We start from the raw sequence: 56,785 nt of genomic DNA, 5'->3' as shown, positions 1-56,785 counted from the left end.
GGCGGAGCGCTACCACGCGGGCATGGAGGACTTGGAGCGCGCCCGCGCGCAGGAGGCGTTCGTGCAGGACGAGGCGAACGTCATCGTCGCGACGAACGCGTTCGGCATGGGCATCGACAAGCCGGACGTGAGCTACGTGGTGCACTACAACATGCCCAAGGACATGGAAAGCTACTATCAGGAGGCGGGCCGCGCGGGGCGAGACGGATCGCCCGCGCGCTGCGTGCTGCTCTACAGCAAGCGGGACGTGAAGCTCTGCCAGTTCATGATCGAACACGCAGCCGAGAACACCGCGCTGGACGAGGAGACGGCCCGCGCCGTGCACGAGCGGGCGATGGAGCGGCTCAAGCGCATGACGTTTTACGCGACCACAGGCGGCTGCCTGCGCGGCTACATCCTCAGGTACTTCGGGGAGAGCGCGCAGGCGCGGTGTGACAACTGCGGCAACTGCGCCGTCACGCGCGAGATGCGGGAGGAAGAGCGCAGAGCGCGCGAGGATGCGCAAAAAAAGCGCCCGCCTGCCGCGGACGCACAGGACGACCCGCTCTTTGAGCGCCTGGTACGGCTGCGTTACAGGATCGCCAAGCGCCTGGGCGTGCCCGCGTTCGTCGTCTTTTCCAACGCGACGCTGCTGGACATGAGCCGCAAGCGCCCGCTGACGATGGATGAATTTTTAAAGGTCTCCGGCGTGGGACGCCAGAAGATGGTGCAGTACGGGGACCTGTTCGTAAAGGAAATCAAGGACTATCTGATGGGCAGGTGAGCGGGGCGCTCCCCCGGTCCCCTGCCGCCAGGCTGCGAAAAGAGGAAAAATCATGGGAAATGATGTCGCCGCGCGCATCCGGGAAAACGTCGGGCGCGTGCTCGTGGGCTGCGATGAGACGGTCGATCTGCTGCTGTGCGCGCTGCTGGCGGGCGGCCACGTGCTGCTGGAGGACGTGCCCGGCACGGGCAAGACCACGCTGTGCAAGGCGCTTGCGCGCTCCATCGACGCGCGCTTTTCGCGGATCCAGTTCACCCCGGATCTGCTGCCCTCGGACGTGACGGGCCTGTCCTATTACAACCCTAAGGAGGGCGCCTTCGTCTTCCGCGAGGGCCCGGCGTTTTGCCAGGTGCTGCTGGCCGATGAGATCAACCGCGCGACCCCGCGCACGCAGAGCGCGCTGCTCGAGTGCATGGAGGAGCGGCAGATCACGGTCGACGGCGTGACGCGCGCGCTTGAGCGCCCCTTTTTCGTCGTCGCCACCCAGAACCCGGTGGAGACGGCAGGCACGTTTCCGCTGCCGGAGGCGCAGATGGACCGCTTCCTGATGCGGCTGTCGATGGGCCTGCCCACGCTGCCGGGCGAGGTTTCGATGCTTACGCGCTTCCTGCGCGCGAGCCCCCTCGCGCAGCTTAACCCGGTCTGTTCCGCGCGGGAGGTCGCGCGCGCGCAGGAGGCCTGCCGCGAGGTGGCGGTGCACCCGGCGCTGCTCGACTACGTCGCGCGCCTGTGCCGCGCCACGCGCGGCGCGCGGGGCGTCGCCTGCGGCGCGAGCCCGCGCGGAACCCTCGCGCTGCTGCGCGCTTCGCAGGCGCACGCGATGCTGATGGAACGCGGCTTTGTCACGCCGGAGGACGTCAAGGCGGTCGCGGAGGCAGTGCTCGCCCACAGGCTGCTGCCGGAGCGCGCCGCCGGGGAAGACATGCGGGACGTGGTGAGGGGCGCGATGGAAAAGGAGGAAGTGCCCACGGAGCGTTGGGGCGCGGAGCGGGCATGACCGTCCTCTTGCTGCTGCTGGGGCTCGCCCTGTTCCTGTTTGGGCTGGGCAGCCTCTTTCAAAGGCGCTGGCATCGGGGGCTCGCGTTCACGGTAACCTTTGCGCAGGCGGCGGCCCGCGAGGGCGGCCGGGCGCAGGTGATCGAAACGGTGGAAAACCGCAAGGCGCTGCCGCTGCCCGTGCTGCGGGCGACGTTTGAAATCGACCGCAGCCTCGTCTTCGAGGGGCAGGAGAACGTGAGCGTCTCCGACCGGTGCTACAAGCAGGACGTCTTTTCGCTGCTCTTTTATCAGCGCGTCGAGCGGACGCTGAACCTGACCTGCACGCACCGTGGGTTCTTCCGGGTGGAGCGGGCGGACGTGATCGCGAGTGCGCCGCTGCTCGACCGCGAGCACGCGCGGGCGTTTGCGCAGCAGACGTCGCTTTGCGTCTACCCGCGGGAGGCCGATCCGAGCCGGCTGGAAATTCCGTTCAGGCACCTGACGGGCGCGCTGCGGGTGCGCCGGTTCGTGCTGGAGGATCCCTTTACGTTCCGCGGCATCCGGGAATACGCGCCGGGCGACGCGATGAACGCGGTCAACTGGAAGGCCAGCGCGCGCACGGGCAGCCTGATGGTCAATCAGCGCGACACGACCGCCTCGCAGGCGGCGATGGTGCTGCTCAACGTGGAGGACGACACGAGCTGGTACGACGAGGAGATCCACGAGGAGGCCATCCGCGTGGCGGCAGGGCTGTGCATGCGGCTTTGCGACGCGGGGGTGCGCGTGGGGCTGCGCACGAACGGGCGCGATCTGGAGACGGGCGAGGCGCTTTGCGTGCCCGCCGGCATCGGGGAGCGCCAGCGCGCGCTGCTGATGACCGCGCTCGCGCGCATCGACCTCAAGCGGCGGGCGGAGCCGTTCGAGACGTTCCTTCGGGACGAGGCGTTGCTCGGGCGCGAGGATGCGCCCCTTTACGTGCTGGTGTCCAAGAGCCAGCGGCCGCCCGTGCGCGCGGCGTTCCTGGACATGGGCGGCGCGCTGATGGTGGTGCCGCTTCGCGCGGACGGCGTGCTGTCGCCCGCGCCCAAGGGGGGCTTTGACGTGCTGCGCTGGGAGGTGGAGGCTTCGTGAAACGCCTGACACGGGCCGCGCTGGAATGCGCGGGCGGCATGCTGCTCCTTTGCTGCGCGTTTGCGGCGCCCGCGCTGCTATTGGGCCTTTCGGCGGACGGCGCGCTCCTCTGCGGCGCCTACCTGTGCGCCGTGACGATCGCGACGCGCGCGCTCGCCCGGCGAACGTCCGCGCTGTGGCAATACATCCCCTTGTGCGCGCTATGCTGCGCTGCGGCGCTGCTTTTGCCGGCGCCCCCCTACGCGCGCTACGCTGCGTGCGCGCTTTGCGCGCTGCTCTCGCTCTGGCGTCTGTACGGACGCGCGGCGCGGAAGGATATTTTGCCCGACACGCCGAGCTATTACGCGGCGGCGCTCTTCGTCCTCGCCTACGCCGCGGGGACGCTGCGGCAGGACGCGCGCGTGCAGGCGATGGCGCTCTCACTTTGCGCGCTGTACGCGCTCGTGACGCTCGTCTGGCGCGCGCAGCAAAGCCTCGGGGCCTTCCTGTCGCGCTACGGCGCGGCGGCGAGATTGCCCGAGCGGCAGCTTCGCCGGACGACGCGCGGCGTGCTCGCCGTTTGCTGCGTGCTGGCGCTCTTATCCATGGGGCTGCTCGCCGCCTCGGGGGCGGAGCGGATCGTCTACGCGCTGGGCAGCCTGCTGCTCGCGGGCGTGCGCTTCCTCTTTTCGCTGCTGCCTGCGGGGCAGGAGGCGCCCGCGGAGGATGCGGGCCCGATGGAGAGGCCCGAGCTGGGCGGCCTGCCGCAGGCGGAGGCGACGGAGCCCTCGGCGCTCTGGCAGCTCCTTCAGGCGGTGCTCAGCTTCGCTGTGATGGCCGCGCTGATCGTGGGGGCGCTGCTGCTCCTGGGCTACCTGGCGTACAGCCTCTACAAGCGCTTTGCGCGCGGCGCTGCGCAGACGGGCGACCGCGTGGAGTTCATCGCGCCGCCCACGCGCGAAGAGCGCCTGCGCCGGGAAAAGGGACGCACGGACGCGCCACCGCTGCCCTTCACGCCGGAGGGCGCGGTCCGGCGCATGTTCCTGTCGGCGGTGCGCGCGCAAACGCGGAAGCGGCCGCCGCAGGCGCTGACGCCCCGGGAGATCGAGGACTTTGCCGGGATGGAGCCGGGGGAAGCGCGCGAGGCGCTGCACCGCCTGTACGCGCGGGCGCGCTATGGCGGCGGCGTCACGCGCGAGGAGGCCCGGGCGCTTAGGCGAATACTGAAGGGAAAGGCTGGCCGATAACGGCCTGCCTTTTTTTGTGGGCTGCCTTGCGACTTGTTTGTATCCATAAAAATGGATGGCCTGCAGAGATGGGAGGGGCAGCGTCTCCATTAGATGGATTTATCAGCACATTCTGAACATAATTTAAAAGATGTAGATCGGATTTTACATAAAAGAAGGCGAAAGGATCGCTTTTTTTATTTTGTACTTGTCGCATCTGCAGGCGGCAGGAAAAAAATTTAGCATATTAAAGAAAATGACTGCGTGAATATAGGCGAATGAACCGAAAAAAGGCGCAAAAGAAAATTTGGACCGTTTTCACAAGGACGATCAGAATATAAAAGATGTTGAGTTGATTTTACATGCAATCTGAATGGAGAGATCTGTATAATGAAACACAAAAGAGGCGACTGAAAATTCTGCGCAGAGAATTAAGCCGTTCTTCACGAAATGGAGGAATAGACTGATGAAAAAACTGCTGATCCTCGCTCTTTCACTCATCATGCTCACCTCATGCCTGCCCGCATTTGCTAGCGCCGAGGATGTCAAGACATTGACCGGATGGGGCGCATGGACGTTCAACGATCAGACCGGCCTGACTTCTTACTCGCAGCAGTACGCGTGGCAGGAGGTAGAAAAGCGCCTTGGCATCAAGGTGGACTGGACTACGGTTTCTGCCAAGGACAAGACGACGCTGTTCAGCCTGTTGATGGCTTCCGGCGAACTTCCAGATATCGTGCTGGACATGGAGCCGATCTATTATGAGGAGTTTGGGCGCATGGGTGCGCTGATTCCGCTGAATGATTACATAACGCCGGAAAAGATGCCGAATCTGGCTGCGCTGCTAAAGGCGGACCCTGCGGTGTTGGCTTCGATTACCTCGGCGGACGGGAACATTTACTTCTTCCCGCGCATCATGGAGGCAGCCACGCGCTATTGGAACGGGCTGTTTATCAGGGAGGACTATTTGCAGCAGGTCAGCAAGGAAGTACCGACCACGCCGGATGAGTTTAAGGACGCTCTTAAGGCCATCCAGGCAGGTGTGGAGGGATGCTCCGCCCCCTTGAGCGTGGATAAGGCAGGGCTGAAGTCGTTGATTTGGGCGTACGGAATCGGTGCGCGTGGAACAGGCTTGAGCTCGACGGACGATGCGTATGTGAAGGAGGGAGAGGTCGCTTACGGCCCGACGGACGAGAAGTATCGTGAAGCGCTCAAATTCCTGAACAGTCTGTACGAAGAAGGCCTTTTGAACCCGGACTGGAATGCACTAGAGAGCAACCAGATTCGCACGCATATCGTATCGGGCACTGCCGCCGCCTGCCAGGGATCTTTTTCCGGAATGCTGAGCACCTATAACGGCTTGCTGGAGGCGGATGGAAAGGGAGAGGCGCTGACCTACGTGCTGCCGCTTAAAGGTCCGTATGGGGATCAGTGCTGGCAGGGACATCATACCGCGATCGACGTAGGCTATGGTCTGGCAATTACCAGCGCGTGCAAGGATGTGGACGCCGCAATCCAGGTAGTCGACTACTTGTACAGCGACGAAGGCCGCGAATTGATCTATTGGGGCGTGGAGGGGGTTACGTTTGAGAGAAACGCTGAGAACGTCCGGCAGTTTACGGAAACGGTGACCGGAAGCGAGCTGGGCGTGCTCACCTACTTGAACAACTACTCAGCCAATACCAGCTGTTACCCTTCCGCCCAGAACGTGGAGTTTTATCACGCCACTTTGAGCGAGCGGGCTCGCGAAGGAAACCTCGCTGAGACTGCGATTGGCCAGGCAAACGACATCCGTATGCCGGCGCTGCGCTACACCGAAGAGGAAATCAGCGAGGTCAACACAATCATCGTCGATCTGAACGACTACGTGGACGAAAACTTCGCGCTTTTCGTGAACGGCACGAAGGATATCGAGGACGACGCAGTCTGGCAGGGATATCTGAAGGGATTCGACGGCCTGCGCCTGGAGGAATTGATGGGATATTACCGCAGCGCATATGCCCGTTGGCAGGAGATTGCGGGAAAGTAAGAAAGCGCTGAGTTTGCTTGAAACAGAGGACGCCATGGGCGCTGTTCGCGGCGGTCTAATGCCCATGGCGTCCTGCTGTTATCGATTGGGTTTCAGGAGGAAAGGACATGATAAACAACGCCGTGAACAGAAAAAGTGTCCGATGGTATCAAAACCCGCGTTCGCGCCGAAAAGGGCTAATCGCACTGGGCTTTATCCTTCCGGGCATGATTTATTACATTTTATTTCGATACGTTCCCATGTGGGGAAATTTGATTGCCTTTCAGGACTTCAACGCCTTTAAGGGATTTCTGGACAGCAAGTGGGTGGGGCTGAAACACTTTCAGATTTTCTTTCAATCGAACAACGCGTTGCGGCTGATAAAAAATACCCTGTGTCTGAGCTGTTACAGCATCCTCTTTGGATTTCCGATCCCCGTTTTATTTGCGCTGCTGCTCTATGAGGTACGCTTTGCGCATTTTCGTTCCCTGATTCAGTCCATCAGCTATTTTCCGCATTTTATTTCCGTCGTCATCATCTGTGGCCTGCTCAAGCAATACCTTTCTGTTTCAAACGGTATCGTAAATAGCATGATTGAGGCCTTGAATGGAAGCAAAATCAATTTTTTACAGGAGCCTACGTGGTTTCGGACGATCTATATCAGCAGCGGAATATGGCAGAACATGGGGTGGAGCTCGATCATCTATTATGCGACGCTGACCTCGATCGACACGTCGCTCTTCGAGGCAGCCGAAATCGACGGGGCGGGACGCCTGCGGCGTATTCTGCACATCAGCCTGCCGTCCCTGATTCCCACGATGGTGACGCTGCTGCTGATGCAGCTAGGCACCGTGATGAACGTGGGCTTTGAAAAAGTCCTGCTGCTGTACAATTCGAGCACCTATTCCACGGCGGATATCCTCAGCACCTATGTCTATCGCATCGGCATTACGCAGATGAAATACTCCTTTGCAAGCGCCGTTGGACTTTTCAATAACGTCGTCGGGCTGGTCATCGTCCTTTTCTTCAACACGCTGGCGCGAAAACTTGGGGATACCTCACTATGGTAAAGGAGGATAAGGTGGTGAAGAAGGTAAAAAAGCTGAGCATCTTTGACTGCACGGTAGTCATATTCCTGCTGCTCTTTGCGCTGATCTTTCTGTATCCGCTGTGGACGATCTTCGTCGCGGCGTTCAGCGACCCGCTTGAGTACGTCAAGGATCCGCTGGCCCTCTTTCCCAAGACGCTGACGTTCTATAACTTTCGCATGCTGGTAACGTCCAGCTCTGTTTGGATGGGATATCAAAATACCATACTGTACGTAGGTGTAGGAACCGCCATCAACGTTGTCATGACCTTTTTGACAGCTTATGCGCTGTCACAGCAGGCCTTGCCCTGGCGCAGGACGTTTAACTTTTTGATCGTGCTGACGCTGTTCTTTTCGGGCGGCCTCATTCCGACCTATCTAACCGTAAAAGCGTACGGCATGCTGAATTCGATCTGGGCGATCGTGCTGCCCGGCGCGATCGCGACGTACAACCTGCTGATTACTCGGACCTACCTGATGCAGCAGATTCCGGAAGGGCTGGTCGAAGCGGCGGAGGTGGATGGCGCAGGCGCCCTGCGGACCTTCGGACAGATCGTCATCCCCCTGTGCAAGCCGATTCTGGCGGTCATTACGCTGTTTTACGCGGCCGAACACTGGAACTCGTATTATACGGCGCTGATCTACTTGAGCGATCGGGCGAAGTATCCACTCCAGCTGATCCTTCGCGAAATGTTGATCAACGACGAAACGCTCGGCATGATGGCGACCGAGGCGAGCAGCGTAGAAGCACTGTATACTGTCACGCTTAACTATGCAGTCATGGTGATCGCAATCCTGCCATTGCTGATCGTCTTTCCCTTCGTGCAAAAATTCTTTGTGAAGGGCGTCATGATCGGTGCGATCAAGGGGTAAACGCCGGTTCTTAGGAGGATTTGGATGGAATTTGAAGATTGCCCGTCCTTGCTCGGGTATCTCATGCAAAAGCCTGCCGCACCCTTTGCGGATATCAATTACTACAAGCGCACAGCGCATTGGGGTCGACGAAGCCATGCGCACGATTACTATCAATTCTTTATCGTGACCGCTGGCACGTTGACGCTTAATTGTGACGGGAGCCGGGTGCTTACCCAAGGATACGCGAGCCTGATTCCTCCAAATTATCTTCATGAACTGTTCACCGCGACAGGGTACGAACAAATCGGTGCCAACCTGTATGCGGAGGGCGGCGATTTGCTGGGGATTTTACCGCTGCTAAAGACGTATGTGAACACGCCGATCATCATGGAGGATTTCCGTTTCCTGCAGCGGACTCCGGAAATGCTTCAGCTAATGGCAAATAACAGCAGTATTGCCCAGTCCAAAGCTTGCCTGATCATGAGCGATGCCATCCTGCGGTCGGTTGAGAGCATCGCCTATGGCAGTGAAGATCGCTTTGACGCACGGCTTTCACACTATCTGGAAAGCAATCTGGACGCAGGGCTTTCTACCGCACGGGTAGCGGAGCATTTTCACATGAGTGTACCCCAACTGGAAAGGCTTGCGCGCCGTTATTTCGGCAGCGGGGTCATCGCGCTGTATAATCAAAGACGCCTGGCAAAAGCGCGCGTACTGCTGATGAATACGGATAAGAGCATCAGCGAAATTGCCCAACAAACGGGCTTTTTTGACTCAGCTCATTTTTCTAGTTTCTTTCATAAGAACATGGGCGTTTCTCCGAGCCAATACCGCAAGACGGAAAAATAATAGGATGTACAATCTGGAGGAAAGACGAATGAATATTGATCACTTCATCGAAAAAATCCGTGCGACCGTAGCTTCCCATCGCTTGGAGGAGGGCGTGTACTGCCGCTGGCTTTGGCAGAATGAAGCGGGAACGCGCAAACTGGGAATGAACGAGTACGGATGCGCCGACGCGGCGAATATTCTGTACACGATCGGCGATTTTGAACGCGATCCGGCTAAGCGCGCTGCGTGGGTAAAGGCGCTGCGCAGCATGCAAGACCCTAAAACGGGCCTGTATGAGGAAGGCTCGCATCATCCGATTCATACGACAGCGCATTGTATCTCAGCACTGGAACTGTTCGATTCGACACCGTTATATCCGTTGACCGCGCTGATGCCATACCTTGATAAAGAAAAGCTGTATGACTTTCTGGAATCGCTGGATTGGGAGCATTCTCCCTGGGCGCAGTCCCACAAGGGAGCTGGTCTGTTTGCAGCGCTTACGGTTACGCGTACCTGTAGCCTTGCCTGGCAGCGCGACTATTTTGCTTGGCTGCGCGAACACTGTGATCCGCAAAAGGGCCTTAGCTATCGCGGACGGTTGACGGGCGATTTGCTCTCACATCACCTATGCGGGTGGTTTCATTATCTGTTCAACCATGAATACGCGCGTCAGCCTATCCCTTATGCAGAGCAACTGATCGATACGTGTATCGACATGTATCGGAGTAAAACGATGGATGCGTGCTTTGGGCGCGAGGTAGGGTTTATGGAGATCGATTGGGTCTTTTGCATAAACCGGGCTTCCCGCCAAACGCCGCACCGTTTTGAAGAGGTTAAGTCCTTGTTGGAGGATTTCGCACAGTCCTTTATCGCGTACCTGGAAGGGCTGGACGAAAAGACTGATGAGGCGTTCAACGATCTGCACATGCTATTCGGCGCGATCTGCGCGCTTTCGGAATTGCAATTGGCGCTCCCCGGAAAGATCGAGTCGAGCATTCCGCTCAAAAATGTGCTGGATCGCCGGCCGTTTATCTAAACAGGAGGACTCGGGATGACGAATTTTATGAATGTACAGGAGCTTTCGAACTGGCTAGAACGCGTGGAAGGCCTGCTTCAGCTCAAGATGCGCTATGCGGTAGAGAAGGCACGCCGGACGGACTTTGTTCCTTATTCGACCCGGAACGGCGAATGGGCACCTACGCAGATCGATTGGTGGACGAACGGATTCTGGCCGGCTGAAATGTGGCAGATGTACCGTATGACAGGGGACGCGATTTATCGGGACGAGGCTGTTCGGGTCGAAGAAATGCTTGATGCTGCGCTGCGGGACTTTCAGCGGCTGCATCATGACGTCGGGTTCATGTGGTTAATTCACAGCGGCGTGCGATACGCCCTGGAGGGCAATTCGGACAGTCGAGAACGAACGTTGTTTGCTGCGTATTTACTTGCTTCGCGCTATAATCCCTTTGGTTTCATTCGGGCCTGGAACGGGGTAGATAACCAGGGCTGGGCCATCATCGACTGCATGATGAACCTACCGCTGCTTTACTGGGCCAGCCGCGAAACGGGTGATCCGCGCTTTCAACTGATAGCCCAGCGGCACGCGGATACCACGATGGAGGCTTTCGTGCGCGCAGACGGCTCCTGCAATCATATCGTTTGTTTTGATCCGCTGAGCGGCGACGTACTGGATCGCCCGGGGGGACAGGGATACGCATCCGGCTCAAGCTGGTCGCGCGGTCAGGCATGGGCGCTCTATGGCTTTTCACTCAGTTACCTGCTGACAGGTAAAGAAGCGTATTTGAATACCGCTAAACGCGTTGCGCATTACTTTATCAGCAGCGTGCAACGGGAATGGATCCCGCCCTGCGATTTTCGCGCGCCGCAGACGCCTGCTGTCTGGGATGATGCGGCGGGCAGCATCGCTGCCAGCGGTCTGCTCGAACTGGCGCGGCTCGTCCCGACATCGGAGCAGCAAATCTATAGGCAGGCGGCGATATGCCTGCTCACGCATACCGAAGAGCGGCATGCCGACTGGACGCTGGGTGACCCGGCAATTTTGACGCATTGCACGTCGGCATATCACGATCCGGCAGGGCGCCATATTCGTATGACCTATGCGGATTATTTTCTGATTGAGGCCGTGCGCAAACTGCGGGGTGAGACGATGCTGTTTTGGAATCCTATAAAAACGGCAAGCAGACGATAGGCCATGCCGGTACCCTTCACGATTTAAAAATCCGGGCCTCCACAAGCGGAGGCCCGGGTTTTGCGCGCGACGAGAACGCCACGCTTTACAAAATCTTACAGCAATAGCGGTTGAGCAGCCATTCGATGTAGTCACCCCGTGGAAACAGGCGCTGGCTGTCCATGCGACGCAGCAAGGTCGCACAGCGATTGCTCCGGCTGCCCACCTCCGCCAGACTGGCCTTGTGAAGGTGCATGAGCGTGTGCGTCGCAAGCGAGGCCGGTATCCGGTCGAGATCCCCGGGCGTCAGCCAGACGTCGTAGAACCGCTCGTTTCCCTGGTGCAGGAGCCCTGGTGCACAAAACACGAAAACGCCCCGCCGAGGGCCTCGCAGCACTGCGCGAAGAGAGGCATCCGGCGTAGGTTTCGTCGCGGACGAGCCGCCAGACGCTGACGAGATCGACGTGCGGGGTCTGCCTGTCGGAGAGCCGGGCGCAGAGGGCCCACTGCGCCCGGTAGTCGCCTCCATAATCGGGCATGCGGTACCAGGAAGACCTCCAGACCGTCCGCATAGGGCCTGAACCGGTCCGCGACATATTGGAGGGCCGAAGCCGGCAGGCGGCCGTTCGGCGCCGCACCCAACCGACAGCGCCTATCGCCTTTGAGGTGGCGCGCAGGTCGGGACAGGCGGCGATTTGCTGAAACCTCATCGTCTTCTCTCCCGTCACTCCGCATCCAATGCCATCAGGTCGGCGGGCTCGTAAGCATGGGTTCCCGCGAAGGCCTTTTTGTATTGCCAGCAGCGGATCGCCTGCTGAAGCGTCTTTCCGGGGTTGTCCGCAAAAAACGCGCGGATGTAGGCGTTGTATTCGAACTGCCGGTCGATGGGGAGGGCTCGCGCCTTCTTGTCCGCGAGAATCCGTCCGTAAGCCTCAAGGGCCTCGGCGTAGGTTTTGCCCGCGTTCGCCTTCAGCCACCTTTGAAAGGGGACGTTGAACGAAAAGGAAGCGCCCAGCCTTTCGCGGAAGAACGCCCGGTGCCTTTCGGAGCAGACGAAGTTTTCTTCGATGACCGCGTCCTCGGTAAGGTCCTGCGCGCAGGCAGCGGGCCTCGACGAGGTTTGGGCGGGGAGCACCGTTCCCGTGTCGAGGTATCGGGCGATGCGTTCGGTGAGCTCGATCTTCCCCCCGCTGGCGGGCAGTCCGGCGGCTTTACAGAAGGCGACGAGCTCTTCCTTTAAGTAATAGTGGCTGCGAAAGGCCTTCGCGCTCAGGCGTTCGCTTAATTCCGGCCGATTCTCCATCCGATCCCCTCCGTATTGCGGGTCACTTGTGCCGCTTTTCCTTGATCCCGAGGTAGACGATCAGCGCGAGCGCCGCGGCGTAGCCGATGACGCCCAGCAGCGGCACGCCGAGCAGGCGCGGCTGCATGTCCGTCGTGCACAGGATGCTGGAGCCCAGCAGCAGGGCCGCGATCACCAGCCCCGTCACCAGCTTGTCCGCAAGCGATAGCAGCAGGGCGCGCAGGTCGTCCGAGGCGTGCATGTCGAAGTTCAGCCGCGTCTGGCCGCGCTGGGTCTGGCGCAGCACGTCGGCGGCGAGCGCCGGGATGTCGAGCGCCTTGCGCGCGGAGGCATAGATCGCGCGGCTTGCGCGCTGCAGCTCCTTTTTGAAGTCGAAGTTTCGCAGCATGCGCCCCGCGATGCGTCCGGAGGCGACGGAGACGATGTTGATCTCCGGGCTGAGCGCGGAGATGACGCCCTCCAGCGTCGCCATGCCGCGCGCCAGCATGGAAAGGCCATGGGGCATGGAGATGTGGTGGACCTTCATGACCTCCATCAGATCCTCGAACATCTGAGCCAGATCGATGCCGCCCAGGTCTGCCGAGCCGTACTTGGCCAGCAGCTCGTCGATGTCCGCGTACAGGCGCCCCTGGTCGACCCGCCCGTGGATGTCGCCGATGGACATGACCGCGTCCTTGATCCTGCCCACGTCGTTTACGGCCACGCCCTCCACGATGCTGCCGATGAGCGCCTGATCGCGCGGGGTCAGGCGGCCCATCATGCCCATGTCGATAAAGACGATCTTGCCCTCGCGGACGCGCAGATTGCCCGGGTGCGGGTCCGCGTGAAAGAAGCCGTCGTCCACCACCTGCTTTACGTAGTTGTCCGCGAGCTTCGCGCCGATCTCCGCCGGGTCGTAGCCCGCCCCGGTCAGGCTTTCCCGCGCGTCTACGCCCAGGCCATCGATGTACTCCATCACCAGCACGTGCGTGGTCGTGTAGGTCTTGTAGAGCGCGGGACAGCAGACGAACGCCACGTCCGCATTCAGGCGGGCAAATTCCTCCAGGTTCGCGGCTTCGGTCAGGAAGTTCATCTCCTGCTGCGCCACAGACCACATCTCGTCCAGCACCTTGTTAAAATCCACAAGCCCTGCGACGGGCGTATACCTGAGCACGCCCACCGCGCGATGCAGGAGCGCGATATCGCGGGACATCGTCTCGTAAATCCCCTCGCGCTGCACCTTCACGACGACGCGCTCGCCGGTTTTCAGGGTGGCCCGATGCACCTGCGCGATGGAGGCAGAGCCGAGCGCGCGCTCGTCGAACGCGGAAAACACGTCGCGAAGCGGCGCGGCGTATTCCCGCTCGACGATGCGCTTTACCTCTTCAAAGGGCATGGGCGGCACGTCGGAGCGCAGGCGTACCAGCTCGTCGCAGTAGGCCTTGGGCAGCATGTCTGAACGCATGGACATGATCTGGCCGAGCTTGATGTACGTGGGGCCGAGGTCTTCCAGGATGCGGCGCAGCTTTTCGGGCGTGATGCCACGCACGATTTCGCTGCGCATCAGCACCTCGGTGATCTCCTTAAGGCGCTCCCTGTAGGAGCCGTCACCTTCCCGGCTCGCCATCTTTCGCGTCCCCCCGCTCGGGGGCCTCCTTACTGCTTTGCAGCGCTTCGATCTGCGCCTTGAGCGCGGCGAGCTGTTCGGGTGTCAGGGCGGCAAGCGTCTTTTGCAGCGCGTCGCCGCCCTGCGCGGCAGCGTTCACCGTGGGGGTTTCACGGATCGCCTGCTTGATGCCGTGCCGCAGCTCTTCGTTGAGCACCTGGCCCTGCGCGATAGCCTGCTCGCCCCTCTTGACCAGCTCGTCCAGCAGCTCCTGTGACTTTTCCGCCGTGGCAGCGGCTGCGCCGACGCCGGCGAGGAGCAGCCTGCGCACGCTTTCCTCCAATGAATCCATAAAAAGACCTCCTTTGCAGCGGCCTTGCAGCGGGCTTCAGGCGCGCTGCTGCTGATATTGTTCCAGCGCCCGCGCGAGCTGATCGGGGCAGGACGTGTTGCCGCGGCATTCGATTCCCTTCAGCATCGCGATCACGTCGTCCACCTTTTTGCCGACGACGAGGCGGGCGACGCCCTGCGTATTGCCCGTGCAGCCGCCCTCAAAGCGGCAGGCGGTAACGACGCCGTCGTGCACGTCGAAATCGATGCTTCGGGAACAGGTGCCGTGGGTTTTGTACGTGTACATGGGATGATGTCTCCTTCTTCGGTGAATTCGCGGCCGGTACGCGCCGCTTCAAACAGGGCCTAAATCCCTCGCTTTTTTATTCCGTGCGCGGCGCGCGATTTCCTGCCTTTCCGGCGCAAATTCGCGGGGCGGCCGCGCCGGGGCAATCGCCTGGGACGCGGCGGCGGCCTTTGGCATAGGATGCGGTAGATGCAACTTGTGCGGAAGGGGAGGGCGGCCCATGGGAGGACGGCTGATCGCGTCCGACAGCGGGGCGGGGGCGCTGTATAGCCTGAGCGCTTTAGGGATCCGTCGCGCGCCGCTGTCGGGCGCGGCGGCGCTTTGCGCCGGAGGCGAGTCGGTTTTCTGCGCCTCGCGGCGCGAGGATGTGATCTGGCGGCTTGACGCGCGCACGCTTTGTCCGCAGCAGCTCTTCGCGGGCGGGCCAAACGTGACCCGCCTGCTGCTTTCTCCGGACGGCGGGACGCTCTACGCGCTCTGCCAGGACGCGGACAGCGTGCTGATGCTGGAAAGCCGTACGGGCGCGCCGCTCATGCTCGCGCGGGCGGGGCAGCAGCCGCGCGGCATGGCGCTCGACCCTTCGGGACGCTGCCTCGCGGTGGCGGGAGGCGGGCGCTGCGAGGTGCAGCTGCTGAACGCGGCGACGCTGCGCACGACCGGACGCGCCGTCCTGCCGGGGCCGGTGACGGACGTCGCCTTCAGCGCGGGCATGCTGTACGCGCTGTGCCTCGCGGGGGAGAACGCGAGCCGCGTGTACGCCCTGCGAGCGCGAAACGGCGCGGCCTCCTGGAACGTGGCGCTTTCCGGGCTGCCGGGCGGGCTCTGCCCGGTGCGCGGCGGCGTGCTTGCGGGCACGGACGGCGTCAGCCGGGTGTCGCGGGGGGAGCCGGTCTGGCGCGCTCCGATGGAAGGACTCTGCGAGCGGGTGCTGCTGGCGGGCGAGCGGGTCGTCTGCGCGGACGCGCTGCAGGGCGGCGTGTATGCCGTCAGCCCGCGAACGGGCGAAAGCCGGCGCATCCTGGACGCCTCGGCGGACGACCTGCTGTGGTATACGGACGCGCCCTCGGGGCAAGGCTAATGCCCGGAGGGGATGCGTGTGCAGGCGGTCAGTCTTGGCATTTGGGGATATATCGGGGCTTGCGCGCTGGGAGCGCTCAGGCGGGATGGGCGAAGGGAACGCGCCGTCGCGCGCTTTCTGTTCGCGCTGCTGGCGCTGTCGATGGCGACGACTTATCTCTGCGTGGCGCAGAGCGGCGAATCGATCGTCCAAACGCTGCTTCCGCTGCACCTGTGTTCGCTGTGTGCGTTTTTGAGCCTCGCGTTTTACCTGCGCCCGGCGGAGGGGCTTTATCACTTCCTGTGGTATCTGGGCATGCCCTGTGCCTCCCTGGCGCTGCTGTTTCCCTCCATCCTCCGGGTGCCTTGGCAGGGGCCGCTGGACGCGGCCTTTTTTGCGACGCACGCGCTGATCGTGCTGTCGCCGCTGACGCGCATCGCGCAGGGGTTCCTGCCCCGGCGCCGCGGCGCGCTGCGCACGCTGCTCTGGGGCAATGCCTTTGCCGCCTGCGTGTACGCGGCGAACCGGCTGCTCGGCACCAACTACCTGTTTTTGATGGCGGCCCCTTACGGCACGCCGCTGCAGTTCTTTGAATCCCTGGGGCGCATCCCGTATCTGCTCGCGATCGAGGCCGTCGGCGCGGGCGCCGTAGGCGCCATGTACGCCGTGACCCTCGGACTTGAAAGGCGGGGGCGCGCGTGGTATAATCAGTTCAGGCGCGATTCCGATCCAAGCGGCAACGCCGTGAGGTAAAGAGGCGCGCAGAGGAAGCCGATTTGACGCGAGGAGCGATCTGAGCGGAGAAGAAGGGGGATGCGTCTATGTTTTTATATGCCGGCAGCGCCTGACGACAGGGGCTGCTTTTTGTTTTGGAGGAATGGGCCTTTCTCCTGCAGCTTGGGTTAGGAAAAGCGCCCGGAAGGAAGGACGCGCGATGGAGCGGATCGGTTTTGTGGGCATCGTGCTGGACGACAACAGCGTCGCCCCGCGCGTCAACGAGATCATCGGGCAGTACGCGGATATGGTGACCGGGCGCATCGGCGTGCCGGATCACGAAACGCGCCGCGCGGTGATCGGGCTGATCGTCAGAGGGACGAACGAGCGGGTCGGCGCGCTGACCGGACGGTTGGGGAACCTGCCGGGGGTTACGGTGAAGAGCGCGCTGACGAGCAAGGAATAAAGGAGAAACATGAAAATGATTAAGAAGATGATGGGCCTGCTGCTCTCCCTGCTGCTGGTTTTGGCGCTCGCGCTGAGCGCGCAGGCGCAGGACGCGGTGAACGTCGTCGCCCTCAAGGGCCCGACGGGCATCGGCATGGTGAAGATGATGGACGAAAACGACGGCACGTACGCCTTTACGCTCGCCGGCGCGCCGGACGAGGTGGTGGCCGCGATCGCCAGCGGCTCCGCGGACATCGCCGCCGCCCCGACCAACCTGGCCGCCTCGCTGTTCAGCAAGACGAACGGCAACGTGCAGCTGCTGGCGCTCAATACCCTGGGCGTGCTGCACATTCTGGAAAAGGGCGACAGCGTCAGGAGCGTCGGCGACCTTTCGGGCAGAACCCTCTACGCGACCGGGCAGGGCGCGGTGCCGGAGTACGTGCTCAACTACATCCTCGCGCAAAACGGCCTGGAGGGAAAGGTGAACGTCGAGTACAAGGCGGAGCACAGCGAGCTTGCGACGCTGGCCGCAGCGGGCGAGGTCGATCTCGTGATGCTGCCCGAGCCGAACGTGACGAGCGTTCTGATGAACAACGCGGACTTCCGCGAGGCGCTGGACGTGACGGAGCTCTTCAGCGAGGCGGCCGAAAAGGACGGAAAGGCGGGCACCGCGCTCTCCATGGGCTGCGTGATCGTGCGGCGGGACTTCGCGGAGAAGAACCCGGAGAAGGTCGCCGCGTTCCTCGAAGCCTACGGAGCGTCGGTGGCGTTCGTAAACGGCGACGTGGATGCGGCCTCCGCGCTCGTCGAGGCGCAGGGCATCCTGCCCAAGGCGGCGGTGGCCAAGCGGGCGATTCCGAACTGCCACATCGTCTTCGTGGAGGGGGAAGAGATGAAGACGCAGATCGAGCCCTTCTTTGAAATGCTCTTTGAAGCGAACCCCGCCTCGGTCGGCGGGAAGCTCCCGGCGGACGACTTTTACTATGCGCGCTGAGAAAAGACGCTGGGCGGGGAAGTGCTTCTCCGCCCTTTTTTGGCTGTGCCTTTGGGCGCTGTGCTACCGCGCCGTGGGGCAGGATCTGCTGCTCGCCTCGCCCGCGCAGGTGGCGGCAAGGCTCGCCTCGCTCGCGGGCGAGGCGGCCTTTTGGCAGACGGTCGCCGCCTCGCTTCTGCGCACGGTGCTGGCCTACGCCCTGGGCGTGGGCGCGGCCGTGGTTTTCGCGGGCGCTTGTAGCGCCCTTCCCCTGCTGCACGACGTGTTTGGGCCCGCGCTTGCGGTCGTGCGCGCGACGCCGGTGACCTCGTTCATCATCCTGGCGCTCGTCTGGCTGCGCTCGGACAAGGTGCCGGTGCTCACGGGCTTTCTGATGGTGCTGCCCATCGTCTACGCCAACCTCATGGAGGGCATCGCCTCCACGGATCCGCAGCTCCTGGAAATGGCCCGCCTGTACCGCTTTGGCGCGCTGCGCACGCTGCTGCACGTGTACGTGCCCTCGGCGCTGCCCACGTTTGCGGCGGCGTGCGAGGCGTCGATCGGCCTTTGCTTCAAGGCGACGGTCGCGGCGGAGGTGCTGGGCGTGCCGCGCAGCGCTATCGGCACGCGGCTGTACAACGCGAAGATTTATCTGGAGACGGACGCGCTGCTCGCGTGGACGGTGGTGGTCATCTGCGTCAGCATGGCGCTGGAGCGGCTGTTCGTCCTCGCGCTGCACGCGCTTTCGCGCCGCGGCGCGGCGAAGGGGGAGGCGGAGCATGCGCGGTCTTGTTGACGTGAGCAAGCGGTATGGCGGGCGCGCGGTGCTTTCCCATTTTTCGCTTTCCCTGCCGGAGACGGGAGGTGTGTGCCTGTTTGGCCCGTCGGGCTGCGGCAAGACGACGGCGCTGCGCCTGCTTTGCGGGCTGGAAACGCCGGATGCGGGCCGCGTTGAGGGCATGGCGGGGCATCGCATCGCCTGTCAGTTTCAGGAAGACAGGCTGCTGCCCTGGTACACGGTACGAAAAAACCTCGCGCTCGCCTGCCCGGACAGGGCGGATCGCGTGGACGAGTGGTTGTCCAGGGTAGGCCTCTCGGACGCGGGGGATAAGCTGCCCGGCGAGCTTTCCGGCGGCATGCGCAGGCGTGCGGCGCTGGCGCGGGCGCTGCTGTTCGGCGGGGACGTGCTGCTGCTGGACGAGCCGCTGGCGGAGCTGGACGACGCCATGCGCTTTCGACTGCTGGACGCAATCGCGGAGCACATGCCGGGCAGGCTGACCGTGCTGGTGACGCACAGCCGGGACGAGGCCGAGCGCCTGGGCCTGCGCGTCGTTCAGATGCCGGAGCGCGATGAAACGAGGGAGGAAGCATGACGCGGATCGAGCGCATGAACGCGCAGATTTTGTGGATGATGAGCCGCTACCTGAACGAAGCGCCGGACTTCATCCGCCCTGCCGAGGTGCGGGAGCTTGCGGAAAGCTGCGGCCTGCCGGTGCAGGAGGCCTTTTCCCTGCTGCTTGCCGCTTCCTGCGGGCTGAACGTGGACGGGCAGCCGCAGGATCGGGAGCTGTACCACCTCTACTTCCCGCGGATGGTGCACGCGCTTTCGCCGGAGGCGTTTGAGGCGGATCCGTACTACCGCGCGATCCGCGTGGAGCGCGCGCGGCACGGGCGCTGCGAGCTGCGGCGGCAGCGGTTTCAGCCCTGCGAAGCGTTCGTCTGCGGCGACATTGAACGCCTTGAAGACGGAAGGGCGGTGCCGCAGATCGGATTTTTTGAGCGAGCGTTTGAATATCCCGCCATTTTGGAGGGCGGGCGCGAGTGGATGACCGTCACGCCCAACGAGATCGCTACCATGCGGGCGCCCGTTTCTCGCGCGCACGGTTGCGTGCTGACCTACGGATTGGGGCTCGGCTACTTTGCGTTTATGGCTGCGCGCAAGGACGCGGTCGAGTCGGTCACGGTCGTGGAGCAGAGCGCAGATGTGATCGCGCTTTTTAAGCGCCACATCCTGCCGCAGATGGCCTGCGGGGGAAAAATTCACATCGTGCAGGGCGACGCCTTTGCGTTTGCAGGCGCGCGCACGGCGGAGGACGGATTTACCTTCGCGTTTGCCGACCTTTGGCACGACGCTGGCGACGGCATCCCGATGTACAGGCGGCTGAAGGTGCTGGAGACGCGAAATCCGGGCACCGAATACGCTTACTGGATCGAGCAGTCGATGCGGTGCTACCTGTAGAAAATGAAAACGGCCTCGCGCGAAAGCGCGGGGCCATTTTGGACCTAGACGGAATGTTTCCTGCGAAGCGCTGTGGCGTAGAGCGTTTCCGCGCCCTTCGCGGCGATCAGCGTAAAGAGGGGCAGGTACAGGAGCAGGTAGCGCGAGCGTCCCTCGAAGAGCAGGATGGAGAGCGTAAGCCCCAGCAGCGCGAGGCGAACGACGGCAAAAGCGCGGGCATGCGATTCCTTCCCCCAAAGGGAAACGACGCAAAGCGCGAGCGCAAGCAGCCAGAAGCCCTGCGCAAAGTAGGCGAAGTTCTTTTGGTAGCCCGGCAAGTCCTCGTAAGCGATGGACTGAAACACGCGGCTGAGTTTTGTGCGTACGGGCGGCTTGCCCGTATAGCGAAAACCGTCTATGGCGCCGTAAAAAAAGGTGCCGTCCGCATAGATCCAACAGGATTTTTCATAAAGAAAGCGCAGGTATCCGGGTAGGCCGAAATCCTTCACGCGTTGGACGTATTCTCCAAGCGTATAAACAGTGCGTTCTTTAAGCGTAGGCAGTGCGGCGGTTGACGAGACGTCCTCGCTGTCCCATGCGCCATAAGAAAATAGACCGCCTTGCACTTTTCTCTTTTCGACCCCCATCATGAGCTGCTGCGTCACGGGAAACTGGTAGCGCTCCCGCATCTCCGGCGTGATATAGGGAGAAAGCTTCGCGTCACGGTAGGCTGTGAAAAGCGCGGAGGCGGCGAGAAACCCACATAGGGCGCACGCGCCGCCCCGTGCAAGCCTGCTCACGCTGGCGCGTGAAAAGGGGTTCGCAGTCATTTCGATCAGCACGACGGCGATGGACAGGATCAGGCCCTGCGGTTTGGTTTTCATGGCGAGAAGCGATAGGAAGCCCATCAGGCAGCAGAGAACCAGACGAAAGGAGCGTCTTGAGCTGCTGCGTACCCGAAGCCACAGGTAGAGCAAAAGCGGGGGAAAGAACATGCCGCAGGTATCGGTGTAAGGTACCTGCGCCCACATGTTCATGCCGACCATGAAAGCGCTCAGCGCGAGGTAAAGGTACGCTCCCTCACGGGAGAGCAGCCTTCGTGCGCACAGGAAACCAAACGCGATTGCCGTATCGGTCAAAAGAACGGCCACGAGCGATGCGATCAACGGATCGTTCGTAAACCCAGCGGCATGTGAGAGCGAGAACACGCGCTCAAAGAAGAGCAGGAGCGCTTCGTTGTTGGGGTATTGCGCAAAGTACGTGGGAACGCGGAGCCAACCGTCCTGCAGTTCGCCAGCGCCCAGGACGATCGAACCGCAATCCCAGCCGTAAAGCGTATAGGTGGCGCGCGTAAACCAGATTTGCAGAACAAACACGCACAGACAGGCGAGGACGGCGAGGATGCACAGCGCCGTTTGCGGGATCAGCCGGATGCAGACCGCGAGCAAAAGAAGGGCACATGCGGCGAACCCAAGGAAGATCAGCATGCGGCCGGTTTCAAAGCGCGGCGATAGGGTGATGTTAGCGAACAGCGTATTTCCAAACATGAGCGCAATAAAGGCGGAAAAGAGCACCGCGAGCACGCGATAGAGCGTGGAAGCGTTTCTCTCCTTCACAGAATCCCTCCCCATGAAAAGGGCCGTCGTGCGGTTCACCGCACGGCGGCCTTGTCGGCGGCATCAGTACGCGATCTTCTTTTCGATGTAGGCGACGAGGTCGTCCACGTGTACCTTGTCCTGCTGCATGGTGTCGCGGTCGCGGACGGTGACGATGCCGCTCTCCTGCGTGTCGAAGTCGACGGTCACGCACATGGGCGTGCCGATCTCGTCCTGACGGCGGTAGCGCTTGCCGATGGAGCCGGTCTCGTCGTAATCGACCATGAAGTGCGCCGCGAGCCTCTCGTAGACCTCCGTGGCCAGGCCGCCCAGCTTGTTCTTTTGCAGCGGCAGCACGGCGCACTTGAAGGGCGCGAGCGCTGGGTGCAGGTGCAGCACCACGCGGCTGTCGCCGCCCTCGAGCTCCTCCTCGTCGTAGGCGTCGCACAGAAACGCGAGGAACGCGCGGTCCGCGCCCAGGGAGGGCTCCACGCAGTAGGGGATGAACTTTTCGTTTGTCACCGGGTCCAGGTATTCCATGGACTTGCCGGAATGCTCCTGGTGCTGCTTGAGGTCGTAGTCCGTGCGGTCGGCGATGCCCCACAGTTCGCCCCAGCCGAACGGGAACAGGTACTCAAAGTCGGTGGTCGCCTTGGAGTAGAAGGCCAGTTTTTCCGGCTCGTGATCGCGCAGGCGCAGGTTTTCTTCCCTCATGCCCAGATTCAGCAGCCAATCGCGGCAGAAGGAACGCCAGTAGTTGAACCACTCGAGGTCTTCGCCGGGCTTGCAGAAGAATTCGAGCTCCATCTGCTCGAACTCGCGCACGCGGAAGATGAAGTTGCCGGGCGTGATCTCGTTACGGAAGGATTTTCCGATCTGCGCGATGCCCGCGGGCAGCTTCTTGCGGGTGGTACGCATGACGTTCTGGAAGTTGACGAAGATGCCCTGCGCGGTCTCCGGGCGCAGGTAGATTTCCGTCGCGGAGCTCTCGTTGACGCCCTGATGGGTCTTGAACATCAGGTTGAACTGACGGATGCCCGTGAAATCTTTCTTGCCGCAGACCGGGCAGACGATGTCGTGGCCGTCGATGTAGGCTTCCAGCTCCGCGTTGGACCAGCCGTCGCCCGTCTCCTCGCCCTTGGTGAAGTCCTCGATCAGCTTGTCCGCACGAAAGCGCGCCTTACACGCCTTGCAGTCCATCAGCGGGTCGTTGAAGCCGCCCACGTGGCCGGAAGCCACCCACACCTCGCGGTTCATGAGGATCGCGCAGTCCAGGCCGGTGTTGTACCGGTTCTCCTGCACGAACTTCTTCCACCACGCGCGCTTGACGTTGTTCTTGAATTCGACGCCCAGCGGACCGTAATCCCATGAGTTGGAAAGGCCGCCGTAGATCTCGGAGCCCGGGAAGATAAAGCCGCGGTTTTTGCATAGCGCGACGATTTTGTCCATCGTCTTTTCCATGATGTACCCCTCCTCTATATGAATAAAAACAAAAGCGGAAGGCCCCTCTGCCGCCTTGGGCTGCGCGGGCTTCCTCGCCCGCGCGCGCCAAGGGACGAAAGTTTCCTTCCGCGGTTCCACCCTTGTTGACGGATCACTCCGCCCACTTTATCGGCCGCCATCCGCTCGGGGCTTGCCGGGCCCGTCCTGGCAGCATGACAGCATGTACATCATACGAGACGTTTGGGCATTTGTCAAGGATGCGGCGGCAAATTTTTTCGGACGATACGTAGCTTTCAACCGCTGATACGTTAAGAAAAGCGTATTTTCTGACAAAAATTGCGATAGGCCTGCCTGTATGCTTATGCTATGATGGACTTAACAAATACAAACATCTAAGGAGGTTGTCAAGGTGAAAAAAAGAAATGCAAAGTTTGCGCTTACGCTCGTTTGTGTCCTGCTTCTCTCCTCGTTATCGTGCTTTGCTGCGGCGGAAGACGGACCCGTAACGCTTCGCTTTATGTGGTGGGGAAGCGATGCACGCCATGAGGCGACGTTGAAGGTCATTGACGACTACATGGCGCTGCACCCGGACGTAAAGATCGAGGCCGAATACGGCACGGACGATGGTTATTATCAGAAGCTGACCACGCAGCTTGCGAGCGGCACAGAGCCGGACATTGTACAGATCGTGGCCGAATGGTTTGCGCCTCTGGCGGGCGATGGATCAACCTTTGCCGAACTCGATAACGGCCAGATCGACACAGCCGGGTTTGATCAGGCTTATATCTCATCTGTTTGTACGGTAGACGGGCATCTTCGCGCGCTGCCGACGGGCATCGGCGGTCAGATCATGGCGGTCAATACGTCCTTTTTTGAGCAGTATGGCATTCCGCTCGACACGAAGTGGAATTGGGATAACCTGATGGAGTGGGGGAGGAAGATCCACGAGCAGAATTCGGAGGCATACTTGCTCGGCGGTTTTTATGGCGACGATTCAACCCCCGTTGGCATCGTGCTCAAGTTCCATGTGCTTCAACAGCTGGGAATCGGTCCTTGGGTGAGCGACGACTATGAACTGGGCTTTACGGTCGAGACGCTGGCCAATACGTACAGGTACTTTTTGGAGCTCATCGATGAGGGAGTGTTCCAGCCGTTGGACGAAACGATCGTCGCGATGACCCCACTTGAAAACATGCGTTGGGTCGAAGGCAATGTGGGCATGATGCACGCGATGACTTCAACGATTTCATCGTTTGAGGTGGAGGGATTTAACGTCGACGTGGCCAACTGCCCGGTGGCAGAGGATGCAAAGGACTCCGGTTTCGGCGTCACACCGACTCAGCTGCTCACAGTGTCCGCGAATTGCAAGCACCCTGAAGCCGCGCGGGACTTTCTGAATTACTTCTACAATGATCCGCAGGCGATTCAAACACTCAAGGAGGTCCGCGGTTCGCAGCCGACCAGCGGCGGCGCGGCTGTGCTCGCAGAGGCCGGACTAGTCAGCGAGCGCAACGCGAAAGCAATGGACATTTGTCGGGCAACTGCGTCCAAGTACACGACGATGGTCGGCTTCCTGACAGAGTTCAACGTGCCCTACTGCGATATTACCAATGAGGTGCTGTTTGGGGAGATAACGCCGGAAGAGGGTGCTCAAAGGCTCGTCGACGAATACACCGAGATTATCGCGCAATTTAAGGCGAAACAATAAATTTTTCTCGGGAAACGGCGTCCTAGGCGCCGCTTCCCGCTTTTTCTAGGGAGACGTTTCCATGCAGGAGGAGGATGTTATGGTTGCCCGACGCACGGCCGTTGCGGTGCAGCGCAGAGCCTTTTTTTCCAAACAAGATGTAGGCCTGCTGTATATCGCCCCATGGTTTATCGGTTTTCTGATTTTTATGCTGTATCCCATGATCCAGTCGCTGATCTACTGCTTTTTTGATTTCAATTTTCTGAGCAGTATGAAGTACGTCGGCCTGCAAAACTTTCAAAGAGTTTTCAAGCACAAGGACTTTGCAAAGTCCGTCAAGGCGACGCTGACATTTGTACTGTTTGCGGTTCCCGGGAAGCTTATTGTAGCGCTGTTGCTGGCAATGCTTCTCAACAACAAGCTGAAAATGGTAAACGTTTTCCGAACGCTCTTTTACCTGCCGTCTATCGTCGGCGGTTCGGTCGCGGTAGGAATTCTTTGGCGGTTGATGTTCGCCAAACAGGGGCTTATCAATACGCTGCTTGCAACGCTAGGCTTATCTGGGCACGCGTGGCTGGGAGATCCGAAGACGGCGATATATATCATCTGTTTGCTGCCCATGTGGCAGGTAGGCTCCTCGATGGTGACCTTCCTCGCGGCGCTCAAGCAGGTGCCGGACTATCTCTATGAGGCGGCGATGATCGATGGGGCCGGGCGCCTGCGCCGGTTCTTTCAAATCACGCTGCCTATGATATCGCCGATTGTCCTGTTTAACCTCGTCATGCAAGTCATCAGCGGTTTTCAGGAGTTTGCAACCCCCATGATCGTGACAGCTGGTGGGCCCATCAAGACGACCTACCTGTACGCCATGTTTATCTACGAACAAGCCTTTTTGGAACTCAAGATGGGCTTTGCCTCGGCGCTTTCGTGGGTGCTGTTCGCGGTGATCCTCGTATTTACGGCGCTTATCTTCTGTACGTCGGCTAAATGGACGTTTTATGAGGATGGAGGAAAAGGCGTATGACACACAAAAAACTGCTTATGCGGGCATGCAAGCGCCTCTCGCTCAATGTGGTTCTGATCCTTTTAAGCCTCGTATTCATTTATCCTTTCATCTGGTTGCTGCTGGGCTGTTTTAAGTCCAACCAGGAGATTTTCAGCGATTCGCTGGGCCTTCCTGCTTCGTTTGATTTCAGCGTGTTCAGCGAGGGCTGGAAGGGAAGCGGGCAATTTACATACGGTCGATTTTTCCTCAATACGTTTGAGGTCGTAATCCCGGTCGTGCTGTTGACGCTTGCCTCGGCGCTGTTCGTAGCCTACGGCTTCGCGCGGTTTCATTTCAAGTGGAAATCGTTCTTCTTTACGCTGATGATTTCGACGATGATGCTACCTGCCTCCGTTATCCTCATTCCCCGGTATATGATGTTCAGCCAGATGGGCTGGATTGACACGTACCTTCCGCTGATCGTACCTACGATGTTCGGCGGAGGCCCGTTCTTCATCTTCCTCCTGATTCAGTTTCTTCGAGGTCTGCCTCGAGAACTGGATGAAGCCGCAATCATCGACGGATGTGGAAGCTTCAAGACACTCGTATATGTACTGCTGCCTCTGTGCGTACCGGCGCTCTTTTCTGCCGGGGTGTTTCAGTTTATGTGGACGTGGAACGATTTCTTCAATCAGCTCATCTATATCAACTCGGTGTCCAAGTACACGCTGTCGCTGGGGCTTCGTATGTCGCTTGATACGACCACCAACGTGCAATGGAACAAATTGTTTGCCATGAGCCTGATTTCCGTGCTGCCCCCAATTATTATGTTTTTCGTGGCACAGAAATATCTGGTGGAGGGCATCGCCACCAGCGGCCTCAAATGAGCGGGGGGTACGTTTATGTATCGGCCTGTGCGGATGAATGTATCCACGTTCTGCGGGTACACGGAGAACGAATGGAGCGGGCGGCGGATATCAAGGTGAAAGGCGGCCCGCGTACGCTCGTCTTTTCGCGCAACGGCAAATACATGTACGTGGCTACGCAGTCGGGCGAGGTGGCTTTCTTTACAAGGGAGGATGCAGCGCACCCGCGGGAACAGGTGAGACTGACCGCGGATCAGAGGTTATGTAACCTGTGCCTTTCACCGGACGAAAACACACTGATCGGCACGAGCTATTGCGGCGGGCAGGTGGAATGCTGGGAGCTGGAGGGGCAGAGCGCCGGCAGGCATACGCTCGTAAGGACTGCGTTTGCGGCGCATTGCGCCGTATTTATGGATGAACGTCGCTTTGCGGTCGTCCATCCGGATACACGAAGGCTCTATTACATGACGCTCGATGCGCCGGGGAGCGTACAGATAGCCGGATTTTGCGAAATGCAGTACGACCTGAGACACCTCGTGCACAAAGCGGGAACGGACTGGTATTACGGCATCACTTATGAGGACAACGCAATCTGCGCTCTCAGACGTTCCGGCGGTACGCTTCATCTAGAATCCGCTCTATCCTCGCTGCCGGACGGCTTTGCCGGATATAGCATCGGGTCGGACATTCAGCTTGGAAATGACGGGTACCTTTACGCTGCGAACCGGGGGGCCGATGACATCGTTGTTTGCAGGGCAGAAGGGGCGCGAATTCGGAAGCTAGGCTTTATAAACGTCGATCCGGAGCCCATCAGTTTTTGTCTTAATGAAGAAGGAAATACGCTGTATGCGGCGGGAAAACTGAGTGGAAGACTTTATGCCTGCCGTTTGAGTTCGGACCACAGAAGCGTAGAAAGAAAGATGACCTTGGACGTGGGGCGCGAAGTGCTGTGGATTGCCTATAGGAGTGATAAAAAATGAAAAAACTGAAAGCAGACGGCGGCTGGACGGAAGAAACAGAAATTTGTACCCGACAATGGCGGGCTGCCGTCGTCCAAAGCGAGAACTACCCGCATTTGCACAGCCCTTGCAGGATCGAACGGCACCTGGACACAGACGAACTGTTTGTCGTGTTAGGCGGCCTCCTCGCCGTGGGCGTCGCAGAATCCGGCGAGGGCAGTGTCCGCTGGATGCGTTTGACTGCGGGAGAGACCGTCTGCGTGCCCAGGGGTGTCTGGCATAGCAGCTATGCGCAGGCACCCAGCACGTATCTCCTCGTAGAAGATTCGGATACGGGACCGCAGAATACGGAGGAAATCATACGATTTATCCCGAAAATGGAGGATTAAGGCCGGGCACATGCCCGGCCTTGAGGCGTTTAAGCGTTTCGCCGTACTGCAATGCGATATGCGCCGGATTGTAGCGCCAGTTGAATTTCTTTCCCCTTCCCAACCTCACGGATTGCGTCGCCGAACTCCGAGTCGAACGCGAGAATGTCGGATAAAACCGCCGCGCCTGGAATAAAGACAGCGCTGCAATGAAAGGGGATCGTGAGATCGTACACGATGGAGTCGGCGTGATAGCGCCACGCCACCCGATACTCGCCAGAGGCGGAGCGGTAGCGCACGTCGGCCCAGGAAAGACGCGGGTCTGGCTGGGGACGAATCAGCGCGGCGCGGAAGCCGGGAGCCGCAGGGCGGAGCCCGCCGATGGTCTCATACATCCATTGGACGATGGAGCCATAGGCGTAATGGTTGAGGCTATTCATCCCCGTGCTGCTTATGCGTCCGTCGGGCAGCAGAGAGTTCCAGCGCTCCCAAATGGTCGTGGCGCCCAAATTGACCTGATAGAGCCAGCTGGGGTAATCCTCGCGCAAGAGGAGGGAATAGGCGGACGCGTTGGCGCCATGCGCGGATAGCGCAGGGCAAATGCACGGCGTGCCGACGAAACCGGTGGTTAGCCCACCTTCGGATTCGGCGAGCTTTTCACGAAGCAGAGCAATTAAAGCGTCCTCCCAGGCTGGCGGTACGATTTGCAGGGAAAGGACGAGCGCTGCGGCCGTCTGCGTGCGAACCCGCAACTGACCGTCTTCAAAGTATTCGCGCAGCAGGGCGCTGCGCACCTCTTGCGCGAGGCGGGCGTATCGCGCGTGCGCCTCGTCCTCGTGAAGAACCTCGGCGGCCTGTGTGGTGAGAAAGGCGGAGATATAATAATAGCACGAAGCGATAAGATAGGGATCCGTTCCCCCTGCGCAGCTGTTTGGGTCGGGGTTGTCCAGGGAAAGCCAGTCGGCGAAGTGAAAGCCCGTCTTCCATAGCCGCTGCGCGCCGTCTGCTTCGTCGCAGCGTCGGATGTATTCCACCCAGGCTGTCATGGAAGGAAACTGCTCCTTCAACAGCGCGCGGTCGCCGTACATCTGATAGAGCGTCCAGGGGATGATGGTGGCCGCGTCCCCCCACGCACAGGAGCCATGGACGCTCATCTCGTCGCGGCCGATTCCACGGATGTCCTTCCTGAATACTTCGGGCACCATGTAGGGAACAGACCCCTGAAAACGCCCCTGCTCGAGCAGCATGTCGTGCATGTACTTGCGGTAAAAGGCCGCGCAGTCCATATTATAGCACGCCGTACGGGCGAAGACCTGTGCGTCTCCCGTCCAGCCCATCCGTTCATCACGCTGCGGGCAGTCCGTCGGCACGTCGATGAAGTTGCTCTTTTGTCCCCAAAGCGCGTTTTGAAAAAGCCGGTTGACCTTAGCGTCGCTCGTCTCAATATATCCCGTTCGGTCCAGCGCCGAATGGAGTACGCAGGCGTTTATCCCCGAGAGAGCGTAAAGGTCACCCATTACTTTGACGTACCGAAATCCGTAAAACGTAAAGTGCGGGCGCACATGGCGCGGGACGCCGTCCGAGACGTACGTGTACTCCGCCTTGGCGGTACGAAGGTTTTCACGATAAAAACAACCATCCTGTAAGACCTCGCCGTATTGGAAGGTGACATGCCCGCCGTCGGGAAGAGCGCTGTCGAATTCGACCCATCCCGCCATATTTTGGCCGAAATCAAGCACGGTTTCCCCGCGTTTTGTATGAAGGAGGGCCGGCGAAGAAATGCGCTCATGAACGGTTACGGGCGGACTGAATCGGTCGGCAAGCCGATCGGTACCGAGAGAAAGAGGCGCTGCGTTTTGCCAACAGGTTTCATCGGACAGAAGGGAAAGGCGGCGAGCGTCGGCAATTTCTCCGTCGTAAATGCTGCTGGAAAGAATCGGGGAGGGGGCGAAGCGCCACGCAGTATCCGTAGAAATGTCGACTTTGGTTCCATCGCTCAAAACGATGTGCAGTTCCGCGATCAGGGCATACTGGTCGCCAAAGAGCGCGCTGCGCATGCGCGAACTGAAACGCCCCTTATACCAGCCTTCTCCGAGAAGGACCGACACGCTATTTTGACCGGGAATGAGCGCGTCCGTCAGGTCGAAGGTCTGCGTTTGAAGCCAAAGGTCGTAGTTATTGCAATGGGGACAGAGGTATTCGTCGCCCACGCGGCGGCCGTTAACGTACAATTCGTACAGCCCCAGCCCGCAAAGGTAGATGCGCGCAGAGCGGATCTTGGCGGAAGGCAGGGAAAATTTCCGGAGAAAGAGCGGATGCGAACAGGAAGGCGCAGTGATCCACTGCGCGTTCCAAGGCGTGCCCGCCTTGCCCATTTCGAAAAACACCGTATCAGAGACCGCGCAAGCGCCGGTTTCGTCCGTCGCTTTCACACGCCAATAGTAGCGTGTAAGCGGTTGGGGATGAAAATCTGCTTCAAATGCACAGGGAGAGATGTCCGTGCGCCAGCCGCTATCGAACACAGGCTCGCTGAACGCCGGATCATAGGCGACCTCGATTCGGCAGCGCGTCAGCCGCCTGGAGGCGGAGGATTCCACCGTGAACGAAAAGACGGGGCGGTCGATTTGAAACCCAAGCGGATTGAGCAGATGGCAGGTGCGCAGATGTCGGATATGCATGCCATGATCCCTCTTTCTATGCTTTACAAAATGATAATAAGAGTATAGAATATAATGGGGTTTTATATAATAAAACGAATAAGCTTATTATAGCACAAAACAGGGTGATGGGTATGTATAAAGTTTTGATTGTTGACGACGAAAGAGATGTGCGGAGCGGATATGCGCGCTTTTTCCCTTGGGAATCGCTGGGGTTTGAGGTGGCGATGACCGCTGGGTCGGGGGCCCAGGCCATGGATACGATGAAAAGAATACATATCGATGTAATGATCTGCGATATTGAGATGCCGGATATGAACGGGATTGAGCTAATCCGGGCAATTCGCGCACAAGATCTGGATATGGCGATCGTCGTGCTGAGCGGTCACGACCTATTTGAATATGCGCGCGAGCTGCTTAGCTATCAGGTGGCGGGTTATATCCTTAAATCGGAGAAACAGGCCGTGCTCATGGAACTGATGCGCTCGATTAAGGAGCGGCTTGACGCCCGGGAGCGGGTTGAACAAGATATCGTCAGCCGAGCCCAGCAATATGTAAGCGAGCACTTCGCGACGGCGAATTTGCGAAATGCCGCTGCGTATGTACACGTAAGCGTCCCATACCTGAGCCGCACCTTTAAGGATCGCAGCGGAATGAACTTTAATGCTTTTCTCCTAGACGTCAAGTTGCGCAGAGCGGAAAAGCTGCTGGAGAACAGGGACCGCCGCATACACGAAATCGCGGAAGAACTGGGCTATGCCGACACGCAAAGCTTCAATCGCGTGTTCAAGAAGGCGACGGGCATGACGCCCAAGGAATATCAAAAGAATACACACCGCAACACGTTGAGGGAATCAGAATGCTGAAACGCTTTTTTCTTACCAATCTGTTTCGTCTGACGGCGCTGATGGTTCTTCCTGTGCTCATTCTGGGAAGCGCATTGTATTCAGTCGTCGTACGCGAGCTGCGAGAGGACATCCAGATTAAAAACGCGTACCTGCTCAGCCAGACGCAGCAGGTATGTGATCTCATCTTTCAGGCGTTTGATTCCGCGAATGTGCTCGTCTCGTCCAATTACACGATGGCACGCGCGCTCAAACGAATGTCGCTTGGAAGCGACGTAACGGCAGGTGATTTGTCGGCCCTGGCGAGTTTTCACAACTCGATCGAATCGATCATCGGCTCGAACCCATACATTTATTCCGTGTACGTCTACCTGGACAGGAGCGATAAGTTTTATTCTTCCCAAAGCCGCATGACCGGAATTAACGCGGGGAGTGACAGCCAATGGCTGGAGGCTGTAAGCCACGCGGGAAATGGGGTAGAAAAACGCCTCATGCAGCGTACAGTGCCAGCCATGCACGACTATGAAAGAGACCGGGCGGTTTTAACCGTCTTTCAAAGATTATTTTCCGGCCTCTCATCGGTCACAGGAACGGCGGTTATCAACATCGACATCGAAAAGCTCAGGCAAAACATCCGGGCTATGATGCCATATGAAGGACAGGAAGTTTTTCTGGTGGTGGAAGACGAGGCGTTTTGCATTACATCAACGGCGACGCTTCCTGCTGAAACCGTCGCGCTGATGCAATCGGCGGAAGAAGGAAAGCACACGGTCGAGATGGACGGCGCCGCGGTGTTTGTGAACCGGATTCCAATGAGGCAGAGTGGCTGGACTTTTATGGCGCTGACACCCGCCCGCGCCTTATACGGCGTTCAGCAGCGCATTATTACGGTAATCCTGATCGTAGCGGCGGTCTGTATCGTGCTCGCCATCGGATTTTCCAGGCGCATTGCGAAGGAGAACTACACGAACATCTATGACATTCTGTCCGCGATTGACAAAGCGAAGGTAGGCGAACAGCCTGCCAAGTTCCTTCGCAAGCAGCAGAATGTCTATACCTACATCATACAAAATATCGTGCAGACAGGAATTGTGAATCAGTACATGGCCATGCAGGTGAAGGAAAAGAAGTATCAGATGAAGATTTTGGAGGATGCGGCGCTACAATATCAGATCAACCCACACTTTCAGATCAACACGTTGAGAACAATTTATTGGAAGGCGGTAGAGGTTGCAGGCATGGACGCACCTGTGTCGCGCATGGTGGAAGACATGCTGGATTTCATGGGATACATCCTCTCCGACCCCAAAGCGCCTGTCCTCCTCCAAGATGAGGTCAGACATACGAAGAGTTTTTGCGAAATACTGAGCATGCGCCATGAGGGCGAGGTCATTTTCCATTGGGATTGCCCGCAGGAGCTTGGAGACGCGGTATGCTGCCGCCTGATCCTTCAGCCTTATATTGAAAACGCCTTTTACCATGGACTCCGCGGCGCGCAGAACAAAAGGCGGATCGACATAAAGGGATGGCAGGAAAATGGGGATATATGCATATCCATATCCGATGACGGCGCGGGGATGGATGAGGAAAAGCTGCGCGAGATCCGTGCCAGCCTTGAAAGCGAGGATTTGCCGGAGCACAACATCGGCCTGTGTAATCCGCACCGGCGCATACGACTTCGGTTTGGGGAAGGCTATGGAGTGACGGTGGAATCTAGGCTTGGCGCGGGGACGCGCGTCATGCTTCGCTTCCCCCTGATGCGCGATACCGCAAATGATGCATAAAAGACGCGGGAGGCTGCAGCCTCCCGCGAAGGTTATTCCGGCAGCTCCCGGAACATCTCCATGTAATAACGGCTGGGCAGGTGGTCGAGAAACGAAAACGGCCGCGCGCGCCGGGGGCCGACGTGGCAGCGCATGCCTACGTGCCGGTAGCCGAACGCAGCGGGGGGCACCTTGGTGACGATGTCCGCCCCCTGTTCCACGCGCATGGTCATGAAGACGCGGCGGTTGTACGAATCCGCGAACGCTTTGTTGCCCACGCGCGGGCAGCCGAAGAGCACCACCTCGAAGCAGCGGTCGGGAAAGTTGTACTGCAGATCGACCGCGCACAGCACGGCCAGCGCCGCGCCCCGGGAATGCCCGGTCACGCGGATGCGGCGAATCTGCGGCGTCACCATCCGCTGGAGCCGCCCGCGCACCGCATCGCATTTGTAGGCGGAGAGAAAGCCCTCGTGTACGCGGATGGGCGAGGCTTCGTTGTCGTAAGGAATCGTCTTTTTGCAAAAGCGGAAGTTGCTGCGCCAGTCCGCCTTGGAGTCCGTGCCCCGAAAGGCGATGGTGAGGGTCGAGCCGGCGCGGCGTACGGCGCACTGCACGCCGCTGCGGCGGTCGTCTATAAACGTCATGTTCTCGCCCCGGCAGAGCGGCTGCACGGCAAGGTATGCGTCCGCCGAGAGCTCCATCAGGGAAAGCATTTCCTTTTTATCCATTGGGATCACCCCACATGAGTCTATGCGGCGCGCCCGGACGGGGTGCCAGACGCATTCAGGCGGGGAGACGGACAAAAAAATCCCGCACAGCCTCGGAAGGCCGCGCGGGACAGAGAAAGCGTCAGGCGACGTACTTTTTGAGCTGCTCGGCCACCGGGGTCAGCGCGAGGCCGACCACTACGCCGAAGACGCCCTGAATGATGTTGGGAAACACTGCGCCCAGCGCCGCCGCGAATCCGTACAGCACGCCCTCGAAGAGGAAGTAGCCGAGCACCATCACCGCTTCCGCGCACAGGAAGACGATGAGGTTCCTCAGGAGGTTCTTGCTGTCGCAGACGGCGAAGCGTCCGGCGATGAAGCCCATGGCCGCCTTGATGACGAAGGTGGGAAGGATGTAGGGAAAGTAGCCGCCGATGAGATCGGCCAGCATGGAGCCGACGCCCGCTACGAGCGCGCCGACGGGCCCGGTGAGGAGGGCGGCCAGGAAGATGAAGCCGTCGCCCAGGTGTACGTAACCGTTGGTAATGGGAACCGGCAGCTTGATGACGAAGGTGGCGAGCAGCACGAGCGCGGCCAGCAGGCCGCAGATCGCGAGGTTTTTGGTATTTTTGAGGTTCACGGTGCACACACTCCTTAAAATACTTTGGATTTAAAAGGTATTTGTGAATTGCCGATAATTGTAGCAGAATGCCCCTTTTATGTCAATGCGAAACCTGCTATGATATAGAAAGGATATTTGGGCGTCATGGCCATGGAGGAAATATGCGCGAAAGAGTCGATGTCAGGAAGGCGGCGGTGTATTCCATCGTCATGAACGTGCTGCAGGTGGCGGCGGTCATCGTGCTGGCCGTAATGCTCATCCGCGCGCCCAGCCGTCTGGACATGAAGCTTTACCGGTTCATGATCTTCGTGTGCGCGGTGACCGTCTGCTGGGGCGCGCTGATGGACATCGGCGCGGCGCTGACGCATGTGCGCGCCAAGCGGCAGGCGGACGAAATCGAGGCCGCCTATAAACAGATGGAGGAGCTCAACCGCACGCTGCGCGCGCAGCGGCACGACTTCATGAACCACATCCAGGTGGTGTACAGCCTCATCGAGATGGATGAACCCCAGGAAGCCTGCGACTACATGGACCGCGTGTACGGAGACATCCAGCGCGTCAACCGCGCGCTCAAGACGGACAGCGTGGCGATCAACGCGCTGCTGCAGGCGAAGCTGGCGGACTGCGAGCGGCGCGGCATTCAAATGGAGCTGGATATTCGGGCGAGCTGGAAGAACCTCTCGATGCCGGCCTGGGAGATGTGCCGGGTGCTGGGCAACCTGATCGACAACGCCATCGACGCCATGCACGAGACGAAAGCGCCCCTGCTCGTCGTCTCCCTGTTTGAGGATTTAAAGGCCTGCCGCTTTGAGGTCAAGAACAACGGCCCCGTCATCCCGGCGCAGACGGCGGCGCACATCTTCACGCCCGGCTTTACCACCAAGCGCACGGGACAGGGCATGGGGCTTTTCATCGTGCAGCGCCTGATGCGCGAGTACGGCGGAGATATCGCCCTTTCGAGCGAGGAGGGGCAAACGGTCTTTTCCGGCTATGTGCCCCATAAAAAAGAAGAAATTGGGGAAAAATTTGATACGGATGCAACCAATTCGGACGCTGCGGCGTCTAATAAATGATAGATCACGCGCAGTTCCATTTGTTGCAAAATATGGGCCCAAAATATTACGAAAAGAAATTGACAAATTAACATTTTCGTAATATAATGCTCGTAAGACTAGAGCCGCAGCAGGTGTGTATGCGCTGTGCGAAAGCGGACGCTCCTGTCAAAAGGAACGTGAGAAGGGGTTTTGCCGGGATGAAAAAGATGAAAACCAGAGGGTTCATGGCGGTCCTGATCGGCCTGCTGTTGTCGTGCTGCCTTGCTACCGTCGCGCAGGCGGCTGGTTACAAGGACGTGTACGGCAAGACGCTCGACAGAGTGCGTGTGCGCGCCAAGGCTTCGCTGTCCGCCGATATCGAGGACAACATCGTCTCCGGCGCCTGCGTGTATGCGCTGGATACGGATTACGTCGGCGGAAACACGTTTATCCGCATTCGTTACCGCGATCTGCAGGGCGACATCGCGACGGGCTGGGTCTGCCAAAACGACGGCTCCAAGACGTACGTGAAGATGCTCAGCAAGGCCGACGCGAAGAACTACTTCGGCGTCGAGGGCGGCGACCTGCCGTCCAAGCGAGTGGGCACGTTCACGCGCTCGGACAAGACGAGCTCCAACAACACGTCGGGCGTTACGGGCAAGTACGGCTACCTGCAAAACGGCTCGTCCGGGTCGGACGTCCGCCGCCTTCAGCAGAAGCTGACGGAGCTCGGCTACTATAAGGGCAACATCACCGGCAGCTACGGCAACCTGACGGAGCAGGCGGTGAAGGACTTCCAGAAGAAGGCCGGTTTGTACGACGACGGCATCGCGGGCCCCGCGACGCAGGCGAAGCTCTTCGGCACCTCGAGCTCTTCGTCCTCCTCGTCCTCAAGCTCCAAGGTCAACCTGACCAGCTCACAGATCAGCCAGCTTCAGTCGGACCTGAAGGAATTGAAGCTTTACGACGGCAGCATCACGGGCAATTACGGCACCAAGACCGAAGAAGCGGTGCGCAAGTTCCAGCGCAAGTACGGCCTTTCCGCGGACGGCATCGCGGGGGAGAAGACGCTCGATAAGATCGCGTCCGTCCTCAGCGGGTCCTCCTCTTCGGGAAGCTCCGGTACGATCTCTACTTCTTCCACCTTAAAGCTCAACTCCACCGGCACGGCGGTGAGGACGCTGCAGCAGAACCTCAAGACGCTGGGCTTCTACGACGGCAGCGTCACGGGCAATTACGGCCCCATGACCGAGGAAGCGGTGCGTAAGTTCCAGCGCAAGAACGACCTTTCCGCGGACGGCGTGGCGGGCAAGAAGACGCTGGAGAAGATCAACGCGGCGATGGGCGGCGGCTCCACCGATGGCTCCGGCACCTCTACGGGCGGGTCGACGACGACGCTCAAGGAGGGCTCCTCCGGCGAAGCGGTGAAGACGCTTCAGGAGAACCTGAAGACCCTGAAGTATTATACCGGCAGCGTCACGGGCAGCTACGGCTCCCTTACCAAGGAAGCGGTGCGCAAGTTCCAGAAGGACAACGATCTGACCGCGGACGGCGTGGCGGGCCCGAAGACCCTCAACAAGATTACAGCGAAGATCACGGGAAAAGACCCGGAGAGCGGCGACGGCGTCATTACCACCCCCACGCTGCGCAGCAATTACGGACGCACGAACAAGGACAAGGTCAACGTGCGCACGAGCCCGACCGGCAATTCCAAGACGATCCTTGCGCTCAACACCTACTTCAAGATCAACAGCTCGATGAGCAGCAACAACTACGTCTGGTACAACATTACCTTCACGGTGGGCGGCTACACCTCCTCCGGCTACATCCGCAGCGACATGGTATATGTGCTCACCAAGTCCGAGGCGGAGTCCTACCTCGCGGGCAATGTCACCGGCGGTGGCGAAGTCGTCGTCAACGGCTACATCAAGGTGACGGCGGACAACGTGCGCCTGCGTCAGGAAGCGAGCACGGACTCCAGCGTGATGGGTACGACCAGCAAGGGCGCTATCTATCCCTACATCAGCACGAAGAAGGACGGCGACGGCAAGAAGTGGTACGGCCTGAAGATCGGCTCCTGGATTCGTGAGGACTTCGTCACCACGAACGTCTCCGACGACGAAATCAAGGGCTCCGGCAGTGGCTCCGGCGGATACCGCACGCTGACGCTCAACATGGAGGGCGAAGACGTCAAGTCGCTGCAGCAGGCGCTGCGCAAGCTGGGTTATTACCCGGAGAGCAAGTCGATCACCGGCCGTTACGGAACCGGTACCGCCGAGGCGGTGCGCCAGTTCCAGCTCGACCACAACATCACGGCGGACGCCAAGGCGGGTCCGAAGACGCAGACCGCGATTTACGCGAAGCTCAACAGCTCCGCATCGACGACGCCGGCGTACGGCCTGGATGGAACGGCTTACTTCAACCCCGACTACTTTGCAAGCAAAGAAGCGATCAAGAAGGCCTGGGGCAGCGGCAAGGCGACGCTGTACGACATCAACTCCGGCAAGTCGTGGAACATCGTCCTGCAATCCGCTGGCAACCACTTCGACGTGGAGCCCGCCACGGCGGACGACACGGCCGTCATGTGTGCGGCCTACGGCGTGGGCAGCGCGCTCGAGCTGACGGACGACAACGGCCACTATAAGCGTCGCCCGGTGCTGCTGACGATCGGAAAGTCGACGTTCTGCGGCTCGATGTACGGCGTGGTTCACGGAAGCCAGAAGGTGACCAACAACAACTATCCCGGTCAGTTCTGTATCCACCTCAAGAACAGCAAGACGCACGGAAGCGACCACGTGGACGACGACCACCAGGCGGCGATCGCCAAGGCCGTCACCTGGGTCAAGAACAACAAGACCAGCGGTGCGGAACCGGGGAGCGTATATCCGGCGCCCACTACCTGATAACCTTCCGCGCCCGGCTTGACAAGCCGGGCGCTTCCGCGTTATAATACATCCAATATCAACACGCGATGAAGCAGAAGAGTACCGCACGGGATGCGCAAAGCGAGCCGGCAGAGGGTGGAAGGCCGGTGCGTGGGCGTGGGGGAAGCGGCTGCCGAGCGGCCTGCCTGAACGGAGTAGGGCGGGACGGCACACCCGTCGTTATGGGCAAGAGAGGGCGCGGCATTTCGCGCCAATCGGAGTGGTACCGCGAATGTCAGCGCCTGTTCGTCCCCGAACGAGCAGGCGCTTTTCTATTTTGGAAAGGAGCATTTTTATCATGAGCGTAAGACCTACGACTTCCAACGAACTGCGGGCGATGTGGCTCAGATTTTTTGAGCAAAAGGGGCACGCGGTGATTCCCAGCGCCTCCGTCATTCCGGAAAACGATCCGACCGTGCTGTTCACCACGGCGGGCATGCATCCGCTGGTGCCGTACCTGATGGGCCAGAAGCATCCGGCGGGCAATCGCCTTTGCGACGTGCAGAAGTGCATCCGCACCGGCGACATCGACGAGGTGGGCGACGCCTCGCACCTGACCTTCTTTGAAATGCTGGGCAACTGGTCGCTGGGCGATTACTTCAAGAAGGAAGCGATCTCCTGGTCCTGGGAATTCCTGACGGGCAAGGAATGGCTCGGGCTCGACCCGGACAGGCTCGCCTTCTCGGTGTTCGAGGGCGACGAGGAACGCGGCATCCCCCGCGACGACGAGGCCGCGAACTACTGGCGCGAAAACGGCGTGAAGGACGACCACATCTTCTTCCTGCCGCGCGCGAACAACTGGTGGGGCCCTGCGGGCCAGACCGGCCCCTGCGGCCCGGACACGGAGATGTTCATCATCACCGACAAGGAGCCCTGCGGCCCGGACTGCTCGCCCGCCTGCGACTGCGGACGCTACCTGGAGATCTGGAACGACGTGTTCATGCAGTACCATAAGAACGCGGACGGCGCCTTTGAGCCGATGGCGCGCAAGAACGTCGATACCGGCATGGGGCTGGAGCGCACGATCTGCGTGCTGAACGGCAAGAAGACCGTCTACGATACCGATGCGTTCACGGGCATCCTCGCCAAGATCGCGGAGCTTTCGGGCAGGGAGTACGGCGCGGACGAGAAGACCACGCGCGCCTTCCGCATCATCGCCGACCACATGCGCACCGCGACGATGATCCTGGGCGACCCGCGCGGCGTCTCCCCCTCCAACGTAGACCAGGGCTACGTGCTGCGCCGCCTCATCCGCCGCGCCGTGCGCTTTGGCATGGAGCTGGGCATGGGCGAGGGCTTTACCTGCGAGATCGCCGCGGTCATCATCGCGCAGTATCAGGACGTGTACCCGGAACTCAAGCAGAACGAGGCCTTCGTGCTCGAACAGCTGAAGCTCGAAGAAGCGCGCTTTGCCCGCACGCTGCGCCAGGGCGAGAAGGAGTTCGCGAAGATGGTCGCCCGCATGGAGGGCGGCAAGGTCATCGACGGCGTCAGCGCCTTCAAGCTCTACGACACCTACGGCTTCCCCATCGAAATGACCAAGGAACTGGCCGCCGAGCACGGCCTGACGGTCGATGAGGAGGGCTTTGCCGCCCGCTTTGAGCAGCACCAGAAGACCAGCCACGCGGGCGCGGAGCAGCGCTTCAAGGGCGGTCTGGCGGACCACAGCGAGCAGACCGCGCGGCTGCACACCGCGACCCACCTGCTGCACGGCGCGCTGCGCAAGGTGCTGGGCGACGAGGTCGCGCAGAAGGGCTCCAACATCACGGCGGAGCGCCTGCGCTTCGACTTCTCCTTTGGCCGCAAGATGACCAAGGAGGAGATCGCCGAGGTGGAACGCCTGGTGAACGAGGCGATCGCGGCGGACGCGCCCGTCGAGATGAAGGAGACGACCGTGGCCGAGGCCAAGGCGGAGGGCGCGATCGGTCTGTTCGAGAGCAAGTACGGCGAAAAGGTGCGCATGTACACCATGGGGCCGTTCTCCAAGGAAATCTGCGGCGGCCCGCACGCGAACCACACGGGCGAGCTGATCTCGTTTAAGATTCAGAAGGAAGAATCCTCCTCGGCCGGTGTGCGCCGCATCAAGGCGGTCATCGGGGCGAAGGCGGAGTAAAGAGAGGGGCACGGGGCCTTCAAAGTATTTTGTAGGCTCCGTAGCCCTTTGCCACAGTGAGGGTGTAAATGAGAAAGAAAAGGATATGCAGAACGCTGCTTGCGGTGGCTGTCATGCTATGCGCTGCGATTTTTGCGGAGACGTTTGTCTTCAATATGCATCATTGGCGGAGTTTGAACTATAAATCGCCTGAAGATATGCGAATGTCTCTGGGGGAAGGCTTCACACAGAATGAAGATGGCTCTTACACGGTGGACGACTTAGGAAACGCTTTTATTTTCATCGATAACATTGAAGCGCCTGTTTATAACCTGTATATCGATGCAGAACGGAACGACACCTGGGATTCCGTGGTGGAGTTCAGACCTTATGCAAACGACGAGGCGAACCAAAACCTCCATCAATTTAAATCCTTTTCTGTACTGTATGAGGTGCCCAGAACACAGTATGCGTTTTTTAACCTTTCAGGTAAGACACGCTCACTGGTTCTTTATCTGGGGGACGACATGCAGGGGGCTCAGGTCAGGATCAACGAGATTAGAATTAACGAGCCGATGCCTCTTTTCTTTTCCTGGATTCGCATGGTGATCGTATTCTTCGTAATGGCGGCGGCTTATGTCCTCCGGCCTTCTGGATGGCTATTTGCACAGCAATATCATCCTTGGAAAAGCCGCCCGCAGGCAGTGCTGATGATTACGCTTACGCTTGTTTATATGGTTTGTGGGTGGAAACTGACACGTCTTAATGAGAATAACATTATCGATGTACCTGAACATCATACACAGTATCAGCAACTGGCCGAAGCCATGGCTGAGGGGCAACTCCATCTGCTGGAAGAGCCCTACGACGATCTGAAGGAGATGGAAAATCCCTACGATTGCCAGCTTCGCACAAGCGATGGTGTTAGCTTTAAATGGGATACGGCCTTTTATAATGGACACTATTACGTATATTTTGGCGTATTGCCCGAGCTCCTTTTATACCTTCCGACTTATGTTCTGACGGGCAGCCACATGGAGAACTGGATGGCGACAGCTATCATGACCATTGTTCTCATTGGAGGGCTTAGCGCACTACTGCATCGAATTGTGCAAAGATATTTTTCAACTGCCCCCTTGGCGCTCGTAGTAATTCTTCAACCGACGCTTATCGTTGCGGTTGGCACACTCACCATGGCGGTCGATGCATCGCTGTATGTTATTCCTGTAGTGGCTGGATTGGCGTTTGCTTCCTGGGGACTATACTTCTGGTTTTCGGCTGATAGGGGGATGGGACGCCCGCTTTCCTGCCCAATGCTTACGTTGGGGTCTCTTTGTATGTCGCTCGTCGCTGCATGCAGGCCGCAGATTCTTTTGGGTGGCTTCGTCGCGTTACCGCTGTTCATGCATCGTCTTCGAGATGTGCGCCTAAAGGATGTGGTTGGTTTTTTTCTGCCAATTATTGCTGTGGCTTCAGGGATAATGCTCTACAATGCCGCGCGCTTTGGCTCGCCGTTTGACTTTGGAGCGACCTATAATCTGACAACCAACGACATGACACGCCGGGGCTTTCGACTTGACCGTATTGGAACGGGCTTGTTTTATTATCTGTTCCAGCCTTCCATATGGCAGGGGATCTTCCCTTATGTGACGGCCAGCTCGGTGCTGACAGCGTATCGGGGCGTTACGATCGCAGAGCCTATGTATGGCGGAGCGCTTGTAGGGATTCCTGCGGCTTGGCCAATATTCGGACTATGTATCGTGAAAGACGAATTGAGAAAACGCCGACTCTACGGCGTAAGTTTACTCTTGATTGCTGTTTCGGTTTGCGTTGCGGTGCTGGATACGCAAATGGCCGGCATTCTTTCCCGTTACATCTTTGACTTTATGCTGTATCTGATGATAATCAGCATCTGCGTTATTCTGGCAATGACAGAAAGGGCCAAGAGCACACAATATGAAAGATATTTATATTTCGCGGTGCTCTTCTTCTGCGCGACGACCATAGTTTTCTATGCACTCAGGCTGTTTGTGCCGGGCGATCGGGCGCTGAACGAATCGATGCCGGTACTGTATCAAAATGTAAAAACGTTAATAGACTGGATGAGCTAAGGAGTAAGACAAATGCCGATGCTGGACAAACCGCTCCGCGAGCTGGAGCAATACAGGGGCATCAATCCCCGGCCCGCGGACTTTGACGCGTATTGGGCGCGGGCGCTCGACGAGATGCACGCGCTGGGCACGGATTGTACGCTCGCGCCCGCGGAGTTTCAGGTGCCGGGCGTGGCGCGATGCAGCGAGCTTACGTTCACGGGCGTGGGCGGAGCGCAGGTGCATGCGCGCTTCATGCAGCCGCTGATGTTTTCGGGCAAGCGCCCCGCGGTGCTGATGTTTCACGGCTATAAGGGAAAGGCGGATAGCTGGCGCAGCATGCTGGCCTTTGCCGGGGCGGGGTTCGCCGTCGCGGCGATGGACGCGCGCGGCCAGGGCGGCGCGTCCGAGGACGCGGCCGCTGCGGGGCAGTCCACGATTTACGGCCAGATCGTGCGCGGCCTGGACGGGGAGCCGGAGGATCTGTTCTTCCGAAGCGTCTTTCTGGATACGGCGCAGCTCGCGCGCATCGTGATGGCGATGGACTGCGTGGACGAAAATCGTGTGGGTGCGACGGGCTTCAGCCAGGGCGGCGCGCTGACGCTGGCCTGCGGCGCACTGGAGCCGCGCGTACGCGCGTTGGCGTCGCTTGGCCCCTTCCTGAGCGATTACGAACGCGTATGGGAGATGGACCTGGACCTCGACGCCTATCAGGAATTGCGCGATTACTTCCGTCACCGCGATCCCCTGCACCGGCGTCACCGCGAGGTGTTTGAACGTCTCGGCTACATCGACGTGCAGCACCTCGCGCCGCGCATTCAGGGACGGACGCTCATGGGCACGGGCCTGCTGGACAATATTTGTCCGCCCTCTACGCAGTTCGCGGCCTATAACCACATGAGCTGTGAAAAGGAGCACCTCGTGTTCCCGGATTACAGGCATGAGGTGCCGCGCGAGTGGGACGAGGCCGCCCTGCTGTGGCTGCTGAGGATGTGACGGCGCAAAGAAGAAAGGGCTCCGCCCCGGATCCCCGCCAGGGATTTTTCCTGAACGGAGATCGTGGGTGCGGGCCCTTTTTTGCGCTGCCGGGAGAGACGCGGATCATTCCCGGACTTGATTCTCCGCGCGCAGCGCGTGCAGACGCGACTGGACACGCTTGCGCACGCTAAGGATCAAGACAAAGATCGCCAGCGTGAGGAGCGTACAGAAAAGGTTGATGACGCTGCCGGTCGAGAAGAAGATTGCGAGGTTGAAAAGGGTGGGGAAGCCCACCAGAAAGAGCAAGAGGGTGTAGAATTCCATGAGCTTTTGCAGGTGGCGCACCTTGGACGCGTTGTCGCTGTACAGGTCGAACGGCCCCTCGGAGGTTCTGCGGCGCAGGTAAACCCAGTTTTGCCAGCGGGCTACAAATTCAATGCCGGATTCCTGCAAAAATTCGAGGTATTCCTGCTGCTGCCCTGGGCTGCCGTCGAGCAGGTCGATGCGGTAGATGTATTCGCCGGGCGCACAGTCCTCGTACGTATAGCAGCAAAGGCAATAACCCGTGAGCGCCCGGCCTCGCTTCGCCTGGTCGTTCAGGTAGAGCTCCTCCTTTTCGGCGTCCACATAATAGTGAAACTCATGCGTCTTCATCTTTCTTCCCTCCCAGAACGGCGATGCCGTTGTCATATAGCTCTCCCAGACGCTCTACCTCTGCGGCGAGCGCCTCGCGCCCGAGCGGCGTCAGGCTGTATTCCTTGCGCCGGGCGTCGCCGGAGGCGCAGGGCTCGATCCACCCCTTGGCGAGCAGGGTGCTGATCGCACCATACAGCGTGCCCGCGCCCAGCGAGACGCGCCCGTGGCTGACCGCCTTGACCCGCTGCATGATGCCGTAGCCGTGCAGCGGCGAGTTCAGCGCCAGCAGAATGTAATACACCGCCTCGGTCAGCGCGCCTTTTTCCTCCATCGTGCGTACCTCCTAAATTATATCGTTGTACGATATATCGTTTGGTGACCTAATTATATCGCGCGGCGATAGGGTTGTCAAGCAAAAGCGGCACGGAAAAATCTTCCATGCCGCTGAAGCCGCGTCAGCCTTTGGCGCCCGTTGTCTTCGATTTGTAATATCGCCGGACGACGTCAAAGGCGAGCTTGCGCGCCTTGCGGTCGTCCGCGATCAGTCCCTTTCTGTTGAAGCCCTCCTGCTGGGCGTTCAGGCGGATGGGCGAGCGGAAGTCGTACAGGATCCAGGGGAAGAAGCCCTGAAGGCGGCCGTCCGCGATTTCGAGCTGCTTTTCGTAGACCTTAGCCTGGTGCTCCTCGGTGAAGAGCTCCTCGTCGCCGCCGTGCAGCCCCGCCCGCGCGCCCGCGCCCGTCTCGCTGATGACCAACGGCTTTTCCGTGCGCGTGCGCTGGAGAATCTCCGAAAGCGGCGCGTAATCGCGGTAATACCAGCCGTAGTATTCGTTGAAGGCGACGACGTCCACGACGTCGGCCAGCCGGTCGCACACGCGCATCTCGTCCACATTGACCAGGCAGGCCGCAGTCGTCAGCCGGGTCGGATCCAGCCGGCGGCAGAGGCGCACGAGCCCGGACATGAAGTCGAAGCGCTCCTGCGTGTCCGGGTTTTCGTTGCCCACGCTCCAGAGGATCACGCTGGCGCGTCCCCTGTCGCGCAGGATCAGCTCCTCCAACTGGCGGCGCGCGCAGGCCTCGGTCTGCGGGTCGGAGAAGTCGATGGCCCAGTAGACCGGGATTTCCTCCCACAGCAGCATGCCCAGCTCGTCCGCGAGGCGCGCCATCTGTTCGCTGTGCGGGTAGTGCGTCAGGCGCATCGCGTTGCAGCCCAGCGCTTTGGCGTCCAGGATCGCCTGCCTCGCGTCTTCCTCGCGCAGCGTGCGCCCCTTGCCGGGCGCTTCCTCGTGACAGCAGACGCCGCGCAGGAAGATTTCCTCACCGTTGAGCAGGATGCGCCGTCCCCGCGTTTCGATGCGCCGAAAGCCCACGCGATCCCGCACGCGGTCGCCCTCGCAGGAGATGACGGCGTCGTAGAGCACGGGCGCGTCGGGCGACCAGAGGCTGGGACGGGCCGATAGCTGCCCGCAGGCTGTGCCGTCCGGGGAGACCGCGAGCGTCACGCGGGCGTCCAGCTCCGGCAGGGCGACCTCGACGCGTTCGCCGCCGCGCGCGCCGGACAGCCGGACGCGCACGTCGATTCGTTCATCCGAATCGGGGCTGAGGGCCAGAAAGGCATCCTGTATGAACCGGGCGGGCACGCGCAGCAGCGATACCTCGCGCGTCAGGCCGCCGTAGTTGAACCAGTCGTAGTTGAGGGAGGGCACCTGACGGGCGTCGCGCGCGTTGTCCACCTGTAAGATCAGGCGGTTATGGGAACGGAGCGCGTCCGTCAACTCCACGCAGAACGGCGTGAACCCGCCCTCGTGGCGCGCGAGCAGCCTGCCGTTCAGAAACACGCGGCAGACGTAGTTCGCCGCGCCTATGCGCAGGAACACGCGCTCGCCGGGCCTCTGAGCGGCGTAATCGAACGCGCGCGCGTAGACAGCCGCTCCCTCGTAGAGCGCGTAGCGCGCATCCGCGCAGTTCCAGCAGCCGGGTACCTGCACGGTGGGCCAGGCGTCCAGGTCGTAATCGACGGGCGTGGGGCGTCCCTCGGCGTCCTCGGCCTTTTCCTCGAAGAAGCGCTTGCGAAGGCAGGTGTTATAGGGGTCCGGCGTGAAATGCCAAGGCCCCGAGAGGCTTTCCTGCGCCCGGTCGAAGGGCGCGAGCGCGCTCCCGGGATCGACGGGCGGGATGTCGAACTCGGCGAGAGGGTTGAGGCTCAGGAGCGTTCCGTAGTCTTCCTGCATGCGGTTCATGTGGCGTCACCTTCCTATGTTTCCGCATTATAGGGCGACGCCGGAGGCTTGTCAACCGCGGCTGTTGCGCGTACATGCGGCTTTGGGTATAATAAAGCGAGAATACCGCGAAAAAGAGAGACGCCTTTGGGGGAAGTGGAGGGGGAACCGCGTATGGAGAAAAATGACGTGCTCGCCGTCTATGGCACGGACGCGAGGCAGATGGCGCGGGCGATTTTGGAAGCCGCGAAAATCGAGGAGCTGATCGGCTCGCGGGATGCGCGCATCGCGCTCAAGCCGAACCTGGTGACGGCGCGGCCCGCCGAGGACGGGGGCACGACCCATCCGCTGCTGCTGGCGGGCGCGATCGAATACCTGCAGGAGAAGGGGTTTCGCCGCATCAAAATCGTGGAGGGCTCCTGGGTGGGCGACCGCACGCAGGAGGCGTTCGACGTCTGCGGGTACCGCGCGCTGAGCGAGCGCTACGGCGTGCCGCTCGTGGACACGCAAAGGGACGGTTCGCATGCGGTGGACGCGGCGGGCATGCGGCTTAACGTGTGCGATTGCCTGCGGGAGATCGACTTTCTCATCGGCGTGCCCGTGCTCAAGGGGCACTGCCAGACGGCGGTGACCTGCGCGCTCAAGAACATGAAGGGCCTGATTCCCAACAGCGAAAAGCGGCGGTTTCACACGATGGGGCTCATGAAGCCCATCGCCCACCTGAACGCGGCGATCCGCCAGGACTTCGTGCTGGTGGACGCGATCTGCGGCGACCTGAACTTTGAGGAGGGTGGGAACCCCGTTCCGCGCGGGCAGGTGCTGGGATTTCGCGACCCGGTGCTCTGCGACGCCTGGGCCTGCGAGGCGTTGGGCTACGCGCTTTCGGACGTGCCCTACGTCGCCATGGCGCAGGCGCTTGGCGTGGGCAGCGCGGACGTGCAGGCGGCGCGCTTGACGGAGCTGAACCGTCCCCAGCGCCGGGAGGGGACTGCGCAAAGGACGCGCCGCGTCGCGGCGTTGAGCCGCTGCGTGCGCGAAAAGGACGCGTGCAGCGCCTGCTACGCCAGCCTGATTTACGCGCTTGAGCGCCTTAGCGTGGAGGGCATTCCCGCGCCCCGGGAGGTCTGCATCGGCCAGGGCTGGCGCGGGGAGCGAGGAGAGCTGGGCGTCGGCCAGTGCACCTGCGGCTTTGCGCGCTTCGTGCCGGGCTGCCCGCCGCGCGCGGCGGACGTGTTTGCCTGTTTGAAGGAACGGGCGGGGGAGGCGTGACGCATGCGCATTCTGATCGACGCGGACGGCTGCCCGGTGGTGAGCGCGTGCGTCGCCTGCGCCAGGCGGTTTGACGTGCCGGCGGTCATCCTCTGCGACGAGGCACACGCGATCGAGCGCGAGGGAGCGGAGACGGTCACCGTTTCCAAAGGCGCGGACAGCGTGGACTTTCATCTGGTAAACATGGCGCAGCCCGGCGACGTCGTGGTCACGCAGGATTACGGGCTCGCGGCCATGGCGCTCGCCCGGCGCGCGCGGGCGCTGAACCAAAACGGCATGGAGTACACGCCGGAAAACATCGACGGCCTGCTGCTCGCCCGCCATACTGCGCGCAAAATCCGCAGCGGCGGCGGGCGGATCAAGGGGCCCCGCAAGCGCACGCGCGCGGAGGATGAGGCGTTTGAACGCGCGCTGGAAAGAATCATCCGGGAAGAACAGAAGCGATAAACAGGGCGGCCTTCACGCGCGTGAAGGCCGCCCCGTTTTATGTCAGGCGCCATTGGCGCGCCTCAGCCGATTCCGCCGTAGAGAATGCCCAGAATGAAGACGACGACCGCGAGCGGCACGTACACAAAGCGCGCCGCCGGGCCGAAGAGCCTGCCCAGCGGGCGGGCGCGGCCGGTTTCCAGCTCCCGGCGAATTTCGCGATAGCCCAGCACGTAATAGATGGAGACGGCCCCCAGCACCGCGCCGAACGGGACGACGATGATGGTGATGAAGTCCATCCAGCGGCCGACGTCCGGCTCCGCTTCGAGGAACAGGCCGACCAGCAGCGCGATGCCGCCGCACAGCAGCACGGCCGCCCTGCGGGGCAGGTGAAAGCGCGTCTGCCAGGACTCCGAGACCGCCTCGAACATGTTGATGAGGCTGGTGATGCCCGCAAAGGCGACGGAGAGGAAGAACAGCGCCGCAAACAGGCGGCCCATCGGCATCTGACGGAAGATGTTCGGCAGGGTGATGAACATCAGGGGCGGGCCCGCGTTCGGCTCGATGCCGAACGCAAACACCGCGGGCATGATCGCGAGCGCCGCGAGCATGGCGGCCAGCGTGTCGAACACGGCGGTGCGCACGGAGGCGGCGGGGATGTCCTCGCCTTTGGAAAGGTACGTGCCGTAGACGATCATGCCGGACCCCGTGATGGAGAGCGAGAAAAACGCCTGGCCCATGGCCATGACCCAGGTGTCGGCCTTGAGCAGGTCCTCCCAGTGCGGGGTGAAGAGAAAGCGGTAGCCCTCTGCGGCGCCCGGCAGGAAAGCGACGCGCACGGCGAGAAGGGCGAACAGGATGAAGAAGGCGGGCATCAGCACCTTGTTGATGCGCTCAATGCCCTTGGTGGCCCCCAGCATCAGGATTCCGCAGGAAAGCACGATCACCAGCACGTGCCAGGGGACGCTGCCGAAACTGCCCGTTGCCTCGCTGAAGAAGCGCGCGGCGTCCTCGGTGAGGATGGCGCCGGTGAGCGAACCCGCGAACGCGCGCACCACCCAGCCGACGATGATCGCGTAGCCGATGGCGATGCCGAGCGAGCCGAGCAGCGGAATCCAGCCCAGTGCGTAGCCTACCTTGCCCCGGCCTACGCGGTTCCAGCAGTATTCGTACGCGCCGAGCGTGCCGGTCTTCGCGCGCCGCCCGATCGCGAACTCCGCCGAGAGCCCGACGAAGCCGAACAGCGCCACGAACAGCACGTAAGGAATCAGGAATGCGCCGCCGCCGTACTGCCCGACGCGGTAGGGAAACATCCAGATATTGCCCATGCCCACGGCGGAGCCGACGCAGGCGAGCACGAAGCCCGCGCCCGAGCGGAAGCCGCCGTTGGCGTGCGTGGATTCGGAGGGAGCCGTCCTTCTTTTGTCGTTCATCGATGTGTACCTGCCCCTTCTTTTGTCTGCCTTTATACTACCCGATGAATGCGAAAAGGTCAAGGCCCGCTGCGTGAACTGCGCCCTGCGCTAGGCGCGGCGCGCGGCGATCCGCTCCACGCTCGTGAGCAGCAGATCGACGTCCCGCTCCGTGTTGAAGGGGCCGGGGCTCGCGCGCACCGCGCCCGTCTCCAGCGTGCCCAGCAGCTGGTGCGCGCCCGGCGCGCAGTGCAGCCCGCCGCGCACGGCGACGTTGTCAGCGTTCAGCGCGTCGGCGACTTCGCCCGAAGCCATGCCCTCTACGTTGAAGGCGGCGAGCAGGCTGCCCGGCGGCGAGTAGAGGCGGACGCCCGGAATCTGCCGAAGGCCGCCGGTGAGACGCGCGCACAGCGCGCGATGGTGTGATTCGATCTCCTCCCGGTGCTGGCGCACGAAGCGTATGCCCGCCGAGAGCCCCGCGATGCCGGGCAGGTTGAGCGTTCCGCTCTCGAAGCGGTCGGGCATGTCGTCGGGCTGAAACATGCTCTCGGAGACGCTGCCCGTGCCGCCCTGGCGCAGGGGATAGACGCTGAGCCCCTCCCGGATGTAGAGGCCGCCGGTGCCGTGCGGGCCGAGCAGCCCCTTGTGGCCGGGAAAGGCGAGCATGTCCGCGCCCAGCGCCGCGGGCGAGACGGGCACGTGCCCCAGGCTCTGCGCCGCGTCGACGAGCAGCGTCACATTGCGGCGTCGGCAGACGCCCGCGATGCGCCGCACGTCCTGAACGACGCCGGTGACGTTGCTGGCGTGGGTGAGGACCATCAGGCGCGTGCGCGGCGTGATCGCGGAAAGCGCCGTCTCGGGCGTGACGCGCCCGTCCGCGCCGGGCCGCACGAGGGTCAGCGTGATGACGCCCATGCGCGCAAGCTCGCTGAGCGGGCGCAGCACGGAATTATGCTCGAGCAGCGTGGAAACCACGTGGTCGCCGCGCTGCACGAAGCCGTGGATGGCGGTGTTCAGAGCGTCCGTACAGTTTTGACAAAAGACGATGCGCGAGGGATCCTCGACGCCGAGAAAATCGGCCAGCTGCTCGCGGCAGCTCCAGACGATGCGCCCCGCGGCGAGGGAAAGGCGGTGTCCGGAGCGCCCGGGGTTCGCGCCCGCCTGGGTAAGCGCGTCGCTCATCGCCGCCGCCACCTGCGGCGCTTTGGGAAAGCTGGTCGCCGCGTTGTCCAGATAAATCACGAATGCTTCCTCCTGTGCGTTCGTCACGCAGCGACGCCGCGCGCAATACAGTATATTAAGCGCGCGGCGCATGATGACAAACGGGCCGCGCGGACAAGGCAGGATACGAGGAGGAAATGAGCATGGACGAAGAGGTATTCGGCATCGCGGCGTTCCGTTCGCGCCAGCAGGTGCTTCGCTTCGAGGGCGCGCTTCGGCGCGCAGGCATCCGCACGCAGGTCGTCGCCACGCCGCACGACGTGGCCATCGGCTGCGGGCTCTCGGTGCGCTTTGAGACGGAGGATACGAGCGCGGTGCTGGACGTCTACAACAAGACGCGGCCCGGCAACCTGATCGGCTTTTATCACGTGGACCGGAGCGGCGGCGGCAGGCCGGGGCTGTACCCCATCTACCGGCGCGAGGGTTGAAAAGGCGCGAAAAAACGCGTATAATGGGGAAAACGGCGTAGAGGAGTTTTCCCGATGGATCAGGAAAAAAACCAGGCGATATTGCAGGAGCTCTCGCGGCTGTATCCGGACGCGAAGGCGGCGCTGCACTTTCAAAACCCCTATCAAATGCTGGTGGCGACGGTGCTCTCCGCTCAGTGCACGGACGTCAAGGTCAACAAGGTGACGCCCGCGCTCTTTGCCGCCTATCCCGACCCCGCGCATCTGGCGGCCGCCGAGCCGGAGGACATCGAGCCCTACATCCAGTCCTGCGGCATCTACCATAACAAGGCGCGGAACCTGGTGCTGGCCGCGCGGGAGATCGTGAAGCAATACGGCGGCGAGGTGCCGAACGACTTTGAGGCGCTGCAGCGTTTGCCCGGCGTCGGGCGCAAGACGGCGAACGTCGTGATGGCGAACGCCTTCGGCGCGGACGCCATCGCCGTGGACACGCACGTGTTCCGCGTATCCAACCGCCTCGGCCTCGCCCACGCGGACGACGTGCTGAAGACCGAACTGCAGCTTCAGGAAGCCATCCCGAAAAACCAGTGGTCCACGGCGCACCACTGGCTGATCTACCACGGCAGGCAGGTCTGCGCCTCCCGCAAGCCCGCCTGCGAGCGGTGCACGCTCCGGCCCCTTTGCGATTATGCCCGGGCGCAGGACGCGCCGGAGGAAGCTGCGCAGTGACATCCCGTCCGAGGGCGAAAGCCTTCGGGCTTTTTTTATTATAGGGATACGGAAACCGGACTGCTGCGCTGTCGTCTTCGTCTAATAAGCGAAGGGAGGGGACGTGGGATTATGGATCAAAGATCGGCCTGGCTCGAGCGCGCGATTCAGCGCTGGGAGCAGGCTCTCATGCGGACGGCTTACGCGTACCTTGGCGACTTTGCGCTTGCCGAGGACGCGGTGCAGGAAACCTTTCTGAAGGCATGGCGGGCGCGCGACCGTTTTCGCGGGGAGGCGGAGGAAAAAACCTGGCTGATGCGCATCGCTATCAATACCTGCAAGGACATTCGGCGCGGCGCGTGGTTTCGCCATATCGACCCGGCCGCGTCGCTCGACCGGCTGCCCGAGGGATCGGTTCCTTTTACGCCGGAGGAGGACGCGATCACCCGCGCGGTGCTAACCCTGCCGGCGAAGCTGCGCGCGGTCGTGATCCTTCACTGCTTTCAGGGGCTCACGGGCGATGAAACGGCGAAGGTGCTCGGCATATCCAGATCGACGGTGTTTGAACGGCTGCAAAAGGCGCGCGCCGTGATACAAAGAGAACTGGAGGGATGACAGGATGAAGGTGACCGATAACGATATTCGGCAGGCCATGGAGCATCGCCTGTCCGCGCTGGACGGCGCTTCGTCGCGCCGCGCGCGCATTCTGCGACGGATTGAACGGGAGGGAGCGCCCGGCGTGGGGAGAAAGTGGTCCGTGGGATTGATCGCGGCGGTCGCGCTGCTGCTGACGTTCGCTGGCGCGGCGCTCGCCCTGACGGCGAACCTGTTCACGTTATTCGCAGAGCGGGATGGGCGCTATGAAAAGGCGGCCGATCAGGCCGCGCTGGCGACTTCCACACCGGTGCTCGCGGAAGGCGTAAGCGCGCGGTTTGACAGCGCTCTGTACGATGGAATGACGCTGAACGTAGCGCTCGGGGTGGAGCGCTATTGCCGGGTGACCGAATATACGCCGGACGCGCAGGCGCTCTCTTCCATGGAAGCCGTGCCGGAACTGCCGGCGTTCGCCCTGGACGAAAACGACGGGGATTTAAGCGCGGCGCGGCGCGCGCTCAAATCAGCGGTAGAAGACGGCATACCCTATGGCTATGCATCCGTACAATACCTTCCTTCAGATCGCGTGGTGACGGACGACGGAATCGACATTCCGCCTTATAGGGGGGATGCCCTCGTGGATGAAGCGGGGCGCTATGTGGAAATGCTCGAGTTCGTTTCGCCCCTGCCGCAGGCGCTGCAAAATCTGGACGTCCTGACGCTCAACTGCGACATCGATCGTTATGAAGATGCGTGGTACTTCGACGGGCGGACATTGTACCTTCGTAATGCGCGCGCGAAGGCCGGAACCATCCGCGCGAGCGTCTCCCGCAGCGAAGGTCTGGTGCAGGAAATGCGGGGCGCTTGCGGCGCAGGGAGCGCGTCGTGCGTCGTATCGGCCCAGGTGTCTGCGATGGGCGCGGTGATGACGTTTACCGGCGCGGAGGGCCTTACGCTGCGGAAGCTGCTGGGTGACTCCGCAGAGATCCCCGGGGATATGGATCCGACGGACGTTTGGATCGATATGACCGCGCAGGACGAGAAGGGGCGTGTCTACCGCAGCGAATACGGCTTGGACGCCGATCAGCCCTTTCCCGTCACGCAGACATTCATGGGCGTGGGCGAATTGCCGCAATGGCTCGATGTGACCGTATTCTGGACGTGGGAGGGGGCCGCGAAGGGCGTTGGCGCGCAGCTGACCCTGCGGCTTGAGACGGCGAAGTGACCGCTTCGCACGTCGGGAAAAAAAGATAGGGGAATCGCCGGATGATTTTTGCTTTTTCCCTGTCATCCGGCGGTTTTCTGTGGTATAATAGATTGCTTCTAAGCCAATATTTGTTTTGGTTCCAATACGCACCATGGAGGATCAGATGTCTCTTTTCGTAGATAAAGTCAAGATCACCGCCAAGGCCGGAAACGGCGGCGACGGCGCGGTGGCCTTTCACCGCGAAAAATACGTGCAGAACGGCGGCCCGGACGGCGGCGACGGCGGTCATGGCGGCAACATCGTGCTGCTGGCCGACCCCAATATGCACACGCTGATGGACTTCCGCTTCAAGCGCAAGTACGCCGCGGCAGCCGGTGAAAACGGCGCGGGGCGCCTTTGCAAGGGCAAGAGCGGTGAAGACCTCGTCATCAAGGTGCCGGTGGGCACGGTCGTGCGCGCGACCGCTACGGGCAAGCTCTGCGCGGACATGCACGAGGCGGGCCAGCGGCACATCCTGCTGCACGGCGGACGCGGCGGCTGGGGCAACAGCCACTTTGCCACCTCCACCCGTCAGGCTCCCAACTTTGCCAAGCCGGGGCAGAAGTGCGAGATATACGAATTCGAGCTGGAGCTCAAATCCATCGCGGACGTGGGCCTCGTCGGCTACCCGAACGTCGGCAAGTCCACCATCCTTTCCGTCGTCACCTCGGCGAGACCCAAGATCGCCAACTACCACTTCACCACCCTGACGCCGAACCTGGGCATCGTGCGCCACCACGGCGAGGACTTCGTCATGGCGGACATCCCCGGTCTGGTGGAGGGCGCGCACGCGGGCGTCGGCCTGGGGCACGCGTTCCTGCGCCACGTGGAGCGCACGCGGCTGCTGGTGCACGTGGTGGACGTTGCCGGCAGCGAGGGGCGCGACCCGGTGGAGGACTTCGAGCACATCTGCGACGAGCTGGCCTGCTACGGCGCGCTGGCCGACCGCCCGCAGATCGTCGCCGCCAACAAGATCGACCTGCCGGGCGCGGAGGAAAACCTCGAAAAGCTGCGCGCGCACCTGAGGCACACGGATGTAGAGGTGTATCCCGTTTCGGCGGCGACGCATCAGGGCTTTGACGCGCTGCTGGACGCCGTCGCGCGCGTGCTGCCGACGCTTCCGCCCATCGGGGTGTACGAGGAGGAGCCCGAGGCCGTGGAGGCGGCGGACGAACGCGCGCCCTTCACCGTGCGGCGCGAAAACGAGCTGTACGTCGTGGAGGGGCCGGACATCGAGCGGCTGATCGATTCGGTCAACTTCGACGACGAGGAATCCATGAACTGGTTCCACCGTACGCTGCGGCGCACGGGCGTCATCGACGCGCTGCGCGAAAAGGGCGCGGGCGAAGGGGACACCGTCGCCATCGGGGATATGGAATTCGACTTTGTAGAGTGATTTAGAGGAGAAAAACAGATGACAAGCAAACAGCGGGCCATGCTCCGTTCCATGGCCAATACCATGCAGCCCATATTGCACGTGGGCAAGGAGGGCGTTACCCCGAACATCGTGCAGCAGGCCTGGGAGGCGCTGGAGGCGCGCGAGCTCATCAAGGGTACGGTGCTCGAAACGTCGCCCCAAAGCGCCCGGGAGGTCATCGCGGAGCTGTGCGAAAAGACGCACGCCGAGCCCGTGCAGTGCATCGGCAGCAAGTTCGTGATCTACCGTCCGGCGAGCAAGGATCCCAAGATCGTACTGGAATGACCTACAAGGAGCGGCCCGGCATGCGCAGCGCGCACGCCGGGCTTTTTTGACGTACAACGACGAAGAATAAAATTGTGCAACATTGACAAGGAAGAAAATGTGTGCAATAATAAGGTAACATACAAAGGAGGGTGTGCGATGAAAAAGAGATGCGTCAGGTGTAAGCTGGAGTACCCGGAGGAAGAGACGGAATGCGAAATCTGCCGCCTGCCGCTCGTGCCGGTGGAGGAGGAAGCGCCAAAGGCGCAGGCCGAAGAAAAAAGCGAGGATGCGGGCAGCGACATGACGGAGGGGGAACCGTCGCAGGAAAGGGCAAGAGGCGTGCCCTATCAGGCGCCGCTGGTGACATTTTTTCGACACTTTTATGTCGTCGTCGGCTGGATTGCCGTTGTCGTCGGCGTCCTGTACACCCTTGTCACGAGCGCATATTGGGGCTGGAGAATTGAGGGGTTTATTGCATCCCTGCCATTTTTGATAGCTGCCTGTGCCGTCTTTATTGGATATTTGGTGAGGGGAAACCTTCTGGGGATGATGCAGGATACCAACCAAAAGCTATCGGATGGCGGCCCAAAGGATTCCGCTCCATATGACAGCAGGGCACTGCGCTTTGTGAGCAAGGTTTACCCGGTTATGGCTTGGGTGCTGATTGTCCTTGGTTGTTTGGGTATATTTTTTCTATTCTTGTCATACGATCGCAGCATGATGCCTTTGGCTTTTGTTGCGGCGATTTTGGGCGTACAAATGCTCATGGAAAGTCAGCAGATCGGTCTGCTGGTGGACACCAACCGCAAAGCGATCCGCTGAAAGAGAACTTTCGTGCGGATAAAGTATCAAAGGGGCCGTTGCACAAAAAGACCGTAACAAGAAAATGAAAAAAAGTGGACTGTATCCGGTTGAACGGACAGGAAAATAAAAGGATATTGTAGAATTACGCAACCTTACGCGGCGTTGCTCCTGATTTCATAGGGAGTAAGGCCGTATTTCAGGTTAATGCGTTCGAAGTTGTAGAAGTGGACATATTGTGCAACCAACTCCTCTACCTCTGCGCGAGTAGAATAATGGGCACGATAAAGGCATTCCGATTTAAGCGTTCCGAAGAAATTCTCCATAGCAGCATTGTCGTATGGACAACCGGGACTGGACATAGAGGGTTGAAAGTGATATTCTTTGCTTAGGTCGAAGTATGCTTCGGAGGTGTATTGAGACCCTTGGTCACTGTGGAGCGCGAGTCCATCAGTGACCTTCTCTGTTATCATAGCGTCTCGGATCGTCTGAGTAACCAGCGATGCGGCCATGTCGCCACCAATGCGATAGGCCAACACCATTCGACCACAAAGGTCAATCACCGCA

General features: G+C 60.6%; 54 protein-coding genes and 1 other annotated feature (1 of these 55 cut by a window edge). Of the genes, 38 read left to right on the top strand and 16 right to left on the bottom strand.

Translation table 11 applies throughout. The features are described 5' to 3' along the window. The 10 genes from C1725_RS16705 to C1725_RS16660 form a co-directional block, all read left to right on the top strand. Positions 1-763: the 3' portion of a RecQ family ATP-dependent DNA helicase gene (locus tag C1725_RS16705; protein ID WP_102412819.1), read on the top strand. 749 nt of this gene lie to the left of the window's left edge; only the last 763 of its 1,512 coding nucleotides appear in the window; the start codon falls outside the window, past its left edge; the stop codon is at positions 761-763. A gap of 52 nt (positions 764-815) precedes the next feature. Beyond that, on the top strand, positions 816-1,760 hold the full coding sequence (locus tag C1725_RS16700) for an AAA family ATPase (RefSeq protein ID WP_102412818.1): 945 nt from the start codon (positions 816-818) through the stop codon (positions 1,758-1,760). Beyond that, positions 1,757-2,872 (top strand): DUF58 domain-containing protein, encoded by a 1,116-nt coding sequence (locus tag C1725_RS16695; RefSeq protein ID WP_146009281.1) that lies wholly within the window; start codon positions 1,757-1,759, stop codon positions 2,870-2,872. Before C1725_RS16700 ends, C1725_RS16695 begins: the two co-directional genes overlap by 4 nt. Then, positions 2,869-4,098: a hypothetical protein gene (locus tag C1725_RS16690; RefSeq protein WP_102412816.1), complete on the top strand. Its 1,230-nt coding sequence runs from the start codon at positions 2,869-2,871 to the stop codon at positions 4,096-4,098. Before C1725_RS16695 ends, C1725_RS16690 begins: the two co-directional genes overlap by 4 nt. Positions 4,099-4,543: 445 nt before the next feature. Next, positions 4,544-6,106 (top strand): extracellular solute-binding protein, encoded by a 1,563-nt coding sequence (locus tag C1725_RS16685; RefSeq protein WP_102412815.1) that lies wholly within the window; start codon positions 4,544-4,546, stop codon positions 6,104-6,106. A 107-nt stretch (positions 6,107-6,213) separates the two neighbouring features. Beyond that, positions 6,214-7,155, top strand: coding sequence for an ABC transporter permease subunit (locus C1725_RS16680; protein ID WP_102412814.1), 942 nt, complete (start codon positions 6,214-6,216; stop codon positions 7,153-7,155). Positions 7,156-7,169: 14 nt separating this feature from the next. Continuing rightward, complete coding sequence (locus C1725_RS16675; protein WP_346026774.1) at positions 7,170-8,045, top strand: carbohydrate ABC transporter permease; 876 nt, start codon at positions 7,170-7,172, stop codon at positions 8,043-8,045. Between the two features lie 24 nt (positions 8,046-8,069). Next, positions 8,070-8,876, top strand: a complete 807-nt coding sequence (locus C1725_RS16670; RefSeq protein ID WP_102412812.1) for a helix-turn-helix domain-containing protein — start codon at positions 8,070-8,072, stop codon at positions 8,874-8,876. A gap of 28 nt (positions 8,877-8,904) precedes the next feature. Further along, a complete protein-coding gene (locus C1725_RS16665) occupies positions 8,905-9,894 on the top strand; it encodes a hypothetical protein (protein ID WP_102412811.1) in 990 nt (329 codons plus the stop codon). 15 nt (positions 9,895-9,909) lie between these two features. Beyond that, positions 9,910-11,067, top strand: coding sequence for a glycoside hydrolase family protein (locus C1725_RS16660; RefSeq protein ID WP_102412810.1), 1,158 nt, complete (start codon positions 9,910-9,912; stop codon positions 11,065-11,067). A gap of 85 nt (positions 11,068-11,152) precedes the next feature. Here C1725_RS16660 and C1725_RS16655 read toward each other — a convergent pair whose 3' ends face one another. The 5 genes from C1725_RS16655 to C1725_RS16635 form a co-directional block, all read right to left on the bottom strand. Beyond that, entirely contained in the window at positions 11,153-11,413 is a 261-nt protein-coding gene (locus tag C1725_RS16655; RefSeq protein ID WP_102412809.1) for a hypothetical protein, read from the bottom strand. Between the two features lie 357 nt (positions 11,414-11,770). Continuing rightward, complete coding sequence (locus tag C1725_RS16650; protein ID WP_102412808.1) at positions 11,771-12,349, bottom strand: DUF6434 domain-containing protein; 579 nt, start codon at positions 12,347-12,349, stop codon at positions 11,771-11,773. Positions 12,350-12,371: 22 nt separating this feature from the next. Beyond that, the gene (locus tag C1725_RS16645; protein WP_102412807.1) at positions 12,372-13,955 is read right to left on the bottom strand and encodes an AarF/UbiB family protein; all 1,584 of its coding nucleotides are present in this window, start codon (positions 13,953-13,955) and stop codon (positions 12,372-12,374) included. Beyond that, the gene (locus tag C1725_RS16640; RefSeq protein WP_102412806.1) at positions 13,936-14,286 is read right to left on the bottom strand and encodes a hypothetical protein; all 351 of its coding nucleotides are present in this window, start codon (positions 14,284-14,286) and stop codon (positions 13,936-13,938) included. Before C1725_RS16640 ends, C1725_RS16645 begins: the two co-directional genes overlap by 20 nt. A 36-nt stretch (positions 14,287-14,322) precedes the next feature. Further along, complete coding sequence (locus C1725_RS16635) at positions 14,323-14,598, bottom strand: TIGR03905 family TSCPD domain-containing protein (RefSeq protein ID WP_487042806.1); 276 nt, start codon at positions 14,596-14,598, stop codon at positions 14,323-14,325. A gap of 193 nt (positions 14,599-14,791) precedes the next feature. Between C1725_RS16635 and C1725_RS16630 the strand changes: the two genes are divergently transcribed. The 7 genes from C1725_RS16630 to C1725_RS16600 all read left to right on the top strand — a co-directional run bounded on the left by C1725_RS16630 (position 14,792) and on the right by C1725_RS16600 (position 20,001). Next, entirely contained in the window at positions 14,792-15,649 is an 858-nt protein-coding gene (locus C1725_RS16630; protein WP_102412804.1) for an outer membrane protein assembly factor BamB family protein, read from the top strand. 18 nt (positions 15,650-15,667) lie between these two features. Then, positions 15,668-16,381, top strand: coding sequence for a TMEM164-related integral membrane acyltransferase (locus C1725_RS16625; protein ID WP_346026773.1), 714 nt, complete (start codon positions 15,668-15,670; stop codon positions 16,379-16,381). Positions 16,382-16,562: 181 nt separating this feature from the next. Further along, positions 16,563-16,808: a TM1266 family iron-only hydrogenase system putative regulator gene (locus C1725_RS16620; RefSeq protein WP_102412802.1), complete on the top strand. Its 246-nt coding sequence runs from the start codon at positions 16,563-16,565 to the stop codon at positions 16,806-16,808. Positions 16,809-16,823: 15 nt separating this feature from the next. After that, complete coding sequence (locus tag C1725_RS16615; protein WP_346026772.1) at positions 16,824-17,783, top strand: ABC transporter substrate-binding protein; 960 nt, start codon at positions 16,824-16,826, stop codon at positions 17,781-17,783. Continuing rightward, positions 17,773-18,558, top strand: coding sequence for an ABC transporter permease subunit (locus tag C1725_RS16610; protein WP_102412801.1), 786 nt, complete (start codon positions 17,773-17,775; stop codon positions 18,556-18,558). Before C1725_RS16615 ends, C1725_RS16610 begins: the two co-directional genes overlap by 11 nt. Next, positions 18,542-19,135 carry an ATP-binding cassette domain-containing protein gene (locus tag C1725_RS16605; RefSeq protein WP_102412800.1) on the top strand — a complete coding sequence of 198 codons (594 nt, stop codon included), beginning with the start codon at positions 18,542-18,544 and terminating at the stop codon, positions 19,133-19,135. The genes C1725_RS16610 and C1725_RS16605 overlap by 17 nt, the downstream gene beginning before the upstream one ends. Continuing rightward, positions 19,132-20,001, top strand: a complete 870-nt coding sequence (locus C1725_RS16600; protein WP_102412799.1) for a hypothetical protein — start codon at positions 19,132-19,134, stop codon at positions 19,999-20,001. Before C1725_RS16605 ends, C1725_RS16600 begins: the two co-directional genes overlap by 4 nt. A gap of 44 nt (positions 20,002-20,045) precedes the next feature. On the opposite strand, the gene C1725_RS16595 is transcribed toward C1725_RS16600, so the two are convergent. Both C1725_RS16595 and C1725_RS16590 read right to left on the bottom strand, forming a co-directional pair. Further along, positions 20,046-21,596, bottom strand: a complete 1,551-nt coding sequence (locus C1725_RS16595) for a glycosyltransferase family protein (RefSeq protein WP_102412798.1) — start codon at positions 21,594-21,596, stop codon at positions 20,046-20,048. Between the two features lie 63 nt (positions 21,597-21,659). Then, positions 21,660-23,036: a glycine--tRNA ligase gene (locus C1725_RS16590; protein WP_102412797.1), complete on the bottom strand. Its 1,377-nt coding sequence runs from the start codon at positions 23,034-23,036 to the stop codon at positions 21,660-21,662. A gap of 391 nt (positions 23,037-23,427) precedes the next feature. On the opposite strand from C1725_RS16590, the gene C1725_RS16585 reads away from it, so the two are divergent. The 5 genes from C1725_RS16585 (at position 23,428) to C1725_RS16565 (ending at position 27,904) form a co-directional block, all read left to right on the top strand. Then, the gene (locus C1725_RS16585) at positions 23,428-24,726 is read left to right on the top strand and encodes an extracellular solute-binding protein (protein ID WP_102412796.1); all 1,299 of its coding nucleotides are present in this window, start codon (positions 23,428-23,430) and stop codon (positions 24,724-24,726) included. Positions 24,727-24,787: 61 nt separating this feature from the next. Further along, a complete protein-coding gene (locus tag C1725_RS16580) occupies positions 24,788-25,729 on the top strand; it encodes a carbohydrate ABC transporter permease (RefSeq protein WP_346026771.1) in 942 nt (313 codons plus the stop codon). Continuing rightward, a complete protein-coding gene (locus C1725_RS16575; protein ID WP_346026770.1) occupies positions 25,726-26,577 on the top strand; it encodes a carbohydrate ABC transporter permease in 852 nt (283 codons plus the stop codon). The genes C1725_RS16580 and C1725_RS16575 overlap by 4 nt, the downstream gene beginning before the upstream one ends. After that, positions 26,466-27,536 (top strand): beta-propeller fold lactonase family protein, encoded by a 1,071-nt coding sequence (locus C1725_RS16570; RefSeq protein ID WP_102412794.1) that lies wholly within the window; start codon positions 26,466-26,468, stop codon positions 27,534-27,536. Before C1725_RS16575 ends, C1725_RS16570 begins: the two co-directional genes overlap by 112 nt. Beyond that, complete coding sequence (locus tag C1725_RS16565; RefSeq protein ID WP_102412793.1) at positions 27,533-27,904, top strand: cupin domain-containing protein; 372 nt, start codon at positions 27,533-27,535, stop codon at positions 27,902-27,904. The genes C1725_RS16570 and C1725_RS16565 overlap by 4 nt, the downstream gene beginning before the upstream one ends. A 29-nt stretch (positions 27,905-27,933) precedes the next feature. On the opposite strand, the gene C1725_RS16560 is transcribed toward C1725_RS16565, so the two are convergent. Then, on the bottom strand, positions 27,934-30,561 hold the full coding sequence (locus C1725_RS16560; protein WP_102412792.1) for a family 78 glycoside hydrolase catalytic domain: 2,628 nt from the start codon (positions 30,559-30,561) through the stop codon (positions 27,934-27,936). A gap of 113 nt (positions 30,562-30,674) precedes the next feature. Here C1725_RS16560 and C1725_RS16555 point away from each other — a divergent pair, with 113 nt between their 5' ends. Both C1725_RS16555 and C1725_RS16550 read left to right on the top strand, forming a co-directional pair. Next, complete coding sequence (locus C1725_RS16555) at positions 30,675-31,406, top strand: response regulator transcription factor (protein WP_346026769.1); 732 nt, start codon at positions 30,675-30,677, stop codon at positions 31,404-31,406. Continuing rightward, a complete protein-coding gene (locus C1725_RS16550) occupies positions 31,400-33,169 on the top strand; it encodes a histidine kinase (protein WP_102412790.1) in 1,770 nt (589 codons plus the stop codon). The genes C1725_RS16555 and C1725_RS16550 overlap by 7 nt, the downstream gene beginning before the upstream one ends. Before the next feature lie 32 nt (positions 33,170-33,201). Here C1725_RS16550 and C1725_RS16545 read toward each other — a convergent pair whose 3' ends face one another. Continuing rightward, on the bottom strand, positions 33,202-33,876 hold the full coding sequence (locus C1725_RS16545) for a lipase family protein (RefSeq protein ID WP_102412789.1): 675 nt from the start codon (positions 33,874-33,876) through the stop codon (positions 33,202-33,204). Positions 33,877-33,997: 121 nt separating this feature from the next. After that, positions 33,998-34,495, bottom strand: coding sequence for an ECF transporter S component (locus C1725_RS16540; RefSeq protein ID WP_346026768.1), 498 nt, complete (start codon positions 34,493-34,495; stop codon positions 33,998-34,000). 143 nt (positions 34,496-34,638) lie between these two features. Here C1725_RS16540 and C1725_RS16535 point away from each other — a divergent pair, with 143 nt between their 5' ends. The 5 genes from C1725_RS16535 (at position 34,639) to C1725_RS16515 (ending at position 43,613) form a co-directional block, all read left to right on the top strand. Continuing rightward, complete coding sequence (locus C1725_RS16535; protein WP_346026767.1) at positions 34,639-35,550, top strand: sensor histidine kinase; 912 nt, start codon at positions 34,639-34,641, stop codon at positions 35,548-35,550. Positions 35,551-35,738: 188 nt separating this feature from the next. Continuing rightward, a complete protein-coding gene (locus tag C1725_RS16530) occupies positions 35,739-38,414 on the top strand; it encodes a peptidoglycan-binding domain-containing protein (protein ID WP_346026766.1) in 2,676 nt (891 codons plus the stop codon). 59 nt (positions 38,415-38,473) lie between these two features. Further along, positions 38,474-38,692 (top strand) — a binding site (T-box leader). Between the two features lie 41 nt (positions 38,693-38,733). Continuing rightward, a complete protein-coding gene (locus C1725_RS16525; RefSeq protein WP_102412785.1) occupies positions 38,734-40,548 on the top strand; it encodes an alanine--tRNA ligase in 1,815 nt (604 codons plus the stop codon). A gap of 68 nt (positions 40,549-40,616) precedes the next feature. Further along, positions 40,617-42,638 carry a hypothetical protein gene (locus C1725_RS16520; RefSeq protein ID WP_102412784.1) on the top strand — a complete coding sequence of 674 codons (2,022 nt, stop codon included), beginning with the start codon at positions 40,617-40,619 and terminating at the stop codon, positions 42,636-42,638. A 12-nt stretch (positions 42,639-42,650) separates the two neighbouring features. Further along, complete coding sequence (locus tag C1725_RS16515) at positions 42,651-43,613, top strand: alpha/beta fold hydrolase (RefSeq protein WP_102412783.1); 963 nt, start codon at positions 42,651-42,653, stop codon at positions 43,611-43,613. A 105-nt stretch (positions 43,614-43,718) separates the two neighbouring features. On the opposite strand, the gene C1725_RS16510 is transcribed toward C1725_RS16515, so the two are convergent. The 3 genes from C1725_RS16510 to C1725_RS16500 all read right to left on the bottom strand — a co-directional run bounded on the left by C1725_RS16510 (position 43,719) and on the right by C1725_RS16500 (position 46,471). After that, entirely contained in the window at positions 43,719-44,249 is a 531-nt protein-coding gene (locus C1725_RS16510; protein WP_346026765.1) for a DUF2812 domain-containing protein, read from the bottom strand. Beyond that, complete coding sequence (locus tag C1725_RS16505; protein WP_102412781.1) at positions 44,236-44,562, bottom strand: helix-turn-helix transcriptional regulator; 327 nt, start codon at positions 44,560-44,562, stop codon at positions 44,236-44,238. The genes C1725_RS16510 and C1725_RS16505 overlap by 14 nt, the downstream gene beginning before the upstream one ends. 124 nt (positions 44,563-44,686) lie before the next feature. Further along, complete coding sequence (locus C1725_RS16500; RefSeq protein WP_102412780.1) at positions 44,687-46,471, bottom strand: glycoside hydrolase family 2 TIM barrel-domain containing protein; 1,785 nt, start codon at positions 46,469-46,471, stop codon at positions 44,687-44,689. A gap of 153 nt (positions 46,472-46,624) precedes the next feature. Here C1725_RS16500 and C1725_RS16495 point away from each other — a divergent pair, with 153 nt between their 5' ends. Together C1725_RS16495 and C1725_RS16490 are read left to right on the top strand one after the other, a co-directional pair. Next, on the top strand, positions 46,625-47,719 hold the full coding sequence (locus C1725_RS16495) for a DUF362 domain-containing protein (protein ID WP_102412779.1): 1,095 nt from the start codon (positions 46,625-46,627) through the stop codon (positions 47,717-47,719). Between the two features lie 3 nt (positions 47,720-47,722). Further along, the gene (locus tag C1725_RS16490; protein WP_102412778.1) at positions 47,723-48,166 is read left to right on the top strand and encodes a YaiI/YqxD family protein; all 444 of its coding nucleotides are present in this window, start codon (positions 47,723-47,725) and stop codon (positions 48,164-48,166) included. Positions 48,167-48,228: 62 nt separating this feature from the next. Here C1725_RS16490 and C1725_RS16485 read toward each other — a convergent pair whose 3' ends face one another. Beyond that, complete coding sequence (locus C1725_RS16485; protein WP_102412777.1) at positions 48,229-49,578, bottom strand: sodium-dependent transporter; 1,350 nt, start codon at positions 49,576-49,578, stop codon at positions 48,229-48,231. Between the two features lie 90 nt (positions 49,579-49,668). Beyond that, complete coding sequence (locus tag C1725_RS16480) at positions 49,669-50,799, bottom strand: aminotransferase class V-fold PLP-dependent enzyme (protein ID WP_102412776.1); 1,131 nt, start codon at positions 50,797-50,799, stop codon at positions 49,669-49,671. 122 nt (positions 50,800-50,921) lie between these two features. On the opposite strand from C1725_RS16480, the gene C1725_RS16475 reads away from it, so the two are divergent. The 7 genes from C1725_RS16475 to C1725_RS16445 all read left to right on the top strand — a co-directional run bounded on the left by C1725_RS16475 (position 50,922) and on the right by C1725_RS16445 (position 56,239). Further along, positions 50,922-51,206, top strand: coding sequence for a putative Se/S carrier protein (locus tag C1725_RS16475; protein WP_346026764.1), 285 nt, complete (start codon positions 50,922-50,924; stop codon positions 51,204-51,206). A gap of 54 nt (positions 51,207-51,260) precedes the next feature. Next, entirely contained in the window at positions 51,261-51,914 is a 654-nt protein-coding gene (nth, locus tag C1725_RS16470; protein ID WP_102412774.1) for an endonuclease III, read from the top strand. 111 nt (positions 51,915-52,025) lie between these two features. Then, a complete protein-coding gene (locus tag C1725_RS16465; RefSeq protein ID WP_102412773.1) occupies positions 52,026-52,508 on the top strand; it encodes a sigma-70 family RNA polymerase sigma factor in 483 nt (160 codons plus the stop codon). A gap of 4 nt (positions 52,509-52,512) precedes the next feature. Continuing rightward, positions 52,513-53,712, top strand: a complete 1,200-nt coding sequence (locus C1725_RS16460) for a hypothetical protein (RefSeq protein ID WP_102412772.1) — start codon at positions 52,513-52,515, stop codon at positions 53,710-53,712. Positions 53,713-53,857: 145 nt separating this feature from the next. Next, the gene (gene obgE, locus C1725_RS16455; protein ID WP_102412771.1) at positions 53,858-55,129 is read left to right on the top strand and encodes a GTPase ObgE; all 1,272 of its coding nucleotides are present in this window, start codon (positions 53,858-53,860) and stop codon (positions 55,127-55,129) included. Between the two features lie 18 nt (positions 55,130-55,147). After that, positions 55,148-55,435 (top strand): YhbY family RNA-binding protein, encoded by a 288-nt coding sequence (locus C1725_RS16450; RefSeq protein WP_102412770.1) that lies wholly within the window; start codon positions 55,148-55,150, stop codon positions 55,433-55,435. 138 nt (positions 55,436-55,573) lie between these two features. Further along, a complete protein-coding gene (locus C1725_RS16445; RefSeq protein ID WP_102412769.1) occupies positions 55,574-56,239 on the top strand; it encodes a hypothetical protein in 666 nt (221 codons plus the stop codon). A 134-nt stretch (positions 56,240-56,373) separates the two neighbouring features. On the opposite strand, the gene C1725_RS19515 is transcribed toward C1725_RS16445, so the two are convergent. Continuing rightward, positions 56,374-56,785: IS3 family transposase (locus C1725_RS19515; protein ID WP_346026763.1), on the bottom strand; the 412-nt coding region annotated here is incomplete at its 5' end.

Source organism: Beduinella massiliensis, from assembly GCF_900199405.1.
Classification (GTDB): Bacteria; Bacillota; Clostridia; order Christensenellales; family Aristaeellaceae; genus Beduinella; species Beduinella massiliensis.
This window is presented reverse-complemented; position numbering and strand designations above follow the sequence as displayed.

Bases quoted from the DNA above. Each gene is read 5' to 3' on its own strand.
- C1725_RS16630 (WP_102412804.1), top strand. From the start codon at position 14,792: ATGGGAGGACGGCTGATCGCGTCCGACAGCGGGGCGGGGGCGCTGTAT.
- C1725_RS16665 (WP_102412811.1), top strand. From the start codon at position 8,905: ATGAATATTGATCACTTCATCGAAAAAATCCGTGCGACCGTAGCTTCC.
- C1725_RS16550 (WP_102412790.1), top strand. From the start codon at position 31,400: ATGCTGAAACGCTTTTTTCTTACCAATCTGTTTCGTCTGACGGCGCTG.
- C1725_RS16510 (WP_346026765.1), bottom strand. From the start codon at position 44,249: ATGAAGACGCATGAGTTTCACTATTATGTGGACGCCGAAAAGGAGGAG.
- C1725_RS16520 (WP_102412784.1), top strand. From the start codon at position 40,617: ATGAGAAAGAAAAGGATATGCAGAACGCTGCTTGCGGTGGCTGTCATG.
- C1725_RS16685 (WP_102412815.1), top strand. From the start codon at position 4,544: ATGAAAAAACTGCTGATCCTCGCTCTTTCACTCATCATGCTCACCTCA.
- C1725_RS16500 (WP_102412780.1), bottom strand. From the start codon at position 46,471: ATGAACCGCATGCAGGAAGACTACGGAACGCTCCTGAGCCTCAACCCT.
- C1725_RS16490 (WP_102412778.1), top strand. From the start codon at position 47,723: ATGCGCATTCTGATCGACGCGGACGGCTGCCCGGTGGTGAGCGCGTGC.
- C1725_RS16535 (WP_346026767.1), top strand. From the start codon at position 34,639: ATGCGCGAAAGAGTCGATGTCAGGAAGGCGGCGGTGTATTCCATCGTC.
- C1725_RS16575 (WP_346026770.1), top strand. From the start codon at position 25,726: ATGACACACAAAAAACTGCTTATGCGGGCATGCAAGCGCCTCTCGCTC.
- C1725_RS16545 (WP_102412789.1), bottom strand. From the start codon at position 33,876: ATGGATAAAAAGGAAATGCTTTCCCTGATGGAGCTCTCGGCGGACGCA.
- C1725_RS16695 (WP_146009281.1), top strand. From the start codon at position 1,757: ATGACCGTCCTCTTGCTGCTGCTGGGGCTCGCCCTGTTCCTGTTTGGG.
- C1725_RS16660 (WP_102412810.1), top strand. From the start codon at position 9,910: ATGACGAATTTTATGAATGTACAGGAGCTTTCGAACTGGCTAGAACGC.
- C1725_RS16450 (WP_102412770.1), top strand. From the start codon at position 55,148: ATGACAAGCAAACAGCGGGCCATGCTCCGTTCCATGGCCAATACCATG.
- C1725_RS16460 (WP_102412772.1), top strand. From the start codon at position 52,513: ATGAAGGTGACCGATAACGATATTCGGCAGGCCATGGAGCATCGCCTG.
- C1725_RS16465 (WP_102412773.1), top strand. From the start codon at position 52,026: ATGGATCAAAGATCGGCCTGGCTCGAGCGCGCGATTCAGCGCTGGGAG.
- C1725_RS16445 (WP_102412769.1), top strand. From the start codon at position 55,574: ATGAAAAAGAGATGCGTCAGGTGTAAGCTGGAGTACCCGGAGGAAGAG.
- C1725_RS16615 (WP_346026772.1), top strand. From the start codon at position 16,824: ATGATTAAGAAGATGATGGGCCTGCTGCTCTCCCTGCTGCTGGTTTTG.
- C1725_RS16475 (WP_346026764.1), top strand. From the start codon at position 50,922: ATGGACGAAGAGGTATTCGGCATCGCGGCGTTCCGTTCGCGCCAGCAG.
- C1725_RS16640 (WP_102412806.1), bottom strand. From the start codon at position 14,286: ATGGATTCATTGGAGGAAAGCGTGCGCAGGCTGCTCCTCGCCGGCGTC.
- C1725_RS16600 (WP_102412799.1), top strand. From the start codon at position 19,132: ATGACGCGGATCGAGCGCATGAACGCGCAGATTTTGTGGATGATGAGC.
- nth (WP_102412774.1), top strand. From the start codon at position 51,261: ATGGATCAGGAAAAAAACCAGGCGATATTGCAGGAGCTCTCGCGGCTG.
- C1725_RS16670 (WP_102412812.1), top strand. From the start codon at position 8,070: ATGGAATTTGAAGATTGCCCGTCCTTGCTCGGGTATCTCATGCAAAAG.
- C1725_RS16515 (WP_102412783.1), top strand. From the start codon at position 42,651: ATGCCGATGCTGGACAAACCGCTCCGCGAGCTGGAGCAATACAGGGGC.
- C1725_RS16650 (WP_102412808.1), bottom strand. From the start codon at position 12,349: ATGGAGAATCGGCCGGAATTAAGCGAACGCCTGAGCGCGAAGGCCTTT.
- C1725_RS16555 (WP_346026769.1), top strand. From the start codon at position 30,675: ATGTATAAAGTTTTGATTGTTGACGACGAAAGAGATGTGCGGAGCGGA.
- C1725_RS16530 (WP_346026766.1), top strand. From the start codon at position 35,739: ATGAAAACCAGAGGGTTCATGGCGGTCCTGATCGGCCTGCTGTTGTCG.
- C1725_RS16590 (WP_102412797.1), bottom strand. From the start codon at position 23,036: ATGGAAAAGACGATGGACAAAATCGTCGCGCTATGCAAAAACCGCGGC.
- C1725_RS16495 (WP_102412779.1), top strand. From the start codon at position 46,625: ATGGAGAAAAATGACGTGCTCGCCGTCTATGGCACGGACGCGAGGCAG.
- C1725_RS16570 (WP_102412794.1), top strand. From the start codon at position 26,466: ATGGAACAAATTGTTTGCCATGAGCCTGATTTCCGTGCTGCCCCCAAT.
- obgE (WP_102412771.1), top strand. From the start codon at position 53,858: ATGTCTCTTTTCGTAGATAAAGTCAAGATCACCGCCAAGGCCGGAAAC.
- C1725_RS16560 (WP_102412792.1), bottom strand. From the start codon at position 30,561: ATGCATATCCGACATCTGCGCACCTGCCATCTGCTCAATCCGCTTGGG.
- C1725_RS16485 (WP_102412777.1), bottom strand. From the start codon at position 49,578: ATGAACGACAAAAGAAGGACGGCTCCCTCCGAATCCACGCACGCCAAC.
- C1725_RS16525 (WP_102412785.1), top strand. From the start codon at position 38,734: ATGAGCGTAAGACCTACGACTTCCAACGAACTGCGGGCGATGTGGCTC.
- C1725_RS16620 (WP_102412802.1), top strand. From the start codon at position 16,563: ATGGAGCGGATCGGTTTTGTGGGCATCGTGCTGGACGACAACAGCGTC.
- C1725_RS16700 (WP_102412818.1), top strand. From the start codon at position 816: ATGGGAAATGATGTCGCCGCGCGCATCCGGGAAAACGTCGGGCGCGTG.
- C1725_RS16605 (WP_102412800.1), top strand. From the start codon at position 18,542: ATGCGCGGTCTTGTTGACGTGAGCAAGCGGTATGGCGGGCGCGCGGTG.
- C1725_RS16610 (WP_102412801.1), top strand. From the start codon at position 17,773: ATGCGCGCTGAGAAAAGACGCTGGGCGGGGAAGTGCTTCTCCGCCCTT.
- C1725_RS16645 (WP_102412807.1), bottom strand. From the start codon at position 13,955: ATGGCGAGCCGGGAAGGTGACGGCTCCTACAGGGAGCGCCTTAAGGAG.
- C1725_RS16565 (WP_102412793.1), top strand. From the start codon at position 27,533: ATGAAAAAACTGAAAGCAGACGGCGGCTGGACGGAAGAAACAGAAATT.
- C1725_RS16505 (WP_102412781.1), bottom strand. From the start codon at position 44,562: ATGGAGGAAAAAGGCGCGCTGACCGAGGCGGTGTATTACATTCTGCTG.
- C1725_RS16580 (WP_346026771.1), top strand. From the start codon at position 24,788: ATGCAGGAGGAGGATGTTATGGTTGCCCGACGCACGGCCGTTGCGGTG.
- C1725_RS16680 (WP_102412814.1), top strand. From the start codon at position 6,214: ATGATAAACAACGCCGTGAACAGAAAAAGTGTCCGATGGTATCAAAAC.